This window comes from Acinetobacter sp. ANC 4910, assembly GCF_004331035.1.
GTDB lineage: Bacteria > Pseudomonadota > Gammaproteobacteria > Pseudomonadales > Moraxellaceae > Acinetobacter.
Map to the genome: position 1 here is coordinate 173,015 of NZ_SJNT01000003.1, position 57,671 is coordinate 230,685.

At 41.1% G+C, this 57,671-nt stretch carries 56 protein-coding genes (2 of these 56 running past the window's edge); 18 read left to right on the forward strand and 38 right to left on the reverse strand.

Annotated features, from left to right (window positions below; genetic code table 11):
* On the reverse strand, positions 1–118 hold the start of the coding sequence (locus tag E0H82_RS04100; protein WP_131263282.1) for a GTP-binding protein. Its footprint begins 425 nt before the window's first position; only the first 118 of its 543 coding nucleotides appear in the window; its start codon is at positions 116–118; the stop codon falls past the left edge of the window.
* Between the two features lie 384 nt (positions 119–502).
* Here E0H82_RS04100 and E0H82_RS04105 point away from each other — a divergent pair, with 384 nt between their 5' ends.
* Both E0H82_RS04105 and E0H82_RS04110 read left to right on the forward strand, forming a co-directional pair.
* The gene (locus E0H82_RS04105; RefSeq protein ID WP_131263284.1) at positions 503–847 is read left to right on the forward strand and encodes a hypothetical protein; all 345 of its coding nucleotides are present in this window, start codon (positions 503–505) and stop codon (positions 845–847) included.
* A 213-nt stretch (positions 848–1,060) separates the two neighbouring features.
* Positions 1,061–2,110, forward strand: a complete 1,050-nt coding sequence (locus tag E0H82_RS04110) for an NAD(P)H-dependent flavin oxidoreductase (protein ID WP_131263286.1) — start codon at positions 1,061–1,063, stop codon at positions 2,108–2,110.
* Positions 2,111–2,151: 41 nt separating this feature from the next.
* On the opposite strand, the gene dusB is transcribed toward E0H82_RS04110, so the two are convergent.
* The 20 genes from dusB to E0H82_RS04210 form a co-directional block, all read right to left on the reverse strand.
* Positions 2,152–3,168, reverse strand: coding sequence for a tRNA dihydrouridine synthase DusB (dusB, locus tag E0H82_RS04115; protein WP_265937187.1), 1,017 nt, complete (start codon positions 3,166–3,168; stop codon positions 2,152–2,154).
* Positions 3,169–4,061: 893 nt separating this feature from the next.
* On the reverse strand, positions 4,062–4,496 hold the full coding sequence (locus tag E0H82_RS04120) for an excinuclease (protein WP_131263290.1): 435 nt from the start codon (positions 4,494–4,496) through the stop codon (positions 4,062–4,064).
* A gap of 18 nt (positions 4,497–4,514) precedes the next feature.
* Entirely contained in the window at positions 4,515–5,735 is a 1,221-nt protein-coding gene (locus E0H82_RS04125; RefSeq protein WP_131263292.1) for a beta-ketoacyl-ACP synthase, read from the reverse strand.
* Entirely contained in the window at positions 5,735–6,460 is a 726-nt protein-coding gene (locus tag E0H82_RS04130) for a 3-ketoacyl-ACP reductase FabG2 (protein WP_131263294.1), read from the reverse strand. Before E0H82_RS04130 ends, E0H82_RS04125 begins: the two co-directional genes overlap by 1 nt.
* Entirely contained in the window at positions 6,457–6,894 is a 438-nt protein-coding gene (locus tag E0H82_RS04135; RefSeq protein ID WP_131263296.1) for a 3-hydroxylacyl-ACP dehydratase, read from the reverse strand. The genes E0H82_RS04130 and E0H82_RS04135 overlap by 4 nt, the downstream gene beginning before the upstream one ends.
* The gene (locus tag E0H82_RS04140; RefSeq protein WP_131263298.1) at positions 6,891–8,087 is read right to left on the reverse strand and encodes a beta-ketoacyl-ACP synthase; all 1,197 of its coding nucleotides are present in this window, start codon (positions 8,085–8,087) and stop codon (positions 6,891–6,893) included. Before E0H82_RS04140 ends, E0H82_RS04135 begins: the two co-directional genes overlap by 4 nt.
* The gene (locus tag E0H82_RS04145) at positions 8,080–8,637 is read right to left on the reverse strand and encodes a DUF3261 domain-containing protein (RefSeq protein ID WP_131263300.1); all 558 of its coding nucleotides are present in this window, start codon (positions 8,635–8,637) and stop codon (positions 8,080–8,082) included. The genes E0H82_RS04140 and E0H82_RS04145 overlap by 8 nt, the downstream gene beginning before the upstream one ends.
* Positions 8,627–9,928, reverse strand: a complete 1,302-nt coding sequence (locus E0H82_RS04150; RefSeq protein ID WP_131263302.1) for an NAD(P)/FAD-dependent oxidoreductase — start codon at positions 9,926–9,928, stop codon at positions 8,627–8,629. Before E0H82_RS04150 ends, E0H82_RS04145 begins: the two co-directional genes overlap by 11 nt.
* Positions 9,929–9,946: 18 nt before the next feature.
* On the reverse strand, positions 9,947–12,271 hold the full coding sequence (locus tag E0H82_RS04155; protein ID WP_131263304.1) for an MMPL family transporter: 2,325 nt from the start codon (positions 12,269–12,271) through the stop codon (positions 9,947–9,949).
* Positions 12,246–12,887, reverse strand: a complete 642-nt coding sequence (locus E0H82_RS04160) for a LolA family protein (RefSeq protein WP_131263306.1) — start codon at positions 12,885–12,887, stop codon at positions 12,246–12,248. Before E0H82_RS04160 ends, E0H82_RS04155 begins: the two co-directional genes overlap by 26 nt.
* Before the next feature lie 7 nt (positions 12,888–12,894).
* Positions 12,895–13,314 (reverse strand): acyl-CoA thioesterase, encoded by a 420-nt coding sequence (locus tag E0H82_RS04165; protein WP_131263308.1) that lies wholly within the window; start codon positions 13,312–13,314, stop codon positions 12,895–12,897.
* A 9-nt stretch (positions 13,315–13,323) separates the two neighbouring features.
* Positions 13,324–14,856, reverse strand: coding sequence for an HAL/PAL/TAL family ammonia-lyase (locus E0H82_RS04170; RefSeq protein WP_131263310.1), 1,533 nt, complete (start codon positions 14,854–14,856; stop codon positions 13,324–13,326).
* Positions 14,857–14,861: 5 nt separating this feature from the next.
* The gene (locus E0H82_RS04175) at positions 14,862–15,776 is read right to left on the reverse strand and encodes an acyltransferase (RefSeq protein WP_131263312.1); all 915 of its coding nucleotides are present in this window, start codon (positions 15,774–15,776) and stop codon (positions 14,862–14,864) included.
* A 17-nt stretch (positions 15,777–15,793) separates the two neighbouring features.
* Positions 15,794–16,528 (reverse strand): glycosyltransferase family 2 protein, encoded by a 735-nt coding sequence (locus E0H82_RS04180; RefSeq protein WP_131263314.1) that lies wholly within the window; start codon positions 16,526–16,528, stop codon positions 15,794–15,796.
* Positions 16,529–16,541: 13 nt separating this feature from the next.
* Positions 16,542–18,203: an AMP-binding protein gene (locus E0H82_RS04185; protein WP_131263316.1), complete on the reverse strand. Its 1,662-nt coding sequence runs from the start codon at positions 18,201–18,203 to the stop codon at positions 16,542–16,544.
* Between the two features lie 76 nt (positions 18,204–18,279).
* A complete protein-coding gene (locus E0H82_RS04190) occupies positions 18,280–18,834 on the reverse strand; it encodes a septation protein IspZ (protein ID WP_131263318.1) in 555 nt (184 codons plus the stop codon).
* Positions 18,831–19,079 (reverse strand): acyl carrier protein, encoded by a 249-nt coding sequence (locus E0H82_RS04195; protein ID WP_131263320.1) that lies wholly within the window; start codon positions 19,077–19,079, stop codon positions 18,831–18,833. The genes E0H82_RS04190 and E0H82_RS04195 overlap by 4 nt, the downstream gene beginning before the upstream one ends.
* Before the next feature lie 9 nt (positions 19,080–19,088).
* Positions 19,089–19,349 (reverse strand): phosphopantetheine-binding protein, encoded by a 261-nt coding sequence (locus E0H82_RS04200; protein ID WP_131263322.1) that lies wholly within the window; start codon positions 19,347–19,349, stop codon positions 19,089–19,091.
* Entirely contained in the window at positions 19,333–20,145 is an 813-nt protein-coding gene (locus tag E0H82_RS04205) for a lysophospholipid acyltransferase family protein (protein ID WP_131263324.1), read from the reverse strand. The genes E0H82_RS04200 and E0H82_RS04205 overlap by 17 nt, the downstream gene beginning before the upstream one ends.
* On the reverse strand, positions 20,139–20,759 hold the full coding sequence (locus tag E0H82_RS04210; protein ID WP_131263326.1) for a beta-ketoacyl synthase chain length factor: 621 nt from the start codon (positions 20,757–20,759) through the stop codon (positions 20,139–20,141). Before E0H82_RS04210 ends, E0H82_RS04205 begins: the two co-directional genes overlap by 7 nt.
* Positions 20,760–21,531: 772 nt before the next feature.
* Between E0H82_RS04210 and E0H82_RS04215 the strand changes: the two genes are divergently transcribed.
* A complete protein-coding gene (locus E0H82_RS04215; RefSeq protein WP_131263328.1) occupies positions 21,532–22,746 on the forward strand; it encodes a DUF1615 family protein in 1,215 nt (404 codons plus the stop codon).
* Positions 22,713–23,360 carry an HAD family hydrolase gene (locus E0H82_RS04220; protein ID WP_131263330.1) on the forward strand — a complete coding sequence of 216 codons (648 nt, stop codon included), beginning with the start codon at positions 22,713–22,715 and terminating at the stop codon, positions 23,358–23,360. The genes E0H82_RS04215 and E0H82_RS04220 overlap by 34 nt, the downstream gene beginning before the upstream one ends.
* Positions 23,361–23,440: 80 nt before the next feature.
* Here the strand turns inward: E0H82_RS04220 and grxD are convergent, their stop codons facing one another.
* Complete coding sequence (gene grxD / locus E0H82_RS04225) at positions 23,441–23,782, reverse strand: Grx4 family monothiol glutaredoxin (RefSeq protein WP_016166729.1); 342 nt, start codon at positions 23,780–23,782, stop codon at positions 23,441–23,443.
* A 238-nt stretch (positions 23,783–24,020) separates the two neighbouring features.
* On the opposite strand from grxD, the gene E0H82_RS04230 reads away from it, so the two are divergent.
* Positions 24,021–25,232, forward strand: a complete 1,212-nt coding sequence (locus E0H82_RS04230) for an aspartate aminotransferase family protein (RefSeq protein ID WP_131263332.1) — start codon at positions 24,021–24,023, stop codon at positions 25,230–25,232.
* A 74-nt stretch (positions 25,233–25,306) separates the two neighbouring features.
* On the opposite strand, the gene E0H82_RS04235 is transcribed toward E0H82_RS04230, so the two are convergent.
* The 3 genes from E0H82_RS04235 to surE all read right to left on the reverse strand — a co-directional run bounded on the left by E0H82_RS04235 (position 25,307) and on the right by surE (position 28,035).
* Complete coding sequence (locus E0H82_RS04235) at positions 25,307–26,236, reverse strand: LysR family transcriptional regulator (protein ID WP_131263334.1); 930 nt, start codon at positions 26,234–26,236, stop codon at positions 25,307–25,309.
* Positions 26,237–26,331: 95 nt separating this feature from the next.
* Positions 26,332–27,141, reverse strand: coding sequence for a peptidoglycan DD-metalloendopeptidase family protein (locus E0H82_RS04240; protein ID WP_131263336.1), 810 nt, complete (start codon positions 27,139–27,141; stop codon positions 26,332–26,334).
* Positions 27,142–27,267: 126 nt separating this feature from the next.
* Positions 27,268–28,035, reverse strand: coding sequence for a 5'/3'-nucleotidase SurE (surE, locus tag E0H82_RS04245; RefSeq protein WP_131263338.1), 768 nt, complete (start codon positions 28,033–28,035; stop codon positions 27,268–27,270).
* Between the two features lie 104 nt (positions 28,036–28,139).
* Between surE and E0H82_RS04250 the strand changes: the two genes are divergently transcribed.
* The 4 genes from E0H82_RS04250 to E0H82_RS04265 all read left to right on the forward strand — a co-directional run bounded on the left by E0H82_RS04250 (position 28,140) and on the right by E0H82_RS04265 (position 30,978).
* A complete protein-coding gene (locus E0H82_RS04250) occupies positions 28,140–28,511 on the forward strand; it encodes an MCR_0457 family protein (RefSeq protein WP_131263340.1) in 372 nt (123 codons plus the stop codon).
* A gap of 176 nt (positions 28,512–28,687) precedes the next feature.
* Positions 28,688–29,071, forward strand: a complete 384-nt coding sequence (locus E0H82_RS04255) for an MCR_0457 family protein (RefSeq protein WP_131263342.1) — start codon at positions 28,688–28,690, stop codon at positions 29,069–29,071.
* 118 nt (positions 29,072–29,189) lie between these two features.
* Positions 29,190–30,338 (forward strand): D-alanyl-D-alanine carboxypeptidase PBP5/6, encoded by a 1,149-nt coding sequence (gene dacC / locus E0H82_RS04260; RefSeq protein WP_131263344.1) that lies wholly within the window; start codon positions 29,190–29,192, stop codon positions 30,336–30,338.
* A gap of 100 nt (positions 30,339–30,438) precedes the next feature.
* Complete coding sequence (locus E0H82_RS04265) at positions 30,439–30,978, forward strand: gamma carbonic anhydrase family protein (protein ID WP_131263588.1); 540 nt, start codon at positions 30,439–30,441, stop codon at positions 30,976–30,978.
* Positions 30,979–31,098: 120 nt separating this feature from the next.
* On the opposite strand, the gene E0H82_RS04270 is transcribed toward E0H82_RS04265, so the two are convergent.
* Positions 31,099–31,635, reverse strand: coding sequence for an isochorismatase family protein (locus E0H82_RS04270; protein ID WP_131263346.1), 537 nt, complete (start codon positions 31,633–31,635; stop codon positions 31,099–31,101).
* 455 nt (positions 31,636–32,090) lie between these two features.
* Between E0H82_RS04270 and E0H82_RS04275 the strand changes: the two genes are divergently transcribed.
* The 5 genes from E0H82_RS04275 (at position 32,091) to E0H82_RS04295 (ending at position 36,618) form a co-directional block, all read left to right on the forward strand.
* Positions 32,091–32,576, forward strand: coding sequence for an NUDIX hydrolase (locus E0H82_RS04275; protein ID WP_131263348.1), 486 nt, complete (start codon positions 32,091–32,093; stop codon positions 32,574–32,576).
* A gap of 4 nt (positions 32,577–32,580) precedes the next feature.
* Positions 32,581–33,717: a tRNA 2-thiouridine(34) synthase MnmA gene (gene mnmA / locus E0H82_RS04280; protein WP_131263350.1), complete on the forward strand. Its 1,137-nt coding sequence runs from the start codon at positions 32,581–32,583 to the stop codon at positions 33,715–33,717.
* 14 nt (positions 33,718–33,731) lie between these two features.
* Positions 33,732–34,463 carry a high frequency lysogenization protein HflD gene (hflD, locus tag E0H82_RS04285; RefSeq protein WP_116759233.1) on the forward strand — a complete coding sequence of 244 codons (732 nt, stop codon included), beginning with the start codon at positions 33,732–33,734 and terminating at the stop codon, positions 34,461–34,463.
* A gap of 57 nt (positions 34,464–34,520) precedes the next feature.
* Positions 34,521–35,909 carry an adenylosuccinate lyase gene (purB, locus tag E0H82_RS04290; protein ID WP_116759232.1) on the forward strand — a complete coding sequence of 463 codons (1,389 nt, stop codon included), beginning with the start codon at positions 34,521–34,523 and terminating at the stop codon, positions 35,907–35,909.
* Positions 35,910–35,982: 73 nt separating this feature from the next.
* Positions 35,983–36,618, forward strand: coding sequence for a DUF2238 domain-containing protein (locus E0H82_RS04295; RefSeq protein ID WP_131263352.1), 636 nt, complete (start codon positions 35,983–35,985; stop codon positions 36,616–36,618).
* A 405-nt stretch (positions 36,619–37,023) separates the two neighbouring features.
* On the opposite strand, the gene sohB is transcribed toward E0H82_RS04295, so the two are convergent.
* The 7 genes from sohB to E0H82_RS04330 all read right to left on the reverse strand — a co-directional run bounded on the left by sohB (position 37,024) and on the right by E0H82_RS04330 (position 46,712).
* A complete protein-coding gene (gene sohB, locus E0H82_RS04300; protein ID WP_131263354.1) occupies positions 37,024–37,986 on the reverse strand; it encodes a protease SohB in 963 nt (320 codons plus the stop codon).
* Positions 37,987–38,186: 200 nt separating this feature from the next.
* Positions 38,187–39,098, reverse strand: coding sequence for a phosphate ABC transporter ATP-binding protein PstB (gene pstB, locus E0H82_RS04305; RefSeq protein WP_131263356.1), 912 nt, complete (start codon positions 39,096–39,098; stop codon positions 38,187–38,189).
* Positions 39,099–39,111: 13 nt separating this feature from the next.
* A complete protein-coding gene (pstA, locus tag E0H82_RS04310) occupies positions 39,112–40,503 on the reverse strand; it encodes a phosphate ABC transporter permease PstA (protein WP_131263357.1) in 1,392 nt (463 codons plus the stop codon).
* Positions 40,500–41,879 carry a phosphate ABC transporter permease subunit PstC gene (pstC, locus tag E0H82_RS04315; RefSeq protein WP_131263359.1) on the reverse strand — a complete coding sequence of 460 codons (1,380 nt, stop codon included), beginning with the start codon at positions 41,877–41,879 and terminating at the stop codon, positions 40,500–40,502. Before pstC ends, pstA begins: the two co-directional genes overlap by 4 nt.
* A 99-nt stretch (positions 41,880–41,978) precedes the next feature.
* Complete coding sequence (locus E0H82_RS04320; RefSeq protein ID WP_131263361.1) at positions 41,979–43,004, reverse strand: substrate-binding domain-containing protein; 1,026 nt, start codon at positions 43,002–43,004, stop codon at positions 41,979–41,981.
* A 467-nt stretch (positions 43,005–43,471) separates the two neighbouring features.
* Positions 43,472–44,854, reverse strand: coding sequence for an amino acid permease (locus E0H82_RS04325; protein WP_131263363.1), 1,383 nt, complete (start codon positions 44,852–44,854; stop codon positions 43,472–43,474).
* Between the two features lie 133 nt (positions 44,855–44,987).
* The gene (locus E0H82_RS04330; protein ID WP_131263365.1) at positions 44,988–46,712 is read right to left on the reverse strand and encodes an alpha-keto acid decarboxylase family protein; all 1,725 of its coding nucleotides are present in this window, start codon (positions 46,710–46,712) and stop codon (positions 44,988–44,990) included.
* A 134-nt stretch (positions 46,713–46,846) separates the two neighbouring features.
* Between E0H82_RS04330 and E0H82_RS04335 the strand changes: the two genes are divergently transcribed.
* Complete coding sequence (locus tag E0H82_RS04335) at positions 46,847–47,338, forward strand: Lrp/AsnC family transcriptional regulator (protein ID WP_131263366.1); 492 nt, start codon at positions 46,847–46,849, stop codon at positions 47,336–47,338.
* Positions 47,339–47,405: 67 nt separating this feature from the next.
* Here the strand turns inward: E0H82_RS04335 and E0H82_RS04340 are convergent, their stop codons facing one another.
* Positions 47,406–48,938: a pyridoxal phosphate-dependent decarboxylase family protein gene (locus E0H82_RS04340; RefSeq protein ID WP_131263368.1), complete on the reverse strand. Its 1,533-nt coding sequence runs from the start codon at positions 48,936–48,938 to the stop codon at positions 47,406–47,408.
* A complete protein-coding gene (locus tag E0H82_RS04345; protein WP_131263370.1) occupies positions 48,938–50,314 on the reverse strand; it encodes a diaminobutyrate--2-oxoglutarate transaminase in 1,377 nt (458 codons plus the stop codon). The genes E0H82_RS04340 and E0H82_RS04345 overlap by 1 nt, the downstream gene beginning before the upstream one ends.
* A gap of 471 nt (positions 50,315–50,785) precedes the next feature.
* Here E0H82_RS04345 and E0H82_RS04350 point away from each other — a divergent pair, with 471 nt between their 5' ends.
* The 3 genes from E0H82_RS04350 (at position 50,786) to E0H82_RS04360 (ending at position 54,617) form a co-directional block, all read left to right on the forward strand.
* Complete coding sequence (locus tag E0H82_RS04350) at positions 50,786–51,490, forward strand: SIMPL domain-containing protein (RefSeq protein ID WP_131263372.1); 705 nt, start codon at positions 50,786–50,788, stop codon at positions 51,488–51,490.
* A 188-nt stretch (positions 51,491–51,678) separates the two neighbouring features.
* Positions 51,679–53,892 carry a TonB-dependent receptor family protein gene (locus E0H82_RS04355; RefSeq protein WP_131263374.1) on the forward strand — a complete coding sequence of 738 codons (2,214 nt, stop codon included), beginning with the start codon at positions 51,679–51,681 and terminating at the stop codon, positions 53,890–53,892.
* A gap of 128 nt (positions 53,893–54,020) precedes the next feature.
* A complete protein-coding gene (locus E0H82_RS04360) occupies positions 54,021–54,617 on the forward strand; it encodes a phosphatase PAP2 family protein (protein WP_131263375.1) in 597 nt (198 codons plus the stop codon).
* A gap of 51 nt (positions 54,618–54,668) precedes the next feature.
* Here the strand turns inward: E0H82_RS04360 and proB are convergent, their stop codons facing one another.
* From proB to E0H82_RS04375, 3 genes are all read right to left on the reverse strand, one after another.
* Positions 54,669–55,802: a glutamate 5-kinase gene (gene proB / locus E0H82_RS04365; protein WP_016166816.1), complete on the reverse strand. Its 1,134-nt coding sequence runs from the start codon at positions 55,800–55,802 to the stop codon at positions 54,669–54,671.
* 24 nt (positions 55,803–55,826) lie between these two features.
* The gene (cgtA, locus tag E0H82_RS04370) at positions 55,827–57,047 is read right to left on the reverse strand and encodes an Obg family GTPase CgtA (protein ID WP_131263377.1); all 1,221 of its coding nucleotides are present in this window, start codon (positions 57,045–57,047) and stop codon (positions 55,827–55,829) included.
* A gap of 264 nt (positions 57,048–57,311) precedes the next feature.
* On the reverse strand, positions 57,312–57,671 hold the 3' portion of the coding sequence (locus E0H82_RS04375) for a winged helix-turn-helix transcriptional regulator (protein WP_131263379.1). 15 nt of this gene lie beyond the right edge of the window; the window shows 360 of its 375 coding nt (coding positions 16–375); its start codon lies off the right edge, out of view; it ends in the stop codon at positions 57,312–57,314.

Below are 57,671 nucleotides of genomic sequence, written 5' to 3' on the forward strand. Positions count from 1 at the left end.
TATCTGTATTTTTAGCTTCTGTACTGATTACAGAAATATCCGACAAAGCTTTAATGGCTGCAGTTTTACCCGCCCCCATGGTCCCACCAAATACTATTTTATGCTGCTGTAAAATCATGAAGTGTCTTGGACTTATTGTGTGACTTAGATCACATTATATTACACTTATTGACTAAAAACACCCACTTTTCACCTACATTGTTCATGTTATATAAATTTAAATTTTATTCATTAATAGTTACTCTAAAAAACTGCTGCCATAATTAAATTAAAAGCTATATTCTTCAGCTAGATATTAATGTAATTGATTAACTCTAAGTTTTGAACAAATAATTAATAGCAGATTTACATATATACACTATTCATATTTACATTCCATTTTGATATCATTTTTTACCAATAATTACAAATACTTAACATTTTTTGATCATACTTCCAGCAAATTTACTTTATATTTTGTCTATCCCTTAGTCGGATAGAACAAATAAAAAGGAAACTTCTTATGAATAAATTGCTTATTGCTTTAGGTCTTGCTACTGCTATGACTTTGGTTGGATGTAGTAAAGAAAAAGCCCCAGAAACAGGTGCAACAACAGGCGAGCATTTGGAAAATGCAGCTCAACAAGCGAGCCATGATATGGAAAATGCGGCAAGTGAGGCTGCTGCCAAAACTCAAGCTGCAACGAATGAAGCTGTGAATAAAATTGATACTGCAACGGATGAGGCTGCTGCTAAAACCGAAGCTGCTGCAAAAGGCGTGAAAGATGCGGCAAAAGATGCAACAGCACATGTTGCGGGTGCCGTTGAACAAGGTGCTGGAGATGTAAAAGAAAAAGCACAACAGTAATATTTAATAAAAAAACACCCTGCTATAGGGTGTTTTTTATTGCCTATAAAACGTAGGGATTTAACCGTAATGCTATGAAAAAACGCCTATACCCATCATAAAATTACGCTCACTTTAGGATTTCTCAAAACATATTTCTAGATGAAATAGTGAATATTATTTGCTTATTTTATTGAGCTTGGGCACAGTAAAGTAAATATATGGAGCCTGATTATGTCTTTATTAGAACAACTAGAAATTAAACATCCTATTTTTCTAGCCCCTATGGCAGGTATTTCAACACCCACATTGGCAGCAGAGGTTTCTAATCAAGGCGGATTCGGTTCACTAGGCTTAGGGGCGAGTTCTATAAGTTCTGCGCGCGACCAAATCCTTGCAACTCAAGCCTTAACTGATCGTTCATTTCAAGTCAATTTTTTCTGCCACCAAAGCCAAATTTTGGATCAAACAATTGCAGCGCAATGGATCGAATATTTAAACCCTCAATTCTCGCGCTTAAATGTCCCAGCTCCGCAACAGCTCGAATGTATTTATCCAAGCTTTTTAGACAATGATGATTTTTTGAATCTTGTGCTTGAAACACGTCCTAAAGCTGTAAGCTTTCATTTCGGTATTCCGCACACACATCAAATAACAGCATTAAAAGCTGCGGGCATCATCACTATGGTCTCTGCGACTAATTTGCCTGAAGCACTTGCAATTGAAGCAGCAGGAATAGATGTCGTGATTGCACAAGGAATTGAAGCAGGTGGTCACCGAGGTATTTTCAACCAAAATATTGATGGTGCAATCAAAACCTCCGATTTAGTACAACTGCTGAGCCAACATTGCCATATACCCGTGATTGCAGCAGGTGGAATAATGACGGGTCAACAAGCATATCTAATGCTAGAGCTTGGCGCTCAAGCTGTTCAGCTCGGTACAGCGTTTGTACAATGCAAAAGTTCAAATGCCAATGCCGCTTATCGTAAAGCATTATTGGATATCCTTGCTGTTACACAAATTACAGACAGCATTTCTGGTCGTCCAGCACGTGGATTAGTGAACACTTGGCATACTGAAATTGATCAACCTAACCGTCCTACCGTACCCGCTTATCCATACACATATGACTTAGCCAAACAATTAAATGCCGCAGCGATTCAACACGGTGACTATGGTTATGGCGCATTTTGGGCAGGCTCTAATGTCGCTCAAATTCGTGAATTGGAAGCTGCTGATCTCATCAATCAACTGGTTTTAGAATTAAGTCAGGCGCAATAAATAAAAAGCCCAGCAATCGCTGGGCTTTTGACATAAGACATCTATACATCAAGCAAATTAATCTGTTCGACTTGAACATCATGCATGGTTTGCCCTTCGCTTAATAATAAATTGAAATAGTTCTCAACGACTTGGGCCTGCTCCGCTGTCGTTTCAACTTTATACATGTTCTGACGGAATTCATTACTTGCTCGTAGTCCTTTGGTATACCAAGCAATATGCTTACGTGCAATGCGACAGCCTGAATATTCACCATAGAATTGATAGAGTTCGGTCAAATGCCCCAGTAGAACTTCTTTGACTTCAGAAATCTGTGGTGCAGCCAAGTGCTGCCCAGTTGTTAAATAATGTGCAATTTCTCTAAAAATCCAAGGTCGACCCTGTGCTGCACGCCCAATCATAATTGCGTCTGCACCAGTATAGTCCAATACATATTTGGCTTTTTCAGGGCTATCAATATCGCCATTGGCAATTACGGGAATACTCAGCAATTGTTTAACTTCTTTAATTAAGTCGTAACGTGCCGTATTTAAATACATATCCTCACGGGTCCGCCCATGCAATGCCAAAGCAGCAATACCTGCCTGTTCTGCTCGTTGCGCCACACGCAAAATATTTTCATGCCCATTTAAAAAGCCCAAACGTGTTTTGAGCGTGACGGGTACATCTACAGCAGCAACAACTTCATCTAAAATTCGCGCAACCAAATCTTCATCTTGTAATAAAGCTGAACCAGCCAACTTATTACAGACTTTTTTGGCAGGACATCCCATATTAATATCGACGATTTGTGCCCCATTTGCGACTTGGTAACGGGCAGCCTCTGCCAAATCTTTAGGATCGGAACCTGCAATTTGTGCTGAAATTGGTGCTAATTCACCATCAAAATTGGCACGATACAAACTTTTCTTACTCATACGTAAGGTTTTGTCCGCTGTCATCATTTCACTGACCGCATGACCAGCACCAAAGTATTTACAAAGCGTGCGAAACGGACGGTCTGTCACACCCGCCATAGGAGCGACCCAAAGTTTCTTATCTATTGATCTATCAAACAATTCTTTAATCGTGTTGTTTTGACTCAATTTCTTAAACCTCGTTTAACTTCGTTTAGTCGCTTCTAGTTGAGTTTTAATGATTTTTTCTAAACCCTATTTGCACCTTATAAAAATTATGGTGTAAATTGCATGGGAATAATCACTAAATGCCAACTCGCAAACGTTACAATACACGATAAAGCTCAAGTCTGAGTTCAGTATGAAAACTACCCACCATTGAAGGCTTCAAAGAATTTCAGTAAGTAATCACGTACAGATGCGTGAATAAAACGAACTGAAACAGAAATTGAATTAAATCCAGGAAGAATACTTCACTCAACGACTGAGCTTAAGTACAAAACATTGGCTAGATTTATTGATCAATACAAGGAAGGGTCGCTAGAACAAAAACAGGCGCTTTAAAATTGATGGCTAGTGTAGAGATTTCAGAGAAAAATATCTATTCATTAACATGACAAGATTTTTCAAACTTTACAATTGTGCATGATACAAGTGATCAAATCACTGGTCATGATGGGATTCCCCCTAAGAGCTGTACGGATTCACGCTGAATATGTTTGAAGTGTACCCTACATGTTATTGCTGTCTTTAAAAAAGGTGATGATTGCGTTTAAGCCGTTGCAAGAGCTTTACCCACTAAAGATGGACGTTGAGTAGGTTTATCTAGATCGTTGACTTTATGTTTTTATTTTCGTGAATGACATCAAATTTGGATAAAATTAATGCTATTTTGTTTAAAACAATCAACAATGCCACAATCGAATAGATTTCACAGCACAACTCTCCCTTTAGATGAACTATACAAAAATCAAATATGATCCATTACTGCTCAAGAAAATTTCTAAATTATTTTCTAAAACAGTGAGGGATTTTCTCCCCCACGTCTTATTGATCTAGAATTTTACCAAATCCCCTTTCAATGCCACGCCTGCTAGTGCCATACCTTTCGCACATTGGTAGGTGGTGGTGCTACGTGTTTCATTCGACTTATAGAAACTCACCAGATTAGTCACAGCATTTGCACCATTGGCTTTGGCGCTATTTTGGAATTGAATCAATGCTGAACGGAGGACATGATCGCATGAAGTTTCTGCAGACTTGGCAAAACCATTGGTCTTTTTATTGGTCACTAAGCCCTTTTTAATCACCTTGCCGCCCGACTTGGTTCCTGCCAAATAAAATTTTACCGAGCCATCCAGCACGCCATCTGCAACAGCACGATTCACTGCTTCTTGAAACTTAAAATCATACATTTTATCGGCAGCCTGAGCTGATGCAATCGCACCTAAAGACAACACAGCGACTGCACAGATTTTTTTGAATAACATTGTTCTACCCTTATTTTATTAGACACGTTTAAAAATCAAAGAGGTATTAATCCCCCCAAAAGCAAAATTATTGCTCATCATCATTTGCGTTTCTACTGAACGCATTTCTGAAACGATATAATCCAGATCACCACAAGCACTATCTATCTGATCTAAATTCAGTGTAGGCACCAACTGATTGCGTCGCATCATTTCAATACTCAGCCACGCCTCAATTGCACCGCATGCCCCGAGCGTATGCCCAAAATAACTTTTTAATGAGCTGATCGGTTTTTTACCCAAGATACGCGCAGTCGCTTGTGATTCAGCAATATCCCCCTGATCGGTCGAGGTACCATGTGCATTGACATAATCAATATCCGCGGCAGTAAGCTGTGCATCTTTGAGTGCCAACTGCATGCAACGTCCCATCATTTCAGAATCAGGTCGAGTCACATGCTGACCATCAGTGTTGCTGCCATAACCGACAATCTCGGCATAAATGGTGGCACCACGCGCTTGGGCATGTTCAAATTCTTCTAAAATTAAACAACCTGCCCCTTCACCGACCACCAAGCCATCACGGTCTGCATCAAACGGGCGCGGCGTTGCCTCGGGTTGGTCGTTTTTCATACTGGTTGCTAACAACACATCGAACACAGCTGAACCTGCGGCACTGAGTTCTTCTGCACCACCTGCGATCATCACGGTTTGTTTGCCATATTTAATCGCTTCATACGCCTGACCAATCGCCATAGAACCTGAAGTACAGGCACTTGATGTTGGCAGCGTCAAACCTTTTAGACCAAAATACACCGTCATATTGACCGCACTGGTATGCGACATCATACGAATGTAGGTCGTAGCATTGAGTTGACTCATATTATGATCAATCAGCATTGCTCCAAACTCACGCACCGCATCCACACTGCCCGCAGAGGAACCAAAGGCCACGCCTGCATCGCCACTTTTTAAAATATCAGCATGCAGTAAGCCAGCATCTTCCAATGCTTTTTCAGCACATACCGCAGACATTAAAGCAACGCGCCCCATACCTCGAGTAACCTTTCGGTTAAAATGCTTGGGTACAGTAAAAGACGCAACAGGGCCAGCTAATTTGCTGCGTAAATCAGGATAAATCTCCCAGTCGGGCATATAGCGAATGCCACTTTTGCCTTGTGCAAATTGCTCAAAAATTTGTTCTGCGGTTTCACCCAAAGAGGTAATCCCAGACATGCCTGTCACAACAACACGTTTCATTAGATCAAGCCTCCATTAACTGAAATCACTTGGCGGGTGATATAACTGGCATCATCACTACATAAAAACTTCACCGCTTTTGCGACTTCTTCCACTTGTCCCATGCGTTGCATCGGGATCATTTTTAAGGCATGTTCTTTAACTTCTTCGCTCACCATTTCGGTTTCAATCAAGCCCGGAGCTACACAGTTCACCGTGATTTTACGTTTTGCCAACTCTAGCGCCAGTGCTTTAGTCGCACCAATCAAACCGGCTTTGGCAGCACTATAGTTCACCTGACCACGATTCCCCATGATCCCAGACACTGAAGACAAAGTCACAATACGTCCGCCCTTTTTCAAGCGGATCATTGGCATCATCAGGGGTTTCAACACATTATAAAAACCGTTCAGAGAGGTCGAAACCACCTCATCCCAGTCTTCATCGGTCAATGCAGGAAAAGCCCCATCTCGAGTAAGCCCTGCATTCAACACCACACCGTAAAAAGCACCATGCTGTGCAATATCTTGCTCTAAAATGGCAGCAATATTTTCACGCTCATTCACATCGAACATCAGTACATGGCTAGTCTGTCCAAGCGCTTGAATTTCCTGCGCCACTGCTTCGGCCTCAGACTGTCTTGAGCGAGCATGTACCGTGACATCAAAGCCTGACTTTGCCAACTCTAAAGCAATCGCTTTACCTATTCCACGACTCGAACCCGTGACTAAAATTCTTCTGTTCACACTAATTTTCCAATGATTTCATTCATATTTTCAGGCTCAAATACGCTCAACATGGCACTGAACCGATGTTCTTGATATTCAATTTCACAATTAAACTGCCCTAAACCTTCATGCAGATAACTTTGTTCTACCCGAATCCGCACGGTTGTGCCCAAACTAAAATAGGCACAAGGCAACTGCATTTTACGCGTTCCCAATAAAAAACCAATTTTCGGTGGCAATCCCTGAGTTTGTCCTTTATAGCCTGCATAGACACTGATGGTCTGTGCCATCAGCTCAATGCTGCTCCATGTGGGCAAACCTTCTGGCTCACAAAACATCAAATCCGGCGTGATGTGAAGTTCTGCAATGGCAAACTCATCATTGGCTTCAATCAAATGGCTGACAAAAACCATCGGTTTTTCATGCGGAATAAACTGTACTGCATCCATCATGGCAAAGCCGTCCCAAAAATTAAACTGATATTGCTACCACCAAAAGCAAAAGAATTACTCATCGCATAGCAAATTGGTGTAGTCAAATGCGGAGTAAGCACATAATTTTGTCCAGCCAAAGCATCGTCCAATTCACCTGCATGATGCAGCGGCAACCAAGATTGATCCAATAAAACCTGCTGGCAAATAAAAGCTTCGATTGCACCCGCCGCCCCTAAACAATGTCCTGTTTTATGTTTAGTGCTGCTCAATGCCACAGTCTCATCTGAAAAAATGGTCTGTACTGCCTTAATCTCCATCGCATCATTTTGCGGTGTAGATGTGCCATGTAAGTTCAAATAACCGATATCGCCTGCTTGAAGCTGTGCAGCAGCCAATGCTTTTTGCATCGCCTCCGCCGCCCCTCGCCCTTCTGGATGCGGTGCTGAAATATGCCATGCATCCATTGACTCGCCACTCGACAACAGCATCACAGCTACAGGTGCTTTGGACAGTAAAAATAGTCCTGCGGCTTCACCAATATTAATGCCGTCACGGTTGGCACCACAGGGCTGACAAATCCCGTTCGATAAGCTTTCTAAACTATCAAAACCATTTAAGGTCAGCTTGCATAAGGTATCAACTCCACCAACCAACACAGCATCGGCTAAATCGGCATTCAGCAGACGTTGCCCCGCAGCCATGGCTTTGGCCGCTGAGGAACAGGCGGTAGAAATGGTATAGGCAGGTCCTTCCCAGCCCAAATACTGTTGTAAGGCTTTCGCTAAACTGCCCATTTCTTGTTTCTGATGTTGTACAGACTGTGGTACTGGCTGTTGAAACTGGACTTTTAAGACAGGCTCATTATCCGCAATTCCTGACGTTGAAGTGCCGATAATCACCGCAAGACGTTGTTTGGGAAACTGTGCAGTATAGTCACGAATTTCGGTTTCAATTTTTGCCAAAGCCGTCAGGGCAAAGCGTAAATTACGCGAATCGGTGGGGCTCAAAACTTCAGGAATGTTTTGAATCAAGGTTTGATCAGATGCACCGACCCATACCCTACGCCCCGCAATCAGATCCTCTCGTTGCGACAAGGTATTTTCTGTGCTTGTTAACGCATGTTGAAGCTCAGCGGCATTTTGTCCCAAAGCCGACAGCGCTGCACTGAACTGAATACCAACGGCTGAAGTATGTTGTAGATTTTTAGTCATCAATACCGCCTTGATCCTCTTCTAAAGTATTGCTCACCGTACTAATCACCATCTGATAAGGCACTTGTAGATTATCCAACTCAATCGCCCCCTCATTTTGCTGAATTTTCAACACGGGCTGCTGCTGTATATAAATAGTATCGTCTTTCTGTAATACATTACTTTGAGCAACATGTAACCCAGCAAAATTTGGATAAGTTGCATACAGAATATCGCGCACCACATAATCAAATGGTAACAACTTCATTTGCTCAATCCGCTGTTCGACTTTAACCTTTTGACCATCAAAACTGAGCTTAAACAACTGCTGCCCCGTAAGGCTGAGTGCCAACATGTCAAGCGATTGTCCCTGTTGTTGCTGGTACAGTAAAAAACTGAAACTCTGCGTTTTCCACTGCACTTCTATTTGATCTTGGCGCTGGTAATTTTGTGCCACCCACTGCGGAGTTGCCAATCCTTGTGCTTTAGGAATCCAACTTTGGCAGGCACTACAGAGCAAAGCACTGGCTAAAACCCAACTAATGGTCTTTAAACACAGCTTAAGTTTCATCAGTCAGCAACTCTTTCTGTTGTTGTGCTTCGCGGCAATATTCTGCCAAGGTACTCAAGCGTTGCTTGGCATTACGATGAATCGGGTTAGTCGTGTCCCATGCATAACCTGCCAGTAAAGATGCAATCATACGGCGGATTTTTTCATCCTGCTGAGTCGAAAACACCACATCCTGAAATTCACCCGAATACCATGACTCAACATAGGCACGGAACACTTGAATGCCTTTACGCAGTGGCTTTTCATATTGCTCCATCCAATCTACCGTCTGACCTTGCAGTACTTGTTCGACCAAAGGCACCGCTAGACTGGAAGATTTCAAAGCGATGGTCACCCCTGAAGAAAAGACAGGATCTAGGAACTCACCCGCATTGCCGAGTAATGCATAGTTTTCAGATGCCAAGTGTTTCACATCAGCAGAGTAGCCGACTAAAGTCCGCACTGGAGTATCATGTTTGGCGTGACGCAGCACATGCGACAAGCTAGCATCATCCGCTAAAATACGTTTCTGCAAGGCTTCTAAGTCATAATCCGCACTACCGTCATAACCGTATTTTTCAAAGAAATCTTGCTCAGCCACAATACCAAATGAAGAACGCCCATCGGCAAAGGGAATCAGCCAATACCATGCACGATGGTCTTTTTCATGCACGGTAATTAAAATTTTCTCACGGTCAAATTCAGGATCATTCAACAGACCATCTTCAATATGGGTAAAGACCGCACGGCGTACAGGAAAATCTGACGGACTTTCTAAATCGAGAAACTTTGGCAAAATGCGACCAAAACCACTGGCATCCAATAAGAATTTACCCTGAATTTGGTAACTGTTGCCCTGCTCATCTTTCACCGTCAAAATCGGCTGTGTGGATGCGACATCGACCGCCAAAACTTCATGACCAAAACGAATATCTACACCCATTTTTTCAGCTTGCTGTGCCAAAAGCTGGTCAAAATTGGCACGTCGTACCTGCCATGTAGTGCCAGGGCCTTCACTGAACTTTTGAGTAAAGTCATAAAAACTGCGCTGAGTGCCTCTTAAAAAGGATGCACCATTTTTAAACTGAAAGGCATATTCATCGGCATGTGCACGAACCGTATCCAACAAACCCGCTTCTTCCAAAAACACCATACACTGCGGCAGTAAAGACTCACCGATGGAAAACCGTGGAAAATATTGCTTTTCGATGACTGTGACTTGATGGCCTTTTTGACGCAGCAAAGCTGCGGCTGAACTGCCTGATGGTCCCGCCCCAATAATTAAAACATCTGTCTGTTGCATGGTGCTCATAGCACTGTACCCTTTAACTCAGCTCTTTGGCTGATATTGTTGAACCACCACATGTTTTGCATCGGAAGATGTAAAAAGTGTGGCATAAATAAATGAAAAAATAACGCCCAGTAAAACCGTTAAACCAAAACTGTGAATGGCATAGGTATGGCTGAAAGATAACAAGCCGAAACTAAAGAAAGTCGACATCATACACAGAAACAAAGCCATACCCACCACCTGCGGGTGATCATGTCCGTGACGGTAGAAAATCGCATAATCCACCCCTATTCCAATAATTAGAAAGGTGCCCATGATGCTAAATAAATTAATCTCGACACCTAGCCATGCTTGAATCGCAAAAGTAGTCATCAAGGCCATACTAACGGGCAACACCAAAGGAAGAATCGATTTCTTACCATAAAGTGCGCCCAAGCCAATGGCTAAAATCAGCAATGCACTGAGTAATAACCACTGCGCCTGCTCACGATGCTGTTTGAACAACTCAGACAGTTGATGAACGGGACGTAACAATTGCACATCTGCATTCTCAAGCTGCTGCACAGCGTTCACATCATGCACATTTTGTAGCATCACTAAACGTTGCGTTGGGCTCATCTGAAGAAAATGCAACGGATGATCTTTAAAGACTGCTTCGGTCAATAACGGTTGGTCTTTTAAATGGGCTTGCCAGTTTAAAACATCGGCAGTATTGAGCTGCAACGCCTGTGCATATTCCGCTAAAGCGTGCTGAGGAATCGCCCGTAACATCGCAACATTCTGTTTTTGCTGCTCAAGTGATGGAATCCACTGCCCTAAAGCTTGCACAGCATCCAACTTGCCAGCCTGCTGTATGGGAGCAAGTTTTGCCAGCAATTGCTGTTCATGTTGCTCTAATTCTGCGGGTGTTCTGCCCTGTACCACAAAATATTCGCTGCTTTGCTGTTGCATAAAGCGCAAACGGATGTATTGATCTTCCTGCTTTAAAGTGGCATCCATACTTTGTAAATTGCGGATGTCATCATTACTTTTCAGAAAGGCGAGGCTGCTACCTGTTACCAGTACAATCAGTGAAATCATGCCATAACGCAGCATTTTTCGGCTCTGCATATAACTGCGTGCTTGGCCAATAAAGCCCAATGCACGTATCGCAGGCTCCGCATTCAGCGCAGGCAACCGCGGCAGCAGTAAAATACTGGTCACCCATGCGGCACTCAGTCCAACCATAGAAAAGACTGCAATCTGTTTAAAGCCTGGAAATGGGGTAAAACTCAGCACTACATAGGCCAATAGCGTGGTCATCAGGCCCACAAATAGACTCGGCAGCAACGGTTTTAAAACAGTAAATCCATCGATCTGTCGGTGCTGAGACTGCATAGCCATGAAGTAAAATGAAAAATCGACACAAACCCCAATCAGACTGGCGCCAAAGACCAGTGTCATCAGGTGAATTTCGCCAAAAACCCAATACGTCACCGCAAAGGCCACCAAACTGCCTGTGCCGACCGCGACCATTTCCGTCAACATCGGGCGTATCGAACGAAAACCAAACCAGACCAGAAGCAAAATTCCGATGGTCGAACCCACGCCAATGGTGGAAATTTCCTCTTTGGCAGAATTGGTGCCAAACTGTGCAAATAGTAACGTGCCTGTCCAGTGCGGTTTAACCTGCAACTGGTTGAGCTGCTGATTGATGCCTTGAATAAAAGTAGCGGTCTGCTCTTGGTAGGCAATGTTATAAGGGCTGTTGTTGAGCTGAAGTACCATCAGGCGCGAAATGCCCTGTTCATCACGAATCGTAGCAAAGCCTTGTTCTAAATTGATATCAGCATTGCTTTGTAAGGCGCTTAAACCCACTGCATAACGCGGAAATAGCAATAAGGGATCTTGCTTGAGCATTTCAGCCGTGATCGGCATGCCCGGACTCATCAGTTGTAATAAGCCCTGCTCTATCAGTGCGGTATGGTCCTGCCCTTGCAAAATCTGCTGATCTGTCTTGGATAATAGCCCCGCCTTGTGTTGATACAGCGCTTGGGCAAATTGATCAGGATTAAGCTGCGGACGAACAGGTAAAAACAGCTGACTTTGATTAGCTTGGGTTTTGAGTGCTTGCGTTGCTTGTTCTAATTGCTGATCCGTTTTGGCATCTAATACCACAAAAACTTTGTCATTTAACTGCTGACTGACATATTGCTGTGCTTGTTCCAGATGAGCATCTTGATGTGCCTCTGGCAGCAAAGCAAAGATATTGGTCTCAATCTTAATGCCTTTATTCAGCCAAGCCGCGCCCAGTGCCAAAGCAATGACACACAAAATCAGTAGCCAAAGGGCGCTAAACTTATTTTGCCAATTGGAAAAGTGCATTTTCCGCAGCCGTTAAAGTTTGAGGTTGAGCCGTTTGCTGACTAAAACGGATGACGGTGCGGTTATTGGCCTGTTCCAAAATCGTGATACGGTCCACATAACGCTGACCTTGGGCATCGACTTGAACAAAAAGCTTTTTAAATAGACTACTTTTCGGCGTTAAGCTGACATTCCACTGAGTCGGGCTGTAGTTGGCAGACACCACATTAAAGTTCTTAGCGAGTGCCGCTTCATTGCCCGACATTAACTGTAAAAACATCGTCGCTACAGAGCCATAGGGAGTCTTATCGACTTCAATTTGACTGGAAGTACGCTGCGTCTTTTGTACCAACTTACGCGGTGTCACCACCAAATCGGCTTTGACTGGACTTTGAATCTGCCACAGCACACCTTGGTTTTTGCTGAACAGCACCGTGCCTTTGGACACATAGGTTTTATTCAACGCTGCCAGTTTTTTCTGCTGCTCAAATTGGGCACGCACCACAGGCGTTGCACCGAGTTGAGTAAACACCTGCTTCAATTCAGTATTTTGTGCATTCGCTGCGGGAGCAAGCAAAGTCATCACACTGGCTGTACACGCAACGAAAATCGTCTTAGAGAATTTGTATCGAATCATGCTCGCATTACTCCGCTTTAAACTCAGGCCATGCATTTAAACAGTCCAACAGCACCTGTGGGGATTGAAAACACATTTCACGTTTTTCAATGTGTACCGCCACTTGCGAGGTATAGCCCTTGGTCAGCTTTCTGCCCGAAACCGCATCGAAAATCAGATATTCAATTTTCAGGCGGTTTTCCCATTCTTTCAAAACAGCGCGCACACGAATTTTTTGCTCAAACTCAATGCCTTGCACATAACGTACATAGCTTTCAATCACAGGCCATGCATAGCCTGAGTCACGCATCTGGTTATAGTTATAGTGAAATTGATCCAGCAGTTTGCAACGTGCAATTTCAAAATATTTTAAATAATGACCGTGCCACACCACATGCATGGTATCGACATCATGAAAGGGCACTTCAATAATTACATCAGCATACATGCTCATTTCCTATGAATATTGAACAGCAATGCTGTCTAACAGTTCTAAATCTTCAAAGCGATTGACCAATGCCTGAAGTTCATGTTGCAAAGGACGATCTTCCTCTACATAGGTGAAGCTCTGAAGCACCCAGTGTTGAAATGCTGTTAAAACAGGGCTGAGTTCTGTATCTACGCCTTTGAGTTTGACCGCCTGAACTGCTGCACAACTGAGTGCCGCAATCACTTGTTCGGTCAGGGTAATCACACGGCTAGCATCACGCGCAGCAATGGTGCCCATGCTAACTTTGTCTTGATTATGACATTCGGTTGAGCGTGAGAAAATTGACGCAGCGAGCGTCTGCTTCAAGGCTTCTGCTGTCCATGCCGAAACCCCGATTTGTACCGCTTTAAAGCCATGATTCAGCGGCAAACGCTCAGTACTTGAGCCAGTTAAATTACGTGGTAAACCATTGTTCATTTTATAGTCCACCAACTGCGCCAATTGACGATCCATCAAGTCGGCAATATTGGCGATCATAATTTTTAGACTATCCATCGCTTGGGCAATATGTCCGCCATAGAAATGGCCACCATGTAGTACGCGTAAGTTCACGGGGTCAATCAATGGATTGTCATTGCTTGAATTCAGCTCATTTTCAATAAACTGACGCAGCCACACTTTGGAGTCTTCAAACACCCCAATCACATGCGGTGCACAACGTAGTGAATAACGGTCTTGCAGGCGTGAACTTTGGTGCTCGGTCTGCACTTCGCTATTCAACCAGTCACGTAACTGGGCTGCAATATGTTGCTGTCCCGGATGAGGTTTTTGGGCAAACAAGACTTCATCAAAATGGCTTGGATTGCCCTCAAGGGCTAAAACATTCAGTGCGGTAATCAAGGTACTAGCAAAAGAAATCTGTTCCGCTTTTTTATAATTCAGGCAGGCGATGGCGGTCATGACCGCTGTACCATTCATTAGAGCTAAGCCTTCTTTAGGACGCATCACCAAAGGTTGCAAACCTTTTTCGGCATACACTTGTGCAATCGGTACAATCTGACCTTGATAGTACACATCACGCTCACCCACCAAAGCCCCTGCAATATAAGACAAAGGCGTCAGATCCCCACTGGCACCCACCGAACCTTCCGAGGGAATTACAGGAATCACGTCTTCATTCAGCATCCAGACCAAACGCTGCAACAAGGCATGTGAAACACCCGAATAGCCACGCGCCAAAGAACATAAACGTACCACCACCACAGCTCGTGCCGTAATTAAGTCTAAGTTTTGTCCCATGCCACAACCATGAAAACGCGACAAATGTAGCGGCAGCTCATGTACTTGGTGAGCGGGAATTTCGACTAAGCATGAGTCACCATAACCCGTGGTCACACCATAAATGACACCTTCGTCTTGCAACAACTGATCAAGGAAATCTGCTCCACGTTGAATCAATGCTACCCATTCAGCAGATGCAGGCAATGCCACCTGTTTTTCTTCGCGCGCTACAGCCACAACATCTTCAATACTGAGCGGAGTTTCCCCAACAATTAACACAAGACTTATCCTTTATTCCAAAAATTATAAAAATTAAACCATTGATAGGGCGCGCGTATGCAATGTTGTTCCAACAGTTCCACATACTGTCGTGTGGTCTGTTGCATGGCCTGTAAACGCTCTTTACGTGGCCAATTTAACTGCTCCGCCACTTTATGAATATGCACTTCAAAATGTGTATCGACTCGATAGCAAAACACTGCCAATACAGGAGCTTTCAATAAACTGGCCAAGATCCAAGCGCCCTGCGGCCACAGCGCCTGCTCACCTAAAAAAGCAACCGATTGTACCCGATCCGACTGCACGGGTACGCGGTCTGCTGCCACAATCACCCATTCACCTTGATCGAGTTTATCCTGCAAAATCAATGCAGTTTCGATTCCCAACTCATCCACCGAAACCAAATTGACATCGGCATGTTCATTTAGTTTTTTTAAAAATTCATTGAACTTGGTGGCATGTTTTTGATACACCAACACATTAATTTTCTGCGAATGCTCTGCTTTGATTGCGCGCAGTAATTCAATATTGCCAAAGTGTGACACCACAATGACCGCACCTTTTTGATAGTACGAACGAAAGTGTGCATGACCATGCAGCTTTAAATTCTGCTCAGGGATATGCCCAAGCCAGCCCTCAATTTTATCTAAAATACATTCGCCAAATTGCATCAAATGCGTATAACTGTGCCAAAGCTGCGGCTCAGCCTGAAACGGCGACTGTGCGCCTGCAAAATGATGCAGTTTTTTTAAGTACAATAGGGAAGCCCGACGCGCGGTATTGGAAAAGAGCCAATACCATAAAATCACAAAATACAAGATGACTCGGCACAGCCAGCGCCCACCCAAACGGTAGAAACCCAACATCAGCATCAGCGGCAACATCCCGCCCCGTTCTTTCACGGCGCTCCATTTCTGCATATGCTTCTCTGACCGCCTTAGCCTTTGACTTTCTGATAAATCAGTTTTGGGAAACGCAGCAGCATGCCACCCAATAAGCGACTATGCGCGCGCGCCATGCCTAGATTGTCCCGCCAAACATCGAAATGTGAAATGCCACCTTCAGGGTAAATCACATGCGTGGGCAGATTGATAAACGGCACATTGTCCCATTTCAAACGCACCAAAATTTCCGAGTCAAAACCCATTCGCGGTTGGAACTTCGCTGTATTTAAAATGTTTACCGTCTGCGCCAAAGGATAAACGCGAAAGCCACACATGCTGTCTTTAATGTCAAAAGACAGACTGTTAATCCACACCCAAATATGCGTTGCATAACGGCCATAGAGACGTTTTTTGGGAACAGTCGCATCAAAGATCGGCTGACCAATAATCATGGCTTCAGGATGCTGGATAGATGTTTCTAAAAAGCGTTGCACATCCTGCCAGTCATGCTGTCCATCGGCATCCAGTTGCAAGGCATGGCTATAGCCACATTGAAAAGCATGCTTGAGACCCGTGATCACCGCCTGCCCCTTGCCCTGATTGTAGGTATGTTCAACCAAATCGACCCTTGGGTAATCGTGTGCGAGCTGATGTAAAACTGCCGTACAATCGGCATCACTGCCATCGTTCACCATAATAATCGGTAACTCAAAAGGGCTTAAATGCGACAGTAATGCAGCCAAATAATGCGGATGGTTATACACAGGAATCACAAAGCAGTGTTTCATTTTGTCTCTCGGCTTAAACGTCTGAAGGGACAGCAAATAGCAAACGTCCTGATGCCAATATTTTGTCCTGATTTTTCAGCTCAAAACTGACCTTGTGCGCTTTACGACTTAACACCAGTTCCACGGTTTGATACGGTTGAATCAGCCCCTGAAATTTTAACTGCTCAAAACCATTACACCACAGTAAATCTGCCCAATTTTGTTTAGCAAAATGCTGGATAAAACCAATTTGTCCCACACCTGGATAAATAGGAAAGTTCGGGAAATGGCCTTTAAAGCACTCTAACTCAAGCATGAATTCTAAAGCATAACTGATCTGCGTATCGTGAGATTGCTGCGTCAGCACCACAGGCAAGCTCATCGGCTGAAAGAGCGATTTTAAATACTGTTTATTCATCTTGGATTGTGCATTTTGTGGCATTTGCGTTAAGAACCGCCACTGCCGTGGAATCGCAATACTTTCCAGCTTCTGTTGTAGTTGTTTTTTCAATTGTGATGTAAATGCAACTTTGCCCTTTTCGGTGAGCATCGCCCTTGCATCATCCGTCAGCACAGCCACCACCGCCAAAATCTGACGCTGTTCTTTTTCATGAATTAAGACATGACACTGCTGTATTTCGACTAACTCAGCGAGTTTCGCTTCAATTGCATCGAGGCTTAAACGCTTTTCTTCGAGTTTTACAATGCGGTCCAAACGCCCCAATAACTGAAATGGACTTTTAGGATTCTGTGCATCTATAAGCTGCACTTTATCGCCTGTCAAAATCCAATCTGCACTAAAAGCATGGTTGGTTTTAACGGTTAACTCTTGCTGTTCGGTACACTCAATCTCGACATTGGCAAAGGGTGTCCATAGCGCATCATCTGCCTGACGGTAGGCAATCCCACCTGTTTCAGAACTGCCAAATACTTCGGTAATCGGACAATTCAGCAAAGGCCGCACATCGGTATCCAATTTTCCGCCAGAGGAATAGACCATATGGCAGTCTTGCAATACCACATCTGTAGTCCAGCGCTTCAACAAAGCGGGGCTGGAAATCACATAATTGGGAAGCTGTAAATGGTGGATCTGCTTTTGAAGATCGACCACATCCTCAGGGAAAGCCAGTTGTTTTTGATAGAAACTACGTCCACTGGCTAAGGGCCATAACAGCTTAAACAACAAACCATAAATATGCTGATGGCTCACCGTAGCAATGGCGACCACCTGTTCAGGCAAATCAAAACTGGCCTCTAAACCACAAACTTCATTGAACAACTGTTGCAGGCTGCGCGGAATTTTTTTCGGCAGCCCAGTTGAACCCGAAGTATAGAAATACAGCTGGGCCTGATTGAAAAAGGCAGCATCAAATTGAAGCTCAAATGTTGATGGTACTGCCAACGGCAAACGCTTTAAAAAATAAATCTGCTGCTCAGCCAGTTCTTTTTCTAAATCACTGACCCGATGCGGAGGCAATAGCACTTGCTTGCCCGCTTGTAAGGCTGCAAACAACAACACCAGAAACTCATAACTGTCTTGTTCCCAGAGCGCCCATACAGATTCATGCAAGTGTTGAATTTGTGCAGCTTGCTCAGCCACATCCAACCAAAAAGTGTGAAAGGACACAAAACTAGAGTCCGCCTGAATACACAAGGGACGCGATGAATGCAGATGGTGTTGAAAATGACAAGACATATAATTTGTTTTTAAAACCGTATTTCTAATCGCTATAGTTCGAGGCACCGTTTAAGTTGCCCTGATGGAAATGCTGTTATTTCTGTGCCTGATGCAGTCGCTGTTGACGTTTACGTAAGATAAACTCACCCAGTAACAATCCACCCATCAAGACATAAGAGATCAAGCCGTTATACAGCACCCAAATCTTCATTGGTGCGAAAAAAACGGTGATCAAGGCAATGACCGCATTGATACAGAAAAATCCACACCAAACTTTGGTCACTTGACGGGTCCATTCTATTCCTTCTGCGGGCAAATTAGGCTCTGCCAAACGTGCAAAACGTTCAATCATTGAAGGTGGTCGAATCAAGGTACTGGCAAAAATAAACAGCGCCCCAAGACTCATAAAGACAGGGTAAAGCTTAAGCCACGCATGATCTTTTAAAATCAAACTCAGCCCACCACATAAAATGGCAAAACCTGTCAAGGGCCACAGCAAGGCATTACCCTTACTCAATAAACGCAGGATGCCTAGTGCAATCAATACAGCACTGACCCAGACATACTGTCCATGTGCTAAAGCATAAGCAACAAAAAAAGGATAGAGAATCAATCCGATCCCTGCTATCCCTTTTAAAATATTGTTCATGCAGCAGACATATTCTGAATAACGACCACCACATCCTGCACAGTACGCACATTTTTAAAGTCTTCAGGATTCACTTGTTTTCCTGTCAGCTCTTTAATTTTTACAACTAAATCAATGGCATCAATACTGTCAACATCAAGGTCTGAAGCTAAGTTTGATTCTAACTGTACCTCTTCAGGCTCAATTTCAAACAGATCTTCCATCCATTCACGTAATTTTTCTAACACGGTTTCTTGTGCAAGCATAGCAACCTCTTATGCTGTTTTCTGTGCTTCAATCAAAGCCACTAAACTTTGAATTGATTTAAAATATTCTTTGGTATCTGCTGACTCTGCATTCAGATGAATGCCATAACGCTTTTTCAATGCCAAACCCAGTTCTAAAGCATCAATCGAGTCCAAACCCAAACCATCACCAAACAACGGTGCATCTGTATCAATATCTTCAATACGAATGTCTTCAAGGGCGAGGACATCAATAATCATTTGCTTTAATTCGTCAGCAAGATTGCTCATTTACGGATAACTCTTGGTTAAAAAACCATTGTAATTGTTGATTTAATTGACGCACATTTTTAGGATTGACCGTTACATCATCCAATACGTCTTCCACTCGAATCGCATCCAATACTTTCACATGGATATGAAAAGGCTGTTCTGGAATGTGATACCACTTTTCATTTTTGGTCAGGGTCGATGGCGTGCAGGTAATCAGCACAGGGCGAATCGGCACACCGGCACGCAGGGCAATATTGGCCGCACCACGCTGAAAGTCATTCAGTTGCTCACCTTTTGCCGTCCGCGTCCCTTCAGGGAAGATCAACAAAGACGCCGCATGATCCTGCTGTAATTTGTGTACACAGTCCTGAATAAATTGTTCGGAACCTGCATTTAAAATATAGCCTGCGTTTTGTACAGGGCCTTTGGTAAATGGATTCGACCACAGCGCCTGCTTGACCACACAGTTTGCTTGTTCCATTAAACCTATTAAAACCACCACGTCAATGAGTGTCGGATGATTTGCAATGACCAACTCCTGCTGACTGTGCTGTAGTTTGTCTAAGCCTTCAACCGTATACGTCATGATGCCCAGTTTCACCATCATTTCGGTAAAACCTTTAAAACTGTGTTTAATCACTTTTTGAGTGCGATGCTTACGAAGCTCAAGGTCTGCTGAGCTCAGCTTAACCAGTGGTGCAATCAAACCACCAATTGCCACGCCACCTAAGCCAAAGCTGGCAAAGCTAAATCCTGTAGCCCCAACACGCCATGCATAGTTGGCTTTTTGCTTGATTCGATTTAATTTCAGCATTTTGCCCACGCTTCAGATTCAGTTTGCTCAGTATTATTCCAAAACGCGTTAAATGCTAAAGCCTGCTGATAAGCTGGCGTTGAATCCGTATGCTTTGGCGTCAATATCAAATTGGCAGGCGCTAACGAAATAATCGCTGCCATCGCAAAAGCAGAAAATGGCTGATGCTCGATATAAATTTCCGACAAGGCTTCATCATAATACACCAGCAAAACTTGACGAGCTTCAGGCATTGTTTTTAGCCACGCATAGGCTTCAATCAGCCCATCATTCCACGAACCCGCCAAACTGGTCGCAGGTGTCGTATCCTGACATAAAATGGAATAGAGGCCTGAAATTGCATTATGTACCGACGTTGAAAATTGAGTCGGCGAAGGGGTTTGCTCGCTTAACACATCTTCTAGAATATTCAGTGTTTTTGCTTCATCGCCATATTGCGACACCCAAATAATATAATCGACATTGTTGGTGTCTAAAGTCTGCATTGCACTGTTCAACACCAGTTTTGCAAGACTCGATAAGCGTCGGCGTTGCATCACAGGAATTTTTTCTATAGCTGGTAATTCTTGATCAACCGAACTCATATTCAAGCGGGATATGTGGAGTTGCATCATAATTAGCAGTATTAAGAATCAAATATTATCAATGCTAAATTATAGCATTTACAAAAAAATAACACAAAAAAAACAAATTTAAGCATTAACTTAAATAATTCAGGTAAGTTTAAGTTAAAGCAACGGGAATTTAAAATAAAGCGACTAACAAAAACTAGCCAGCGTTATTCTATCAAATAGTCTTTTCAAATTGAATAGCTTTCAATAGCTGCGTATTAGTTAAATTTTACTCACACCAACCAAATCAATATAATTCAAACACTTAATTTAAATAATATCAATCGTAGCAGACCGTAAGTCTTTTAAATTTCAGTGAAAAACATCTAAAGAATACAAAATCAGTTCATGACAAAATGCTGTTTAAAATTGGATGGTACATATTTGATATTAATCAAACTTCAGTCATCTTGACTATCTGGCATGATTAATTCTGAACATTAACTTGTTCGCACACCCTAATAATAAATTTTGGTCAAGCCTATTCATTTACTGTTTTATTTATATAGCCGAATCATCAACCCACATCATCGAAGCAATACGATTAAGTCCTCTTTAGAGAAAATCAATCTACGTATCTTTAAACACTTAAACGATAAAAATTTTTAATATATCGACTCTTAAACCGACTTACTCACCCACTGTCGCGGGGACAACAATGAAATTATTTGACAGTTGATAGAGACCAATATACATATATTCATAACTTTTAATCAGCAACATAGTATACTGCTCCTGCTCTATTTGCTCACCCCTTACCTATTGTCCAGAGACTATGAGAAAAACTGCTTTTTCTGTATCCCTAATTCAATCACTAAAGCCATTAAGTGTATTAGCACTCTCATTTAGTCTTATTGCCTGTGGTGATCACTCATGGTGGAAAGATGACGAGCCTACTTTAAACAGTGATCAAATTAAGCGTCTTATTCCATCACGTGCGAATGACCGCAGTTCTTGGGCTAAAGATATTTTCGACATTACCGAACAGTTGGGTATTCCGCAAACCAAAGAAAATATTTGCAGCATTGTGGCCATAGTCGATCAAGAGTCTAACTTTGTTGCCGATCCTAAAGTGCCTGGGTTGGGTGAAAAAGCAGTGAAGGAAGTGCAAGATCGTCTTACTGAAAAATTTACCGATAAATTGGGTGAAAAAATTGGTGGTACCGTTGCTGGTTATTTTGAAGAAGTTTTAAAAACACAACCAAGCACTGAAGATAACTATCTAAGTCAAATGCGCCGCGTACAAACCGAGCGCCAATTAGACGAACTTTACCGTGAAATTTTCGACTATATGTCGCAGCATTATCATGTTAGTGCACTTACTGGTGCTGCCAAACTGGTTGGACAAGATGTTGGTGAAAAAATGAATCCAATTACCACATTGGGTTCTATGCAGGTTCACATCGGCTATGCCAAAGCACATAAACGTCAAGGTGGCAGTATTGCGGAGCTACGTACCGATTTATACAGCCAATACGGCGGACTATATTACGGTATTCACCGTTTAATGATGTATCCAACGGACTATGACAAGTCCATTTACCGTTTCGCCGATTACAACTCAGGGATGTATTCAAGTCGTAATGCCGCTTTCCAAAGTATGCTAAATGACTTGACTGAAGCCGAACTCAGCCTTGACGGTGACCTATTACTCTATAATAAAGATGGTTCTGTACGTTCGGCAAACAGTGAGTCTGAACGTGAGTTAATCAATGTATTTGCTCAAAATAATGTTTTAGTCACGCCACGCCAAATTCGCAGTGATTTGAAAAAAGAAAAAGAGAAAGATTTTGAAGAAACCGCGACGTATCGCGCAGTGACCAAATTATATGAAGAAAAAACAGGCAAAAAGGCATTTTATGCCATGATGCCTCAAGTGGTCATTTCTGGACCTAAATTAAGCCGTGATTATAATACCAACTGGTTTGCCAGCCGTGTGAATGGACGTTATGAAACATGTATGCAACGGGCGAAACGCATAAAAATCTAGCATTATTCGATTTTGATGGAACTTTGTGCAAAAAAGACAGCTTCACTGGCTTTATTTTTTATGCACTCTCCAAGCGACACATAGTTAAACAAGGCTTGAAACTCCTACCATGGATTCAAGCCTACTATTTAAATGTCTACCCTGCTCACGCCATGCGACCAAAACTGTTTTATGGCATGTTTAAAGACACTGATTATGCTGAAATTCAACAAATTGCTGAAGAATATGCACATCAACTGATTCACGAATTAGATCCTAAATTTATTGAGCAGTTACGACAACATCAAGCGCTTGGGCATGATGTGGTTTTAGTTTCAGCATCAGTCGATTTATATTTAAAACCATTATGCAAATTATTGTCGATTGATCTTATTTGTACTGAAACTGAAATTATTGCTGGTCGTTTAACGGGACATTATCTATCTGCCGATTGTAGTCGAATTGAAAAGAAAAACCGTATTTCTCAGCAATATTCTTTGGCTGAATATTCAAGCATTTACGCTTATGGCAATAGTGAAGAAGATCTCGAAATGTTCAGCCTAGCGCAATATACCTATATGGTAGGACATGACCAACACCTCCCCTCATTACAACCACATTTAAAAATGGCTTAATTTTCAATCTAAATTAAGTCGTTGCAAGCATAAAAAAAAGCCAACTTGATGTTGGCTTTTTTACTTACAGCAGAAACAAATTATGCTTCTGGTGCTGGGCTGTATTGTTCAACTAAAGGCTTTAATTCACCTTTTTGGAACATATCAAGCATGATATCGCTACCACCGATCAACTCACCGTTAATCCACAATTGTGGGAATGTCGGCCAGTTCGCAATACGCGGTAATGTTGCACGAATATCTGGATTTTCTAGAATATTAACGTAAGCAAATGGACGACCAATTTGACTGAGAGCTTCTACCGCACGTGCAGAAAAACCGCACTGTGGAAATTGCGGAGTGCCTTTCATGTAAAGAAGAACTGCGTGTTTAGCAATCTGGTCACGAATTAACGCTTCTGTATCGCGTGTTTGTTCAGTCATTGATGAATCCTCAACTAATCTGCCTTGCATTATACCCAAAACACAACAAAACAGTATGCTTAAAGCAATATTTCCAGTTTTATTTGCATTCAGACTTTAATTCTAGATGAGATTTTGCTTATATAGGCATTGTTTTCCAATTCCCATCGAATTGAAAAATCAATCCACTATCATCTTTATACTTTCCATATGCAGATGCTAGTGAAGCTTTTAATTTCTTATCAAATACGAGTTAGTTATGAATACCTTTACTCAAGCCCCTATACAAACTGATCAACCATCTCATTTGATGCCAGTGTTTGGCCGTCAACCGATCAGCTTTGTCCGAGGTCGAGGAACGTATTTATACACCGCAGATGGAACTGAGTATTTAGATGCCTTAACGGGTATTGCTGTTTGTGGTTTAGGACACTCTCATCCCGAAGTAACTCAAGCCATTGCAGAACAAGCGGGTACGCTTATTCATACCAGCAATTTATTTGAAGTTCCTTGGCAAACCGCTGCTGCACAAAAACTTGCACAAGTTGCAGGCATGGAAGAAGTATTTTTCTCGAATAGCGGTGCAGAATCGAACGAAGGTGCAATCAAAGTTGCACGTAAATTCGGACACTTACAAGGGATTGCAACACCTAAAATTATTGTCGCAGATCATTCATTTCATGGGCGTACCTTAGCGACTTTATCTGCTACAGGAAATAAGAAAGTCCAAGAAGGCTTTGGACCTTTGGTTGAAGGTTTTATTCGCGTACCTTTTGGTGATGTAGAAGCGATTGAAGAAGCTGCAATCCAACATCCAGATATCGTGGCTATTCTGGTTGAACCAATTCAAGGTGAAGGTGGTGTAAATACTGCCCCTCAAGGCTTTAGTTATTTAGAAGATATTCGTCGCATCTGTAATCAACACAATTGGTTAATGATGCTTGATGAAGTTCAAACAGGGAATGGTCGTACAGGTAAATATTTTGCCTATCAACACACCAATATTGTGCCCGACGTACTTACCACGGCTAAAGGCTTAGGCAATGGCTTCCCTATTGGTGCTGTCATGACCCAAGGTCGTGGTGTAGGTGTACTCACTGCTGGAAACCATGGTTCAACGTATAGCGGTACCGCTCTAGGTTCGCGTGTGGTTTACACTGTGATTGATGTCATTGAGAAAGAAAACTTACTTGAAAATGCCGCGAATATGGGCAGCTACATTGTGCAACAATTAGCACAACAGCTTTCTGATCAAAAAGTAGCAGTACGTGGTTTTGGATTGATGATTGGTATTGATTTACCTAAACCATGTGCCGAATTAGTTCATATTGCACGTGATGAATATCAACTGATTATTAATGTTACTGCTGGTTCAGTGGTACGTTTATTGCCACCATTAAATATCACGCAAGAACAAGCCGATCAACTGATTCAACGTTTGGTGAATATGATTCGAGCTTATCTTGCTTAATCATATGGCGATGTAATGTTTTTACATCGCCTAACAAAAAAAGCCGCGTTTAGCGGCTTTTTTATTTCAGCTTTTTATGAAGCTTCTTGATAAATTCTGCCACCGGGTAATTGGCAAAAATATTGTTTCAATGCATCTAAACAGCGGTGAATTTTCATAGGCTGTTGTTCACGTTTAGATGTAATTGCATATAAGTAAAAATTAGGTAATTTCCACTCTGGTAATACCTCTACCAATGCACCACTGACTAAATCCTTTTGAACATCAAGATATAAAATTCGAGAAATTCCATGTCCTTGCAGACATAAAGCCTTGGCAACCAACACATTATTGGTGGTCAAACGCGAGTTCATTTCGATACTCACAGTTTCACCAGAAATACCATGCTGGAATGCAAAACTTTCATAGTTTTTCATTAAGTTAACGGGAATCAAATCATGATTCTTTAAATCTTCTGGCCTCGAAATAGGTGCCGTCTGATTTAAATAACTTGGTGAAGCAACTAACACTTGTTCAACGCGGGCCAATGGAACCGCATTTAAACTCTGATCTTCAATTTTCGGACTCATACGTAACGCAATATCAATTCGACCTTCTATCAAATCAATATAATGATTGTCCGCTTCCAAATGAACAGCTAAACCTCGATGGGCCGACATCCAATGTGATAATGCAGGAATAACGTGATTTGCACCTAACTCTGGAGTTGTCGCAATACGCAACTCCCCAACTAGGTCATCGCGTAATTCGTTAATACGAATCTTCCCACGCTCTGCAGCAGCTAGCATCTCTTGGCAGCTATGAAAAAAAGCTTGTCCAGCTTCAGTCAAACTCAATTTCCGTGTCGAACGATGTAGAAGGATCACTTCCATCTCGTGTTCTAAAGAACGAATCTGTTGGCTTACAGCACTTGTAGTAATTCCTAACTCTCGTGCGGCTCCACTAAACGAACATTTTTCCACAACACAAGCAAACACTCCCATTGCTCGAAGTTGATCTAACATAAATTTCCCTCTAAACTTATGAGATGCTCCTACCTTTCGATAAAAGCAACTCATTGGATTATACGGTGAAATTTAAAAGTTGTAATGATCTTAATTTAATTTATTGGTAAAACATTAGTCGGATTGATTGGTTTACCATTTAAGCGTACCTGAAACTCAAGCATAGTACGGCTTGCACCAGAAGATCCCATCTCTGAAATTTTTTGACCAGCCGTTACATTTTCTCCGCTTTTCACAATCATCTTGCTGTTATGTGCATAAGCCGTGATATAACCATCAATATGCTTTATTAAAATTAAGTTACCATATTCTTTCAGCCCATCAGCAGCATAGACCACTTGACCATTTGCAGCGGCATACACTGGATCACCCACATTGCCACTATAACGAATACCTTTCACGTTATTGGTTAAATTGAAGTTTTCAATTACAGCACCATTCGATGGTTTAACCCAGCGCAAAGAACTCGCTTGCGTAGGAGTCACAGGTACGGAGTTAGTCGAAGATGTTGCTGTGGCTGGCTGAGTGGTTGGTAATGTGATTGCCTGACGTTGAATCGGAGCAGCTTGTGTGACTGCTTGAGTCGTGGTGGTACGACGATTATTGCCAGAACCTTTCAGCTTGAGCGACTGGCCTACATATATTCGATAGGGTGGCGCAACATCATTCATATCGGCAATACTGATATAACTCAGCCCATAACGTGCCGCAATTCCACTTAAAGTATCGCCAGAACGAACGGTATAATAGTCTGGAGCCGTCGCGTAACGGGTCGGATTATTAATCTGAGGTTTAGATGCACATCCACTTAAAATAGCAGTGGTCACAATAGCAGTTGAGATTACTAGGGTTTTCAACAATGCTGTTGGCGTAGCAAAGATCCGATTTTGCGACATCGCAGGCATTTATCTTCCTCTCTATATATGTCGTTATTGGTTTTCATGCGCGTAAGAGTAGCAAAAATATTTTGAAAAAATCCGCATTCACAGACTTTTTCACAAAGTTACAACATTTACAAGACTTTTGATGTTTTAGCGATACTGTTCATGTAAGTTCTGTAAAATTTCATAATTGGTCGCATCCATTTGAATGGGCGTAATACTGACAAAACCATTTGCAACAGCAAAAAAGTCAGACTCAATACCTGTAATCCCTTGTTTTGGTTCAGCCACCGCCTCTCCCGACAAACCAATCCAATATACTTGGCGACCACGCGGATCGACATGACTGGTAATGGGTTTAGATTGATAGCGACGACCTTGATAGGTAATTTTCTGACCTTGCAACTCAACGACATCAGGAATATTAATGTTCAAAATATGACGCGGTGGTAATTCTGGCAAACCTGCTTGAATAAAGTCATGCACCCATTGTGCTGCAACCGCGTAATCTTCTGGATGCTCATAACCGCGTACATTGCTTCCAGCTAAAGAAACTGCAATTGCAGGTTGTTTCATTAAGCGTCCTTCAAATGCCGCACCGACTGTACCAGAATACAGTACGTCATCACCAAGGTTGGCACCGCTATTAATGCCACTGACCACCAAATCAAACTCAAAATCGAATAATCCATTCATTGAAAGATACACGCAATCCGCTGGTGTTCCATTCACTGCCCAAACATCTGGTGCAATAGAGATTGGTCGCAGTGGTCGGTCTAAAGTTAAAGCACTGGAAAAACCACTTCGTTCACTTTCAGGTGCAACAATGACTACACGACCTAATGGTTTTAGCGCACGTGCTAAAGCTTGTATCCCTGGTGCAAAAACACCATCATCATTGGCTATTAGAATATTCACAAAAAACTCGCTTGAAAAAGTGACTGACTAGAACATTTCATTGAATTATATGTGAAATTATATATATTAGCGCTCAATATCTATCACTAAATGAGTGCCTTACAATGATTAAAACTTTATCATTTCGTAGTGTTTTGGGGTTTGGTCTTGCAGTTTTATTTACTCAAGCAGTCAACGCAAATGATGGTTTAAGCCAAGAAGAAGCCAATAGCATTGTAAAAGAAGATATCGCTTCTACCCAAATTATGGCTGAAGTCTGCCCTGCGGTTATTGGGAAAAATGCAAAATTAGATGCGAATGTAAAATTACTCACCCAAATGTATTTAAAAGACTACTCTGGTTCAATAACTATAGATCAACTCCAGTCTGATCCAGAATATAAATCTATTTTGCAAGAAACACGCAAAGCTGCTCAAGAAACCAGTCAAGAAGAACAACAAGCTGTATGTATGGATGTTGTTGAATATCAAGCGTAATTGCTGAAGTTGCTTACGAATAACTCCCAGTCGAGTTGTTCGTAAACTTTAATTTATTTTCCCAAGTCCACAACTTCTTCACTATTTCAACCATTTATATACATTTCCCCTCTTCCATTTCTACATAATCTGTTTAACCTTAGCTCAAATAGATTGATCTTTTGAGTTTATTGTTTATGAAATTCACTGCTTTAAAAACAACATCATTAGCTTTACTCACCGCGTTTACTTTTTCTTTCACTCATGCTGAAGAAAGCAAAGACGAAAATATTGAAGTCACACCAAACCAAACAGTTACTCAACAAGAACTTGCTGCAATTTATGTACTTTCAGAAATTTGTCCAAAATTAGTCGATAACAAAGATAGTTTTGAACAAGGCTACGCCAAACTCGCGCATGAACACCTCCCAGAAGAAAAAGATGCAGTTACCGCGCTGGCTGAATTAAGTAAAACCAAAAGTTTTAAGCCCATTTTAGCTGAAGCAAAATCTGATGCCAAAACTGCAGGCGATGATAAAAACAAAGAAATCTGTCAAGAATTGACCACCTATAGCAATTGAAACAAATTGGTTACAATACTTTTGAAATAAGCCGATTTCACAGGTAGAAGTCGGCTATGCTTTGTCCTAGAATGCTAAGTTCTTTGTGCTTACATCAAGATATTGGAACCCGCTAGAAATGATCCGTAAAAGCGCCATTGCTGCAACATTACTATTACCAAGTTTCTCTTTCGCAGCAACTGTCTTATCTACGCCGCCAGAACTCAATAATAAATCTTATGTTTTGATGGACTATGAGACGGGGCAAATCCTCGCAGCAAAAAATGAAAATGAAAAGTTAGCACCTGCTTCAATGACAAAAATGATGACCAGTTACATCATTGAACAAAAACTGTTGAAGGGTGAGCTGACTGAAGATGAAAAAGTTCGTATGAACGAATCTGCATGGTGTCGTGGTAGTAGCACAGAATCATGTATGTATGTCCCGCTTAATGGTACGGCAACAGCTTTAGAAATGTTGCGCGGTATCATTATCCAATCGGGTAATGACGCGTCTAAAGCAATGGCTGAGCATATTGCTGGAAATGAAGGTACTTTTGCTTACATGATGAATGAAGAAGCAAAACGTATGGGCATGACCAATACCCACTTCATCAACTCGACTGGTATGCCTGCGGATGGTCACTATTCAACTGCAAAAGATATGGCAACGCTAGCACAACATATCATTCATGACAGTTCCAAATACTACCCAATCTATTCTGAAAAAGAATTTGCATTTAATGGTATTAAACAAGGCAACCGTAATGCCCTGCTTTATACTGACCCAAGTGTAGATGGTTTAAAAACGGGTCACACTGAAGAAGCGGGTTATTGCGTAACGACTTCATCAAAACGTGGTCCAATGCGTTTGATCTCTGTTGTATTTGGTACTCCAACGATACAAGAGCGTGCGACACAAACACGTAGCTTATTGGCTTGGGGCTTTGCAAACTTTGAAACTGTTAAAGTACAACCTGCAAACCAAGTTTTAGCTAAAGCAAAAGTTTACTTTGGTAAAGAAAATGAAGTTCAAATTGGCTTAGCCGAAAACTTCAATGTGACCATGCCTAAAGGCAAAGCAGATGCAATTAAAACGCAACTTGTGGTTCAACCTAAACTAACTGCTCCTTTACAAAAAGGTCAAGTGGTTGGTAAGTACGTTGCAAGCTTAGATGGCAAAGTGATTTCAGAGAAACCATTGGTTGCATTACAAGCGGTTGAAGAAGCTGGATTCTTTGCACGTTTAATCGACCATATCAAACAATTCTTTGCAAACTTATTTTAAGATTTAACAACTTAAACTAAAGTTAAAGCATTCGTATGTAAATATGAGTGCTTTTTTCTTTTATACTCTGCTGTAAATTGCTGAATGATGCTGCATGAACATGAAAAAAAATATCCGTCCTTATCTAGATAGCAAACCGAAGATTGATGCAAGCTGCTATGTTGATGATGCCTCTATTGTGATTGGCGATGTCGTACTAGCAGATCATGTTTCCGTATGGCCTTTCGCTGTGATTCGTGGCGATGTCAATAGTATTCGCATTGGCAAATATAGTAATGTGCAAGACCATTGTATGCTGCATGTTAGCCATAAAAATGATGCTAAACCGAACGGCTCTCCCCTTATTATTGGTGAAGATGTCACCATTGGACATCATGTCACTTTACATGGCTGTACTATTGGCAATCGTGTATTGGTCGGAATCAACAGTATCGTTTTAGACGATGTGATTATCGAAGATGATGTAATGATTGGCGCAGGTAGTTTAGTTCCTCCACATAAACGTCTGGAAAGTGGATATCTCTATGTCGGTAGCCCAGTGCAAAAATCACGTCCTTTAACCGATAAAGAAAAAGAGTTTTTAACTTACTCTGCACGACACTATGTGAAAGTGGCGAATAATTATCGAGAACAAGATTAATATTCACCGTAAAATTTATTTTAAATAGCCCCTTAGATCGGGGCTATTTTTTAATATTTCGAGTATTTATTGATTATGTTAACTGATCATATGCGCTAAAAATCTATTTGCTTCGTAAGCTTAGAAATTAAACTCAGCACTTGTAGTAAGTTTAGCAAAAGCTCTATTTAACGTAGAATTATGGTGCATTATGATTTGCTGTGCTGAAAGTTTCTCAGAATCAAAAGTTGTATGTGCATCCGAAATAAGGCTTACATTAAAACCTAAATCAGCCGCAGCTCGTACAGTTGTATCAATACAATACTCTGTTTTCATTCCGACAATGACCAACTCTTCAACCTTAAGCTCAATCAAAATTTTATGTAAGTTTGTATCTCTAAAACAATTTGGGTACTGCTTTTCTAATATATTGTGATGATTGCCGATTTTGAGCTCACTAATGAGCTGAGTCAGTGAGCTTTCTGGACTTAAAGGCGTTTGAGCTAAGCCAACATGACGCATATAGATCACAGGTACACGAGATAGGTCTGCTTTTTCTATAAGAAGATTAATATTATTCAGTACATGATTATTATTGAATGGTGGAACAGCTTGTTTAAATAAACCGTTTTGCATAACAACTATAATTAGTGCTTTACGTGCAATTACATTAGACATTTTGAGCTCCATTCTTACCAATAATGAACAGAGCATTACCCTAGCCATTATTGGCTGAGGGTTAGATTATAGAATTATAAGATAAGTTCTAAAATTTACACACAGCCTTTCAATAAGGTTGTGGTCATCGTTGATGAGATATTGTGAAGAACTTTATTCATTTTTGATGTGATTAAAATTAGAACTAAACCAACATACCACAGATTTATTTCTAGAATAGTGCAACTGAACGAAAAACATGAATTCAAAGCATAATTGGGTTTGATATATCGTTAGATCTTTTGAAAATAACACAATGCCCTAATACCATTTCACGAGTTAATGGGAGCTTAAGAAATAAAACGGCATGATTAAAACAGCAGAGGATGGATTCCCCCCGAAGAAAACTGTCTGTCAACATAGCCACCGCCTCCTAAATTTTGTAGAATACTCCTTTTATTCCATGGTACTTTTTTATGACCGCTTGGGCAGCTCATGTCACTGTAGCTACTGTCGTTGAAAAAGACGGAAAGTTTCTGTTTGTCGAAGAACACAGCGAGGGCATTACACATACGGTGTTTAACCAACCTGCTGGGCATGTTGAATGTGGTGAAAGCATTATTCAAGCGGCTGTTCGTGAAACCATGGAAGAAACAGGTCATGCAGTTGAGGTTGATGCTCTATTAGGCATTTATACTTACACTCCGCCTATGTTCCCTGACCGTACTTATTTTAGATTTTGCTTTTTAGCACACGTTTTAGAGTATTTTCCTGAAGCTGAACTCGATCGAGGAATTGTCGGTCCTAAATGGATGACCCTAGATGAACTTCAAGAAACTGCTCGTGCACGTAGCCCTTTAGTGATTAAAGCGGTCAAAGATGCATTAGCTGGGCAACAATACCCTTTATCGCTCGTTTATGAGCACCAAAACTCTCCTCTTATCTCAAATCTGGATGCTTAATCCTATGCAACAACGTGTCATCGTCGGTATGTCTGGTGGTGTAGATTCCTCTGTATCTGCAGCACTTCTTCTTCAACAAGGATATCAAGTTGAAGGACTTTTCATGAAGAACTGGGAAGAAGATGACGGCACGGAATATTGTACCGCAATGGAAGACCTTGCCGATGCACAAGCCGTTTGCGATAAAATTGGAATTAAATTACATACTGCCAATTTCGCCATGGAATATTGGGATCGCGTATTTGAACATTTCCTGGCCGAATATGCCGCGGGTCGCACCCCAAACCCAGATATCTTGTGTAATAAAGAAATTAAATTCCGCGCCTTCCTCGACCATGCCGTGAATTTAGGTGCGGACTTTATTGCCACAGGTCACTATTGCCGTCGTGGTGAAACCATGACCAACTCACGTGGTGAAGAATATGCGCCTTTACTACGTGGTTTAGATCAAAACAAAGATCAAACTTATTTCTTACATGCCGTACATGGTCGTGAAATTAATAAAACTTTGTTCCCTGTAGGTGAAATTGAAAAACCAGAAGTTCGTCGTATTGCCGAAGAACTTGGCTTGGCTACTGCAAAGAAAAAAGATTCAACAGGTATTTGTTTTATTGGCGAACGCCGCTTTAATGACTTCTTGAAACAATACTTACCCGCTCAACCCGGAAAAATTGTATTGGATAACGGGAAAGAGGTTGGTGATCATCACGGCTTAATGTACTATACGCTCGGTCAGCGTGGCGGTATTGGCATTGGTGGTATGAAAGGTGCTGACGAAGGTGCTTGGTTCGTCTTACATAAAGATATTGAACATAACCGCCTTGTGGTCGGTCAAGGTCATGATCATCCATTAATGCAAAGTACAATGCTTTGGAGTGAAGCGATTGACTGGGTTGCAGGCGAACAAGACATTCCTGCTACAGGTTTCCGCTGTACGGCAAAAACCCGTTATCGCCAACCCGACCAAGCTTGCGTATTATATAAAGATGACACGATGCCAAATGGTGTTCGCGTTGAATTTGATGAATCACAACGTGCTGTTACCCCAGGTCAAAGTGTTGTGTTTTATCTAGATGATATTTGTTTAGGCGGTGGTGTCATTCATCACACCAATGCACCTAAGCCAGATTTTATTGAATAAAAGGATTGTTCGGTATGGTTGAGTTACCGTTTCAACAGCCTCAAACTTTAAGTCAACGCCAAAATCGCGCATTGGCGCTTGCAGCTGTGTTTCAGGCAACGCAACTCACCCATATGACTGCTATTTCTGGGCGACAGAGCATCGGAGATAGCGGGAATTTCTATTTAGAACAGCTCATCAAAGCCAGCCTAAATATCCGTCCAACGTCCAATCAATCCTGTCAAACCTTAGATTTTTTCAATCAACTTGCTGATATCTCTCTGGGATTGAAAACCCTAGAAAGCAGTATTACCCAACCGTTTAATCCTGCACCGAAATCACGTTTACCCAAACTCTCTAATGCCAAACTTCCCATGTCCTATGCCATGGCATTATTACAATTAGAAAAAAAGGTCTACAGCAATCCAAAGTTTGTAGAAATTATTGAAAAATCACAGCAAAAAATTCTAAAACAACTCTCTTTTTTCGACAATAACTATACGCATCCAAGCATTCTTGCCAACTTAGCCCAAACCTATGTCGATACCGCAGGACAAATCAATCCTCGTATTATGGTGCGCGGCAATGCAGAAGCATTTAAGGATACAGCGCATACCAACCGAATTCGTGCTGCCCTCTTTACTGGTCTACAAATGGCACATTTGTGGCGTCAGCTTGGAGGAAGCTCTTGGGGCATGATTTTTAGCAAACGTAAACTGCTCCAAGATATTCAAGATCTCGCTCGTTTACAGTATCAGGTGATCTAACCTTATGCTGTACGAAATTTTCGTTTTACGTTTTATTCCAAAGTTTAAGGAATCACCATGAACGCTTTAACTGCACTTTCTCCATTAGATGGACGTTACGCTAGCAAATGTGATGCTTTGCGTCCTTTCCTCTCTGAGTTTGGTTTAATCCATGCTCGTGTGACTGTTGAAGTGCGCTGGTTGCAAGCGCTTGCGAACCACCCTGAAATTGTTGAAGTTCCAGCGTTTAGTGCTGAAACAAATGCAGCTTTAGATGCTATCGTTACTCAATTTTCTGAAGACGATGCCAACCGTATTAAAGACATTGAACGCACAACCAACCATGATGTAAAAGCGGTTGAATATTTCTTAAAAGAGAAAATTGCCAATATTGATGAACTTAAAAATGCGGGTGAATTTATTCACTTTGCATGTACTTCTGAAGACATCAACAACTTGTCTCATGCATTAATGCTCAAAAGTGGTCGTGATGTATTGGTTGCATCTATGCAGCAAATTATTGATGCAATTGCAGCATTGGCTGAAAAGCACGCTGAACAGCCTATGCTTTCTCGTACACACGGTCAAACTGCCAGCCCAACAACTTTGGGTAAAGAAATGGCGAATGTTGCATACCGTTTAGCACGCCAAATTAAACAATTCCAAAATGTTGAATTACTAGGCAAAATTAACGGTGCTGTAGGTAACTACAATGCACATTTATCTGCCTATCCAGACATCAACTGGCCTGCACACTCACAAGCTTTTGTTGAATCTTTAGGTTTAGACTTTAACCCGTACACGACACAAATTGAGCCACATGACTACATGGCGGAACTTTTTGATGCATTACGTCGTTTCAACACCATTTTGGTTGATTTTAACCGTGATGTATGGGGCTATATCTCTTTAGGTTTCTTCAAACAAAAACTTAAAGATGGTGAAGTCGGTTCTTCAACTATGCCACACAAAGTAAATCCAATTGACTTCGAAAACTCTGAAGGTAACTTGGGTCTTGCCAATGCTGTATTGGCACATTTGGGCGAAAAATTACCAATCTCTCGCTGGCAGCGCGACTTAACTGACTCAACTGTTCTGCGTAACATGGGTGTTGGTTTTGCTCAAAGCTTAATTGCTTTCGAAGCTTGCTTAAAAGGTATTGGTAAACTTGAGTTGAATGCAGCTCGTATTCTTGAAGATTTAGACAATGCTCAAGAAGTACTTGCAGAACCTATTCAAACAGTAATGCGTCGTTATAACGTCGAAAAGCCATACGAAAAGTTAAAAGCCCTTACTCGTGGTCAAGCCATGACTCGCGAGATGATGCTAGACTTCGTAAATGGTACTGAACTTGAAGCTGTACCTGCCGCGGATCGCGCACGTTTAGCGGAAATGACGCCTGCAAGCTACACAGGTAATGCTGCTGAGCAAGCAAAACAAATTAAAGATTTAATTGCTAAAATCTAATTTGCTGTTAATTTAAAAAGCGAGGCTTAGGCTTCGCTTTTTTATGCTTAACTATTTATATGAATAAAATTTAATGATCGAATACCAACTCACTTTTAAACACTGGATTTGTTTAGCAATTGTTGCTGCTACAATTTTAATTACCAGTATTCATCCATTAGAATTTGAATCGTATTTACTTCATCAAGCAGGAACCATTTTTATGCTGCTTGTGTTGTACATTACTTTGAAAAAAATAGGCTTAAGCTTTGTCAATTTTGCTCTTTATTTAGCTTTTCTTTTGATCCATATTTTAGCAGCACATTATTTATATTCCTATGTACCTTATAACGAATGGATCCTGCAAGTTTTTCACTTTGATTTAAATCAAACTATGGGCTGGACTCGCAACATGTATGATCGTTGGGTGCATTTGGCTTATGGTCTTCTGCTTTACCCTTTTTTCTATCGTGTATTTCAAGTTTGGTTACCAAGCCTTAAGCCTTATGTGCTTTTTCTATTGGTGATTCAATTTGTAATGGCAACCAGTCTAATTTATGAATGGATTGAATGGTTAATTGCTATTCAGCTTTCACCCGAAGATGCTGAAAACTACAATGGGCAGCAAGGTGATATCTGGGATGCCCATATGGACATGCTACTTGCAACTTTAGGCGCCATGATCACAGGCGGTATTCATTTGCTGCAACAAGCTAAAGCTAAGAACTAATTTATCTGGCCAATGAAAATCAATACGTATGAAACTCAAATAAATCATTTAAATACTATTGGCTACCAATCAATCCATCTTAGAATTTTGGACTCAGTCAAATAATAATGTTTCGATCGGTTGATCAGCTTTCAAATACACAGCCAAAATCAAAACAAGGATGCCCGGAATAAACGCAAGAAAAAATGTCATCTTTTTCTGGTCCTCATTTTTCTCAGTTGCTTCCATATACATAGCACAATATATCGGACAAATAATCAAAATTAGAAAACCAATAAATCCTAAAAATGTACCCATAACGGTTTAAATTGTGATGTATTTTTATTAATTCAAAGCACTATAGCATTTCTCAGCCATAAAAAAGCCCACCGAAGTGAGCTTATAAATCATAATCTTAATAAAATCTTATAATTTAGGATCACGCATTTGCACCAAATTTGCATTTGCATTGCTTAAACTTTCCATCACTTTATGCATCACACTTGGAACCAATTGGTCTGCAATTTGTGCTGCCTGTAAACCAATTTTCTCACCCAATGTTGGTTTACGACGCGTTTGAATCACATACACATCATGTTGTGGCAATAAATTAAGCAAGTATTCATCTGAAGTCTGTAGTTTATCCACCAAATTCAAATCTAGCGCATCACGACCATACCAATGTTCACCTGTTGCAACTTGTTCAACATTCAATTGTGGACGATATTTCTCTACAAAGTGCTTAAATAACTCATGGGTTTGTTGTAATTCTTCTTCAAATTTTGCTTTACCTTCAGGTGTATTTTCACCGAACATGGTCACTGTACGTTTAAATTGACCTGCTGTGTACAATTCAAAATCAACATGATGCTCTTTCAGTAAACGGTTAAAGTTTGGTACTTGTGCCACAACACCAATAGAACCAACCACTGCAAAAGGCGCAGCAATAATTTCACTGGCAATACATGCCATCATATAACCACCGCTTGCAGCAACCTTATCTACACAGATGGTTAAATGAAAGCCTGCATCACGTAGACGCACCAACTGTGCAGCAGCTAGACCATAGCCATGCACCATACCACCTGGGCTTTCAAGTCTTACAACAACACGGTCACGACCTGCTTTTGCAGTTGCCAAAATCAGGGTAATTTCTTCACGAATGTTGTCTACAGCAGATGCTGCTGTATCACCTTTAAAGTCTAATACATAGACTTTTTGATTATTCTTTTTACGTGCACGTGCTTCTTTCACCAATTGTTGTGTCAGTTGTAAAAGCTCTAATTTTGAAGCAGTTGTTTGCGCAATTTTTTTTCTTTGTTCATTTACGCGCGCGTTTAAGTGACTAACTCGTATTTCCGCAGGCAACTTCGGCAATTGAAATAACATATGTAAGTAATTCTCAATTTTGTTTGGGTTGAATATAAGATGGGGCTTTTATGGCAAAAATTCAATGTCGTTTTTGCAAGAATATCAACATAAAAAATTGCCTTGAAATCATTCACTTTCTTAATTTAAAGCAAGAAAAAGTTTAAAGGCAAAAAAAAAACCGCAAATTAAAATTTGCGGTTGGATTGTAGAACGTTTGATTAACCAAAACGACCTGTAATATAAGCTTCAGTTAATTGATGATCAGGTTGCGTGAAGACTTTTTCAGTCGAGTTCACCTCAATTAAATCACCTAAATGGAAGTATGCTGTGCGATCTGATACACGTGCTGCTTGCTGCATAGAGTGAGTCACAATGGCAATCGTGTACTGCGTTGAAAGTTCAGAAATCAATTCTTCTACTTTTGCGGTTGCAATTGGGTCAAGTGCAGAACATGGTTCATCCATCAAAATCACTTCTGGACTCACCGCAATAGTACGTGCAATACATAAACGTTGTTGCTGACCACCCGATAAACCTGTCCCAGGTTGATTCAAACGATCTTTAACTTCGTCCCAAAGACCTGCTTTACGCAAGCTATTTTCAACGATTTCTTCAAGGTCATATTTATCACGGGCTAGCCCATGCAGTTTTGGCCCATAAGCAACGTTATCAAAAATAGACTTTGGGAATGGGTTTGGCTTTTGGAAAACCATACCCACTTGTGCACGAAGTAAAACGACATCTAGATTTGGATCATAGATATCCTGATTATCAAGCAATACTTTACCTGTCACGCGACATGAATCAATTGTGTCGTTCATACGGTTTAAAGTACGCAAAAAGGTCGATTTACCGCAACCCGAAGGACCAATAAAAGCGATGACTTCATTCTGATAAATCTGCAAATCAATGCCTTTAATGGCTTCAGCATCACCATAATAAACATGCACATCAGACGTACTGAGCTTTACTTTGGCAGTTTCATTTTCTTTTTTTGCAGATGCTTGCGTATCAAACTGTGAAATAAACGACGTTTGACGCTTTGAATCAGTTTCAGGAGATGTAAATTGAGTCTGTTGTGGATTCACTGACTTGTCCTGCTCTAAAGAGTTATTTACAACGGTATTCATATATTGCCCTCAATTACCAGCGGACTTCAAATTTCTTACGTAACCAAATTGCAAGACTGTTTAATCCAATCATTAATGCAAGAAGTACGATAATGGCTGCCGCAGTACGTCCTTCAAAGAAGTTACGTAACTCATTACCCTGCCATAAATAGACTTGTACAGGTAATGCTGTGGCTTGATCTAATGGTGTACTTGGGATACTGGCAACAAAAGCACTCATCCCAATTAATAATAATGGTGCTGTTTCACCTAATGCATGTGCGACCCCGATAATTGAACCGGTCATGATCCCTGGGAGCGCTAAAGGTAAAACATGGTGGAACACCGTTTGAATACGCGATGCACCCAAACCTAATGCCGCTTGGCGAATGGATGGTGGTACTGCTTTTAACGATGCACGTGTGGTAATAATTACGGTTGGTAAAGTCATTAGACTTAACACTAAACCACCCACCAGTGGTGCAGACAGTGGTAATTGCATCCAACCAATAAAGATTGCAGCACCTAGCAAACCAAATACAATCGAAGGAACGGCTGCAAGGTTATTAATATTCACTTCAATAATATCGGTAATGATATTTTTGGGTGCAAATTCTTCAAGATAGATTGCTGACGCCACCCCAATTGGAATAGAGACAAAGATCACGATCATCATCATGAATAGCGACCCCATAAATGCACCCGCTAAACCTGAAGTTGCTGGCGCACTACGTGAATCTGGATTAGTGAAAATATTGGTGTTAAAGGTATTTTCAATAATTCCTTTAGCTTCCATAGAATCTGCAAGCTGACGTATTTCTGGACTTAATTGTTGTTGGTCATCTGGAAGACTACGGTCAATATTGCCCGCCAACCATACATCAACATTGGCGTCGGTTAACAGCTTAATGTCTTCAGTTTTACCAATCAAAGATGGATTGGCCAAGACCATATCACGCAAACGATACGACTCTGAATCTGTGTAAATACTCGGTAGCTCATCACGCTGCGCTGCAAGTGTCGGATCCTTTTTAATCAGACCATTCACCAGTAAAGCATCCCAATCAACCATGCCCATTTCGGTTTGCCAAGCAACATAACGCTCTTGGAACTGGGCTGGAGACTCACCTGCACGTTGTACAGGTTTAGCACCCACATTCACAATGGTTGGATCAAAATAGACTGGTACTGAAATACTTGTTTGCCAAAACGCTGGTAAACCTTTGGCCAAAATACTACCAAACAGTAAAACCACGAAAAATAAGCCAGAGATTACCGCTGCCAAACCAAATCTACGGAAGAGTTTTTCCTTGCGGTGACGTTTAGACAAAGAACTTTCAATCATTCTTTTACGTTTTTCGCGCAATTCAGCAGCCGATTGTGAATCAAATGATTGATTCAGAGGAGAAGAATTCGATGTGCTCATTCGTATTGCTCGCGATATTTACGCACGATGTAGAGTGCAATAATGTTCAGACCCAAAGTAATGACAAATAAAGTCAGACCCAATGCAAAGGCAACCAATGCTTGAGGACTGGCAAAATCTGTATCCCCTGTCAATTGCTTTACAATCGTCACTGTTACCGTAGAAACCGCTTCAAGTGGATTTGCATGAAGTAATGGACTATTGCCTGCTGCCAGAACAACAATCATGGTTTCCCCCACCGCACGCGAAACAGCCAGCAAGAAAGCCCCTGTAATTCCAGGTAAAGCTGCTGGTAAAACCACTTTTCGGATCGTTTCAGACTTGGTTGCACCTAAGCCTAAAGAACCATCACGTAATGCACGAGGCACCTGAGTAATAATGTCGTCTGAAAGTGAAGATACGAATGGAATAATCATGATACCCATCACGAAACCCGCAGTCAGTGCACTGGTCGCATTGATGTTGATACCGACTTGCTCACCAAGCATTCTGAAAAATGGACCAATGACCATCATCGCAAATACACCATACACAATGGTTGGAATACCTGCGAGTACTTCAATGGCTGGTTTTGCCCAAGAACGAAAACCTGAAGAAGCATATTCTGCCAAGTAAATCGCAATCATGAGACCTAAAGGCACAGCAACCAGTAGTGCAATACCACTGACCATGAGTGTGCCCCAAATCAATGGAAGCAAACCATAACTGCCTTCTGCATTGCCAGAAGTACTAAAACCTGGATTCCATTCGGTACCAAAGAAGAAGTCCATTGGACTGACAAAACGGAAAAAATGCATCGCTTCAGTAAACATGGACATGACAATGCCAACCGTGGTCAGAATCGCTACACCAGAACACAAAGCCAAACCAATATTGATGATTTTTTCAACTTGGTTACGTGCGCGATATTGCCCTTGTACATGTTTTTTCGCCCAAACCAACCCCACTAAAGCCGCACAAATCACCACAGCCAATTTCGCAAAAGAACCAATACTTTCTACTTTTGCCAATTGCTGTGCCGCTGCGATTTCGTAAGGTGCTGCTTGGTCACTCACCCCAAAGCCTGTTGCAATTGCTTGTACACGATCTAGCAATACTTCAACACCCGCAGCATCTAAACTATTCAACACATTTGCAGGCACATTATTCATAACAATGTGACGCAAAATATTTGGCTCAACGATATTCCAAACAATCAAAATTAAAAAAGCAGGGATACCACACCACAACGCAACCAAGGCCCCATAATATCCTGGGCGTGAATGCAACATTGCTGAGTTATTTCCCTTACCTGCTAAGTTACGACTTTTTGCGAGACCAATTTGGTAAGCGATCGCAATCAACGCCAGTAACACGCCTATAAGTAGCAGATTCATGTATTCTCCACCGTTTTTTCAATTTTCATTCTTTGAAAAAACTCACTAAGTACAAAAAGCCAATGGTGGGAGATCCCACCATTTGCCTATTTCACTGAATTACTTAACCGCTTTGCCTGCTTTAAAATCAGCAAGGATTTTTGCACGCTCTTTATCTGACATAGAGATCAAGCCTGCTTTTTCTAACTTAGAACCTTTACCTGATACTTTCTTGCTTAAGAAGTATTCTGTGTATTGTTGTAAGCCTTTGATTGATTGAAGGTGTTCACCTTTCACGTAGAAGAACAATGGACGTGAAACAGGGTAAGAACCATTCAAAATTGTCTTCTCAGATGGCGCAACGTTGTTCACTGTCGCTACGCGTAACTTGTCACGGTTTTGATCGTAGAAGCCTAAACCAAATACACCCACTGCACTTGGAGAAGTTTTCAAGCGAGCCAAAGTTTCAGTGTAATCACCCGCAATTTCAATGACTTTTCCATCTTTACGGAAAGCTGAACATGCTTTCTTCTGAGCATCTTTGTCTAACTTTTTGAAGTAATCGTAAGATTCACAACCTGCTTCAACCATTTTCTCTTGGAACACTTCACGCGTACCGTGGTTAGAAGCTGGAATCACCAGCGTGATTGGTTCGTTTGGAAGTGTTTTGTCAATTTGGTTCCAGCGTGTGTATGGGTTTGGAACTAACTTGCCATTTGATGGTAATTTTTCAGCTAAAGCAGCAAAGACATGGTAAGGCTTTAACTTGTATGCTGCTTTGTGTGAGTTTGATGCAAACACAATACCGTCATAACCAATTTTAATTTCTTGAATTTTATTTACGCCTGCTTTCTTACAAGCAGCTAATTCTGTATCTTTAATTTTACGTGATGCATTTGCCACATCAATCGTATTGTCACCAACACCCGCACAGAACTGTTTTAAACCGCCTGAAGTACCACCAGAACCCACAACTGGAGTTTTGAATTGTGGGAAAGTATTACCAAACTCTTCAGCCACAATACTTGCATAAGGCAATACTGTTGAAGAACCAGCGATTTGAATTGTGTCACGTGCTGCATTTGCAGTTGTTGCTACAACTGAACCTGTTACTGCCAATGCAAGTGCGATGTGGTTTAAGCGCATGCTCATCTCTCTTAATTTATATACAATTTGGAGTACGCCACTTTTTTATTCAGTTTTGTACTTTTTTCGATATGTGCATTTTGATTTTAAAATATGACAAATAAGTTACAGCAATATGACGCTTTTATGATAATTATGGCTTGATGAATGATTTATTTAAAATTCTTTAATATTCAATATGTAACACAAGTTATATTCTTATTTTTACGATTCTATTTTGATCAGTAAAATGTAACAATTCATCTTAATGTCATTTAAGCATGCTGCTGCATACACAATAAAACCTCAATGCACGAGCTCAAAATTTGAAAAAATGCATTTTGATGTGCATGAACTGCTCAAAATTTATAACGATATACACAATACAGACTCGACTTGAAGCATGAAATTCAATCATTAAAAAATCATGATAAAAAATGGGCTAGCTAATTTTCATTAACTAACCCACACAACTTTTAAAATTTGAGTTATTGACTTGATTGCACTTCAGGCAATACCGCCGCTTTGCTTCTATATTTAACGACGTACAGAATTGCCAAAGCAACCATCCAAATTGGACCCAAAATAACAGCCAATCTCATGTCAGGTGTAAACGCCATAATCAACAAAATGAAACAAACAAAACCAATGGTTAAATAGTTACTCCATGGGCTAAGAATGCTTTGGAACTTGGTTTGATGACCCTGTAACTTCATGACTTTACTGAATTTTAAATGCGTAACAGAAATCATGAGCCAGTTAATTACCAATGCAGCCACCACCAACATCATAAAGAGCTGAAAAGCTTGACCTGGAATTAAATAATTCACCAAAACACAGAGCGCCGTGATTGATGCCGATACAATTGTAGCAGGGACAGGAATACCGCGGCTGTTAATTTTTTTCAATATTGCAGGTGCATTACCCTGCTCTGCCAAACCATGCAGCATACGAGTATTGCAGTAAATACAGCTGTTATAGACAGAAATTGCAGCGATTAACACCACAAAGTTCAAAACGTTCGCAACACCATTACTGTTCAGCGACTGGAAAATTAATACAAATGGGCTACCACCTTCTGCCACCATATTCCATGGATAAAGACACAATAAAATACCAATCGCACCAATATAAAAAATCAAAATACGATAGACAATTTGATTGACGGCTTTAGGAATAGTGGTTTCTGGCTGTTTGGTTTCTGCTGCTGCAATTCCGATCAATTCCAAACCACCAAAGGCGAACATAATGACCGCCAATGCCATGACAAAACCATGTATACCATGTGGAAAAAATCCACCATACTGCCATAAATTGGCAATACCTGCTTGCGGTCCTGCCGAACCTGATAACAGTAAATAAGCTCCAAAGCCAATCATGCTCAAAATCGCAACAATCTTAATAAAAGAAAATATAAATTCTGATTCGCCAAAGAAGCGAACATTGACCAAATTAATGCCATTCATCAAAATAAAGAAAAACAAGGCAGTAAGCCACGTTGGAATCTCAGGCCACCAGAACTGAATAAACGTTCCTATTGCACTTAATTCCGCCATGCTGACCAGTACATACAGTACCCAATAATTCCAGCCTGACATAAAGCCAGCCATCTTGCCCCAATATTTATTGGCAAAATGACTAAATGAACCACTGACGGGCTCTTCAACCACCATTTCCCCTAGCTGACGCATAATTAAAAAGGCAATGATCCCTGCAATTGCATAGCCGAGTAAAATCGAAGGCCCTGCCAGTTTAATGGTTTGTGAAAGTCCTAAAAATAATCCTGTACCAATTGCACCGCCTAAGGCAATCAATTGAATATGTCGATTCGACAAGCCTTGTTTCAAAGCATGCTGATTGTGTTCATCCATACATTTTCTCCATTATAAGTGTCACATCCTGTACACCATTATTCAGCACTAGACCGAAGATCTATAATTGACCTTCGGACTGAATATGCTTTAATTTAATTCCATTTTTTAAAAAGACGCTCCGGTCTTCAGCTTAAAATGAGCTTGCTTTCTTACATTCCATTGCATTGGAACGCTGGGTTAAAATTTCATAACCACGATCACCATAATCAAATCGTGCAATTACATTAGCGAATTTTTTCAGACTCAAGGGCGCATCCATAGCAGGTAACTTTAATTCCACAAAAGTCAGGCTATCGTGAAGATGGATATTGTCTAAGACTGACTGCAATTGCCCCACTGTTTCTACTACACAAGACTGATAAGCTTGTGTTCCGTTGAACACTGCTGGAATTTCTGCATAGTTCCAGTTTTGAATATCGTTATATGCAGCATTTCCCCCCATGATTAAGCGCTCGATGGTATAACCGCCATTATTGAGTAAGAAAATAATGGGTTTTAAACCATGACGAATAATCGTGGAAAGTTCTTGTACAGTTAATTGGAATGAACCATCACCAATAAATAAAATTTGTCGGCGTTCTGGGGCTGCCAACAAACTTCCCAGTAAAGCAGGTAAGGTATAACCAATAGAACCCCAAAGTGGCTGAGAAATATATTTCGCAGTGGCAGGTAGCTTTAAACCCGATAGTGCAGAGTTTGAAGTTCCAACTTCTCCGATAATCACATCATCATCTTTGAAGAAACCTGAGATGGCATTCCAAAGTAGTTCTTGACTCAGTTTTTGCTGTTCAGCAACTTCATGTTTTTTTTGTGCAGGCTGCTGAGTCACAACAGATTGCGGTGCTTTACGTAGCGCTACTTTTTTATTTAATTCAACCAACAGTTGACCTATTTCTATCCCAGGCACATCCTGTCCAAAGATATTCAAACCATAAGGCTTAATTTCAATGTAATTTTGAGTGGCTATTTGATGCGTAAATACAGCTGAGCCTACATCAGTAAAGCGAACCCCAATACCAATTAAACAGTCCGATTGTTCGATCACATTTTTTACATGCGGCTGACTCGCCCCGCCCACATAAGTTCCGATATAACGTGGTGAGCCTTCATCCATAATGTTTTTTGCTGTATTCATACTAGCAAATGGAATCGAGCACTTGTTGGACAGATCGTGTAACAGAGAGGTTACCCCAAAAACCGCAGCCTCATTGTCAACCAAAAGTGCTGGGCTTTTCGCTTTTGCCAAAATGCCACACAACTGATCAACGACACTACTCAGTAAATCTGGTTCAACCGATGGATAAGTTAAATCGAGTGGGCGCTCATCTACTTCAATTTTTACATGAGTAATATCCGATGCAAGCTGAATATGTACTGGACGACGCTCCAGAAAACACTGACGTAAGACACGATCAATTTCAAAAGCTGCATTGGCAGGTGTTAAACGTGTTTGCGCCACAGTAAATTCTTTCATGCAATTCATAATATTGTCATAGTTACCATCGACCAACGTATGGTGAACCAGAATTCCTTTTTGAACTACATGTAAGGGTGGAATACCCGAAATATGCACCATCGGAACATTTTCCGCATATGCCCCAGCAATGCCATTAATTGCGCTTAAATCACCTACACCATACGTAGTTGCCAATGCTGAAAAACCGTTAATCCGAGCATAACCATCCGCTGCATAGGCTGCATTTAACTCATTACAATTGCCAATAAATTCGAGTTGAGTATCAGCTTCAACTTGTTCCAGATAGGAAAGATTGAAGTCACCAGGTACACCAAAAAGATGCTGTATACCCATTTGTTTTAAACGAAGATTTAAAAATTCACCAATTTCTATGAACATTGCTCGATATCCTTTGAGACCAATTTTTTATTCCATAGAAAAATAATATTTCATCTAGCCCGTAAATTTCGTGCATAATGAAACCGAATTTTAATAAAAATACAAGATTTGTGTATCACAAAGGGATTTTATGCATGGATAAGTTCGACTGGCAAATCATTCAAGCACTACAAAAAAATGGACGGCTCACCAATCAAGAAATTGGTGATTTAATTGGTTTATCTGCATCGCAATGTTCGAGAAGACGACAGCTACTGGAGCAAAAAGGCATTATTTTGGGCTATACCGCTCGCATACAGCAGCAAGCGCTAGGCATGGAAGTGACCGCCATGATTCATATTAACCTTAGGACACATGAAGCATCTTCCCAACAGGCCTTTCAAGAGCTCATCGAAGCCGAAGACAATATTCAGGATGCTTTTTCGATCAGTGGTGATGCAGATTTTATTCTGAAAGTCGTGGCTGAGAACTTAGAGCAACTTTCCCATTTTGTGACAGAACGCTTATTAACTTATTCTTTTATTGGGCACATTAAATCTTACATTGTTTTGAAAAAAATCAAGGAACAGAATCACTTTTTGCTGAAATCGAAAAATTATAACCATCATCATGTACATTCAGCTTAACTATTTTCTCTCTATTACATATAAAAAAGCCTGGAAAATTCCAGGCTTTCTTTGAACAACATGACAATTAGTCAATCGCTGGTGTATAAGTACCTGCTTGAATAGGATCTTTAATACGATCCGCTTCTGCAAGAACAAGAGACAGCAAGTTCTGTACGTTTTCTAATGTAGCAACAGGGCTCAGCGTCGTCATTTTCAATGATTGCACCTGACCCACTTTAGTTACACCAATATTCGCTTCACCACGTGCAAACAGTTCGTCAGCAACGTTTTGGTTCAATGTATCCAACAACTCTACAGGATAGTTTGCTGGTACTACACGGAACAATACAGAAGCAAATTGTGGTTCAACTAAAAGCTCAAGACCTTCTGTTGCTTTAATATAATCTGCAACATCACGTGTCAATTTAACACCGTGATCGATCATTGAACCATACAGCTCTTCACCTAAAGCTTCTACTGTCATCCACAATTTCAACGCATCAAAACGACGAGTTGTTTGTAAAGATTTCGATACTAGGTTTGGAACACCATGCTCTTCATCATAGGCTGAGTTTAGATATTCAGCTTCATAATGCATGAAACGATAGTTCGCTTCATCTTTAAGCAAGAATGCACCACAAGAAATGGTTTGGAAATAATGCTTATGGAAATCAAGCGTAATCGAGTCAGACAACTCAATCCCATCTAACATCGAACGGTAATCGTTCGATAAAATCAGTGCACCACCCCATGCCGCATCGATATGCATCCACGCGCCAAATTTGTTGGTGATTTCACGAATTTTCTTCAATGGATCAATTGCACCTGCATCGGTTGTGCCCGCAGTTGCAACCACACACGCCACGATTTTGCCTTCTGACTGTAAATGCGCCATCGTTTTTTCGAGAGCATCAACATCCATTTGAGCATTTTCGTTTACAGGAACCGTCACAACAGACTGGAAGCCCATACCCATCATTGCCATGTTCTTTTGCACAGAGAAATGTGCATTTTCAGAACAAATGACTTTAACATTTTTCATGGCTTCTGCAGGAATACCATCACGCTGTACAGACCACGGCTTGCCGTTTTCGTCTTTCCAGTTTTTCGAGATGCAAGCATCACGCGCAAGTAGTACACCCATCAAGTTAGACTGTGTACCACCTGAAGTGAATACACCGGCTTGACCTGCACCGTAACCGACTTTTTGACGAAGCCAATCAATCAATTGAACTTCCATCAAAGAACCCGCTGGGCTTTGATCCCATGAGTCCATAGATTGGTTGGTTGCATTAATCAAAACTTCTGCAATTTGGCTTGCAACCATAGTTGGGCAATGCAAATGTGCGAGAGAATGAGGGTGATGTACTTTTAAGCTTTTATTTAAGAAAAGCTCAACCATACGATCCAATGACTTTTGTACACCCAAACCTTCTGGCGTTGGGTTAAAAGCAATTGCTTTACGCAATTCTTTAATGCTTCCGCCTGTGTACATCTTGTCATTTTGCAACCATGCCGCTACCGCTTTGGTAGCTTGCTCCATTGCTGACTCATAGTCAGCAATGGATTGGGCATCATTGCAGAGTAACGCTTTACGGTGTTCTGCAAAATCAACCATTATTGAGCGCCTCGCACAGCTACAAGTGCTTCAGCCATTGCTTTCTTAAAGCGAGCAATCACTTCTACACATTCTTCTTGCGTAATGATTAATGGGCAAAGTAAACGAATCACTGTACCGTTACGACCACCTTTTTCTAACAAGAGTTTGTTATCAAAACATGCCGCTTGAATTGCTGCTGCCAATTGACCGTCTGCTGGTAAAGAACCCATATGGTCAGCTGGTTTACGCTCATCTACAATTTCGACACCGATCATTAAGCCACGGCCACGAACGTTACCAATACATGGGAATTCTTGCGCTAATTTTTTCAATTCAGCTTGTAAGAAATCACCACGCTCTTGTGCATTTTGAGCTAAGTTCTGTTCAGTAATCGTTTTTAATACGACTAAGCCAGTACCCATTGCCAACTGGTTACCACGGAAAGTACCCGTGTGACCTGCTGGTTGCCATGCATCAAACTTACGTTTAATACCTAGCACTGCAAGTGGTAAACCACCACCAACAGCTTTTGACATTACAACAACATCTGGCTCAATACCCGCATGTTCATAGGCAAACATTTTACCTGAACGAGCAAAGCCTGCTTGAACTTCGTCAAGAATTAATACGATGTTGTGTTTTTCAGTCACTTCACGGATTTTCTTCAACCATTTGGTTGGCGCTGTCACAACACCGCCTTCACCTTGAATCGCTTCAAGAATAACTGCTGCTGGCTTAGTGACACCGCTTTCTACATCTTCAATGAAGTTTTCGAAGAAATACGTTAATGCATCAACACCCGCTTCACCACCTAAACCAAGTGGGCAACGGTATTCATGCGGATATGGCATAAACTGTACGCCTGGCATTAAACCATTCACAGCATTTTTAGCAGACAAGTTACCTGTCATTGCCAAAGAACCGTGAGTCATACCATGATAACCACCAGAGAAACTGATTACTGAGCTACGACCTGTATAAGTCTTCGCTAGTTTAATTGCTGCTTCCGTCGCATCTGCACCAGATGGACCACAGAACTGTAAACAGTACTCTTCTTTACCGCCTGGAAGATACGAAAGCAACGCTTCCGTGAAAGCATCTTTCAACGGTGTAGTTAAATCTAAAGTATGTAATGGAATGCCGCTTGTCAGTGTATCTTGAATACTTTGAACGACCGCAGGATGATTATGGCCTAATGCCAATGTTCCTGCCCCAGCTAAACAATCAAGGTACTCTGTACCTTCAACATCGGTAACCCAGCAACCTAATGCTTTTGCTATCGCTAACGGTAATTTACGTGGATAGCTACGAACATTGGATTCCATCTGACTTTGGCGAGTCAAATAGTATTCGTTAGTAGAATTAGTGGCAGGGTTTACAGAAGAAACGCTCATATCGAATTACCATCTCTGATATGGGTTGAAAGAAATAAGTCTGGTGACTTGCGGTCCTTTGACTCGGTGCTTTATAGAATCTAGTTAGACAATATTTAAATAAATAACTAGGAGCGGCATGATACCGAATTTTTCAAGAAAATAAACAACTTTTAGCAAATATCCGTCCTAATTTTTTTCAAAAAAACTGTACACCTAACCAGCCCTTTCATTATCATCTTACATTGTGACAAGTGAAAGAAAATATGAGTTTTTTTACTTTTTATGAATTTCATTATTTTATCATTTTATTTATTGCTCTTTAGAAAATTAACCCTTTGATTTAATAATGTTTAATTTAAGTATTTCTAGCTTGATTTTAATGCAAAAATTTACAAACTCACCACAATTCCTGCAAAAGTTCCCCATGAACTGCCCTTACCATTGATCTAATTAAATAAGTTTGAAAAATTCAAATAAAGGTTACTTCTTATGCGCCATTTTATACTTTCTTCCCTCCTCTTCGGTGGCTTATTCAGCAACACTGCTTTTGCACAGCAATCAGAAGCTTTAAATTACAATTTAGTTAACGTACAAGCCGAAGCATCACGTCAAGTTTCTAATGACGAAATGCATGCTGTACTTTACATTGAAAAGAGCAATAAACAGCCTGCTGAACTCGCAAGTCAAATCACTCAACTCATGAATCAGGCCATTTCCACTTCGCGTAAGTATCCAAATGTAAAAGTTGAAACGGGGTCTCAAACCACCTATCCAATTTATGACAATGATAGTCGTAAATTAAAAGAATGGCGTGGCCGTGCTGAAATTCAAATTGAAAGTACCGACTTTAAAGCTGCGAGTCAGTTAGTGAATGAGTTACAGCAAAACTTCCAAACCCAATCTATCAACTTTACCGTTTCAGATGCTCAGCGTAAAAAAGTTGAAAATGAACTTATGATTGAAGCCTCTAAAAACTTCCAACAACGCGCACAGTTATTGAGTCAGTCATGGAATAAGTCGGGCTACAATTTAGTCAATTTAAATTTAAACACCAGCAACAACTACCCTCAACCCATCATGATGCGTAGCAGTATGGCAAAATTTTCTGATGCAGAAGCAGCACCAATGCCTGAAGTTGCAGCAGGTGAATCTAAAATTACAGTGAATGCGAACGGTACAGTTCAATTTAAATAATATCGGGTTAAATAAAAAAAACCGTGTTACAAACACGGTTTTTTATTAGATCTTGTTTTATTTCACATTTTAGATCGAAATCTAACAATAAAGATTAAAAATAATAGTAATTAATGATAACTATTATTATTCAATTATAACGAGAGACTCGATAAGATATCGCCAAATTTGTAAACCACGTGCTCTTTATGTCAAACCACTTGATTCAGTCTGGCACCCATCAGCCAACTAAAATATCACCGTTAACCCTGGCGGTTCAGCTTGCTCTAACCTGCCTTGCTACACAAACAACTTTCGCAGCAGATTCAGAACTTAGTTCTGCGAGCACATTACAAACCATCACCCTTCAAGCTGAAGGTAACTGGTTAGAAAACGCCAATGCAGAAAAAGTTCAAAAACATGCAGGCGCACGTACCATTATTGACCGTAAACGCTTAGATGAAGTTGCGGCAACATCGATTAAAGATGCACTTAAGCAAGTTCCTGGCGTACAAGTCCAAGAAAGTAATGGTACTGGCGGTAGTGACGTTTCACTCAATATTGGTGTTCGTGGTTTAACTTCACGCTTATCGCCACGCTCAACTGTATTACTCGATGGCGTACCTTTGTCATTTGCACCTTATGGTCAGCCCCAACTGTCACTTGCCCCAGTTTCACTGGGCAATATTGAATCAGTAGATGTTGTTCGTGGCGCAGGTTCTGTCCGCTTTGGGCCGCAAAATGTAGGCGGCATTATTAACTTCACTACGCGTGCAATCCCAAAAGATTTTGCAGGTAATGTAAGCTTAACCACTGAATATGCTTCCGGCACAGATCAAACTAAACTTAGCCCAAGTTTCTTTATAGGCGGTACTTTAGATAATGGCTTAGGACTTGCTTTGCTTTATTCAGGAACTAAAGGCTATGCTTACCGCGAAGCCAACAATAAAACAGACATTGATGATGTTATGCTAAAAACAGCATACCAAATTACAGATGCTGATGCTGTGGCGCTGAATTTACATCATTATGAAGGTCGCGGGGAAATGCCAGAAGGCTTGACTGCCGCACAATATGCCGAAAATCCTTACCAATCTAATCAATCCAGAAGTTACTTTGCTGGTCGTCGCTCAGATGTGTCCCTACGCTATACGCATCAAGATGAACAGAATAATTTTGAATTATTAACCTATTATATTGATTCGTTCCGTACCAGCGACTTAGAAACCAATCAGGTTGATAAAAATAAGAATCCAATTAAACGCTTAGATAATGCCCCTCGTGATTATCAAGTGTTTGCCATTGAGCCGCGTTTCTCACGTGCATATTCCATTGGGAATGCACAAAGTGAAGTTACTGTCGGTTATCGCTATATGAACGAAGACAGTTCAGAATTTTCTGGTCGCACAGAATATGCAGTCAATACTCTACCAGGGAAATTCCTCGCACGGACTTCAAGCAATGGCGGCACGGAAGCCCATGCTTTCTATATTGATAACCGCTTTGATTTAGGCAAATGGGTGATTACACCGGGTGTTCGTTTCGAATCCATCGATACACATAATAATTTTAGCGCCTATAAATCTGGTAATTTACTGAATACCGTAAATCCATCCATTCAATCTGATGAATGGTTACCAAGTCTGGCAATTATGTATAAAGCCACTGACAACTGGAATATATTTGCAAATGCCGGTGTATCTTTTGGTCCTCAGCAATACAATCAGTTAGCCACTACAAACTCAAAAACAGGTATAGCAATTTCTACTTTAGATGGTCTTTCACCTGAGAAATCCAATAACTACGAAATCGGGACGAAATATTTAGGCAATGGTTTAAATGCGGAATTCACTGCATTCTATTTAGACTTTGATAAAGAATTAATCCTAGAACGCGATGCATTACAAAATGGCTATTGGACAGATCTAGGTGCGACAAGCCATAAAGGTGTAGAACTTGGTCTGGCTTATGACTTTGGTCAGTTAGTCGATGCACTAGATGGATTCAAAATCTATAGCAATTACACCTTTACCAAAGCCGTGGCAAAAGCTGGTGACTTTAAAGATAAGGACATTCCTTTCTATTCACGCCATACAGCGAATCTTGGTTTGAGCTATGCCATTGACCAATGGACTGTAAATGCCGACATGTTTGCTCAGTCTAAGCAGCACTCTCCTGGTTCGACTGATATTTATCAAACTGAGGAATCTACCGATGGTAAAAACGGAGATATTCCAGGCTACTCGACTTTTGCAGTACGCACAGCTTATGATTTTGGCGAGCAATTCCGCGGTTTAAAAATTGGCGGTGGTATTAAAAATGTGTTCGATAAACAATATTTCACACGTTCAACCGACTCAACTGGTGGAAAATATGTAGGTCAGCCACGCACCTTCTACCTACAAACGTCATTTGAGTTCTAAAGTTGATTGCGCCTAACTCAGGCATCCCGCAATATTTAAAAAAGACTACAATTCTGTGGTCTTTTTTATTTTAACAATATGACAAAATTATGACTCTCTTCTGTACTTTATAAACACCATCCACTTTCATGACTCTTTCTGAACTTAATTTATCGCTTTTTTCATGGATTAATGCATCTCCCGAAGCCAGTAATGTCAGCATTAATTTTGCCATTTTCATCGCCAATGACTTGCTCTATTGCATGATTGCACTTTTTGCTTGGTTTTGGTTACGCGGTGACTACCAAATAAAAAAACAAATTCTTAAAGCTTTTATTTTTACCAGTATTGCCATTTTCATCAGTCAGTGTATTTCACACATCTACTATCATCCACGCCCTTTTGTGATGGATGTTGGACGGACTTTGATTTATCACTCACCCAATGGCTCATTCCCTAGCGATCATATGCTGATTTTTAGCAGTATTGCCTTTTCTTATTTCTTTTCAACTTACCGTAAACTCGGCATTTTTTTAATTATGATGGCTTGGCTGGTTGCATGGTCGCGGATTTATGTGGGGGTCCATTTCCCATTAGATATGCTCGGTGCTTTCGTTCTGGCTTTCGCGCTGAATTTGTTCGGTTTAACGCTGTGGAATCGCTATAAAGAAAAACTAATGGAATGGGTACTGACGCTTCATTTCTACTTATTTAAGCCCCTAATTCAAAAAGGCTTTATTAAATAAGTCTTTCTCAAAATAAAAAATCCCGCTCTAAAGCGGGATTTTTTACATTATTTAATAAATCGCCATATGGTCACGATGGATCATCTCAAGCGAACGCGCTTCGCCCAAAACTTGATAAACCTTATCTGAAGACAAACCTTTGACCAATTCAGCCGAACGCGAACTAAAATTAACACGCCCAACCGCCACGCGGTAACCAGAAGGATCAACACACTCCACAACATCACCACGGTCAAAATGCCCTTCAACGGCTTTCACACCCACAGGTAGCAAACTACGGTGATTGTCTTTAATGGCTTTAACCGCACCATCATCCAAAATCAAACGTCCTGCCGTTTGCAAATGTGCAGCCAACCATTGCTGATGCGCTGTAATACGATCATTATCGGTAATAAACAAAGTACCCAACATCTCACCTGCCATTAAACGGGCAAGCACTTGATCACTTTCACCACTCGCTATCAGGGTTGGACAACCCGACTTTGCCGCTAGTCGTGCAGCACGAACTTTGGTCAACATACCGCCACGACCAAACTTACCACCACCACCTGCCATATCAAACAAGCTTTCATCTAAAGCCCGTACAGTATGGAACAGTTTCGCATCAGGGTTTGAGCGTGGGTCAGAATCAAACATGCCTTGCTGATCTGTTAAGATAATTAACAAATCGGCATGGACTTGACCTGCAACCATTGCTGCAAGCGTATCATTATCACCAAAACGAATTTCATCAGTTGAAACTGTGTCATTCTCATTGATGACTGGAATCACGCGCCAATCAATTAAATTCTGCAAAGCATCACAAGAGTTTAAATAACGACGACGATCAGCGAGATCATCATGGGTTAAAAGTACTTGTGCTGTTTGAATGCTGTGCTGTTCGAGTACACTTGACCACGTATGGATTAAGCCCATTTGACCAATGGCAGCACATGCCTGAAGACTGGGTAGATCGGTGGGTCGATTCTCTAGCTTCATTCGAACCATACCTTCAGCCACAGCACCTGAGGAGACAAGAATAATTTCATGTCCAGCTTGATGTAGATCTGCAATTTGTTTCGCCCAATGCGAAATTGCATCTAAATCTAAGCCTTGCCCATTTGCTGTGAGTAAAGATGATCCGATTTTAACAACGATACGTTTTAAAGCCTTGAGCTGACGTTGCCCATCTACCACTTCTATCATCTTGTCCTCAGTTACATGTTGTTCTTAACGAACGTAAAACACTTCCATATCGCTGTCGTCGCCATCTTCATCATTATCGTCTTCATCATCGTCCAATAGACCAGCAAGACGCTGTTGACGACGCATTTCACGATAAGCTTCTTTAGCGGCAATGGTTTGTTCACGTGTTTCAGCTTCTAGCTGATCACGGAATGCTTTCACTTCTGCTGCGTACTCAGGATCTTCAAGTTCGCGTTCGCGTTGTTGCTCAATTTGATCCATTAGATAATACACAACTGGTTTTGTCCCTTCAGACATCAAACCTGAAGTTTTAAATACAGGGCCATCCCACTGCATTTCATCTAGGATATGCTGACACCATTCATCACGCGTATCATCTGCAAGCTGATCGACTTTGTTTAAAACCAGTACGATCGGTAGCTTTGAAAGTGTCGGAGAGAATTTTTTCAACTCAGCCAAGATCGCTTTAGCATTATATGCAGGATCTGAACCATCAATGGGTTGTACATCGACAATGTGCAATAAGATACGCGTACGTGCCAAATGCTTAAGGAAACGAATACCCAGACCCGCACCTTCCGAAGCACCTTCGATTAGCCCTGGAATATCCGCCATGACAAATGAACGGTGGCTGTCCGCATCGACTACACCTAGGTTTGGCACCATTGTGGTAAATGGATAATCTGCAACTTTAGGTTTTGCTGCTGATACTGCACGAATAAAGGTTGATTTACCTGCATTTGGCATACCCAATAGACCAACGTCTGCCAATACTTTAAGTTCTAGGCGAATTTCACGGAATTCACCTTTAAAACCATGGGTACATTTACGCGGTGTACGGTTGGTTGATGATTTAAAGTGAGTATTACCTAAACCACCATCACCGCCAGCTGCAACAAGCACACGCTGACCACTTTCAACCAAGTCACCAATAATGTCGCCAGAGTCTGTATCAACAATGGTTGTACCCACAGGAACCATTAATACAGTGTCTTCACCACCACGGCCAGCACAGTTTGCACCACGGCCATTTTTAGCACGTTCCGCACGGAAGCGGCGGGTATAACGGAAGTCTACAAGGGTACTGGTATTATCATCAGCTTGAATATAAACGCTGCCACCACGACCACCATCACCACCGTCTGGACCACCAAAAGGTACGAATTTTTCACGGCGAAAACTGGCTACGCCATTGCCACCGTCGCCAGCCTCTACGGTAATGACTGCTTCATCAACAAAGCGCATACTGCCAATCCTCTAAAATCTTTAAAACCGCTTATTCTGCCACATTTTAAAGCATTTCTCGAATAGTATTATTCAACTGAATATGAATTTCCCTTATTATTTTTATAGTCCTGCTTATTTTTATGTTTGTTTTACATTGATTTATTGAAAATAATCTTTAAATAACTGAACCATTAAATTTTAATTTAATCAATGTACTCAAAGCCAAACTTATTGAATGTCATACACGACACACAATAATAAACTATGGAATGAGCCATGATTTTAGATATTTATTTTAGGTTTATGTTCTAAAATTTCAGGCAAATTTCGTTCTATCCAATGAATAAATTCGTTGACCTTTGCCGCGACCTGCGAACCTATAATCGTCAATTGATACTCCACTTTCGGTGGTACAATCGGGTACACAGTACGTAAAATAAAACCATCTTGTTCTAATGTTTTAAGGGTTTGCGACAGCATTTTTTCACTAATCCCCTCAATTTTTACTTTTAATTCACTGAAGCGATGCACACCTTCGCTTAAGCAATGCAGCACCAACAGCGACCATTTACTGGAAAGATGCTCAAGTATTTCGCGGGAAGGACAAGCTGTCGACAAAACTTGACCCAATAACTTACTGGT

Bases quoted from the DNA above. Each gene is read 5' to 3' on its own strand.
- E0H82_RS04105 (WP_131263284.1), top strand. From the start codon at position 503: ATGAATAAATTGCTTATTGCTTTAGGTCTTGCTACTGCTATGACTTTG.
- E0H82_RS04110 (WP_131263286.1), top strand. From the start codon at position 1,061: ATGTCTTTATTAGAACAACTAGAAATTAAACATCCTATTTTTCTAGCC.
- E0H82_RS04120 (WP_131263290.1), bottom strand. From the start codon at position 4,496: ATGTTATTCAAAAAAATCTGTGCAGTCGCTGTGTTGTCTTTAGGTGCG.
- E0H82_RS04125 (WP_131263292.1), bottom strand. From the start codon at position 5,735: ATGAAACGTGTTGTTGTGACAGGCATGTCTGGGATTACCTCTTTGGGT.
- E0H82_RS04135 (WP_131263296.1), bottom strand. From the start codon at position 6,894: ATGATGGATGCAGTACAGTTTATTCCGCATGAAAAACCGATGGTTTTT.
- E0H82_RS04140 (WP_131263298.1), bottom strand. From the start codon at position 8,087: ATGACTAAAAATCTACAACATACTTCAGCCGTTGGTATTCAGTTCAGT.
- E0H82_RS04145 (WP_131263300.1), bottom strand. From the start codon at position 8,637: ATGAAACTTAAGCTGTGTTTAAAGACCATTAGTTGGGTTTTAGCCAGT.
- E0H82_RS04150 (WP_131263302.1), bottom strand. From the start codon at position 9,928: ATGAGCACCATGCAACAGACAGATGTTTTAATTATTGGGGCGGGACCA.
- E0H82_RS04155 (WP_131263304.1), bottom strand. From the start codon at position 12,271: ATGCACTTTTCCAATTGGCAAAATAAGTTTAGCGCCCTTTGGCTACTG.
- E0H82_RS04160 (WP_131263306.1), bottom strand. From the start codon at position 12,887: ATGATTCGATACAAATTCTCTAAGACGATTTTCGTTGCGTGTACAGCC.
- E0H82_RS04165 (WP_131263308.1), bottom strand. From the start codon at position 13,314: ATGTATGCTGATGTAATTATTGAAGTGCCCTTTCATGATGTCGATACC.
- E0H82_RS04175 (WP_131263312.1), bottom strand. From the start codon at position 15,776: ATGCAGAAATGGAGCGCCGTGAAAGAACGGGGCGGGATGTTGCCGCTG.
- E0H82_RS04180 (WP_131263314.1), bottom strand. From the start codon at position 16,528: ATGAAACACTGCTTTGTGATTCCTGTGTATAACCATCCGCATTATTTG.
- E0H82_RS04185 (WP_131263316.1), bottom strand. From the start codon at position 18,203: ATGTCTTGTCATTTTCAACACCATCTGCATTCATCGCGTCCCTTGTGT.
- E0H82_RS04190 (WP_131263318.1), bottom strand. From the start codon at position 18,834: ATGAACAATATTTTAAAAGGGATAGCAGGGATCGGATTGATTCTCTAT.
- E0H82_RS04195 (WP_131263320.1), bottom strand. From the start codon at position 19,079: ATGCTTGCACAAGAAACCGTGTTAGAAAAATTACGTGAATGGATGGAA.
- E0H82_RS04200 (WP_131263322.1), bottom strand. From the start codon at position 19,349: ATGAGCAATCTTGCTGACGAATTAAAGCAAATGATTATTGATGTCCTC.
- E0H82_RS04205 (WP_131263324.1), bottom strand. From the start codon at position 20,145: ATGCTGAAATTAAATCGAATCAAGCAAAAAGCCAACTATGCATGGCGT.
- E0H82_RS04210 (WP_131263326.1), bottom strand. From the start codon at position 20,759: ATGATGCAACTCCACATATCCCGCTTGAATATGAGTTCGGTTGATCAA.
- E0H82_RS04215 (WP_131263328.1), top strand. From the start codon at position 21,532: ATGAGAAAAACTGCTTTTTCTGTATCCCTAATTCAATCACTAAAGCCA.
- E0H82_RS04220 (WP_131263330.1), top strand. From the start codon at position 22,713: ATGTATGCAACGGGCGAAACGCATAAAAATCTAGCATTATTCGATTTT.
- grxD (WP_016166729.1), bottom strand. From the start codon at position 23,782: ATGACTGAACAAACACGCGATACAGAAGCGTTAATTCGTGACCAGATT.
- E0H82_RS04230 (WP_131263332.1), top strand. From the start codon at position 24,021: ATGAATACCTTTACTCAAGCCCCTATACAAACTGATCAACCATCTCAT.
- E0H82_RS04235 (WP_131263334.1), bottom strand. From the start codon at position 26,236: ATGTTAGATCAACTTCGAGCAATGGGAGTGTTTGCTTGTGTTGTGGAA.
- E0H82_RS04240 (WP_131263336.1), bottom strand. From the start codon at position 27,141: ATGCCTGCGATGTCGCAAAATCGGATCTTTGCTACGCCAACAGCATTG.
- E0H82_RS04250 (WP_131263340.1), top strand. From the start codon at position 28,140: ATGATTAAAACTTTATCATTTCGTAGTGTTTTGGGGTTTGGTCTTGCA.
- E0H82_RS04255 (WP_131263342.1), top strand. From the start codon at position 28,688: ATGAAATTCACTGCTTTAAAAACAACATCATTAGCTTTACTCACCGCG.
- dacC (WP_131263344.1), top strand. From the start codon at position 29,190: ATGATCCGTAAAAGCGCCATTGCTGCAACATTACTATTACCAAGTTTC.
- E0H82_RS04265 (WP_131263588.1), top strand. From the start codon at position 30,439: ATGAAAAAAAATATCCGTCCTTATCTAGATAGCAAACCGAAGATTGAT.
- E0H82_RS04270 (WP_131263346.1), bottom strand. From the start codon at position 31,635: ATGTCTAATGTAATTGCACGTAAAGCACTAATTATAGTTGTTATGCAA.
- E0H82_RS04275 (WP_131263348.1), top strand. From the start codon at position 32,091: ATGACCGCTTGGGCAGCTCATGTCACTGTAGCTACTGTCGTTGAAAAA.
- mnmA (WP_131263350.1), top strand. From the start codon at position 32,581: ATGCAACAACGTGTCATCGTCGGTATGTCTGGTGGTGTAGATTCCTCT.
- hflD (WP_116759233.1), top strand. From the start codon at position 33,732: ATGGTTGAGTTACCGTTTCAACAGCCTCAAACTTTAAGTCAACGCCAA.
- purB (WP_116759232.1), top strand. From the start codon at position 34,521: ATGAACGCTTTAACTGCACTTTCTCCATTAGATGGACGTTACGCTAGC.
- E0H82_RS04295 (WP_131263352.1), top strand. From the start codon at position 35,983: ATGATCGAATACCAACTCACTTTTAAACACTGGATTTGTTTAGCAATT.
- sohB (WP_131263354.1), bottom strand. From the start codon at position 37,986: ATGTTATTTCAATTGCCGAAGTTGCCTGCGGAAATACGAGTTAGTCAC.
- pstB (WP_131263356.1), bottom strand. From the start codon at position 39,098: ATGAATACCGTTGTAAATAACTCTTTAGAGCAGGACAAGTCAGTGAAT.
- pstA (WP_131263357.1), bottom strand. From the start codon at position 40,503: ATGAGCACATCGAATTCTTCTCCTCTGAATCAATCATTTGATTCACAA.
- pstC (WP_131263359.1), bottom strand. From the start codon at position 41,879: ATGAATCTGCTACTTATAGGCGTGTTACTGGCGTTGATTGCGATCGCT.
- E0H82_RS04320 (WP_131263361.1), bottom strand. From the start codon at position 43,004: ATGCGCTTAAACCACATCGCACTTGCATTGGCAGTAACAGGTTCAGTT.
- E0H82_RS04325 (WP_131263363.1), bottom strand. From the start codon at position 44,854: ATGGATGAACACAATCAGCATGCTTTGAAACAAGGCTTGTCGAATCGA.
- E0H82_RS04330 (WP_131263365.1), bottom strand. From the start codon at position 46,712: ATGTTCATAGAAATTGGTGAATTTTTAAATCTTCGTTTAAAACAAATG.
- E0H82_RS04335 (WP_131263366.1), top strand. From the start codon at position 46,847: ATGGATAAGTTCGACTGGCAAATCATTCAAGCACTACAAAAAAATGGA.
- E0H82_RS04340 (WP_131263368.1), bottom strand. From the start codon at position 48,938: ATGGTTGATTTTGCAGAACACCGTAAAGCGTTACTCTGCAATGATGCC.
- E0H82_RS04345 (WP_131263370.1), bottom strand. From the start codon at position 50,314: ATGAGCGTTTCTTCTGTAAACCCTGCCACTAATTCTACTAACGAATAC.
- E0H82_RS04350 (WP_131263372.1), top strand. From the start codon at position 50,786: ATGCGCCATTTTATACTTTCTTCCCTCCTCTTCGGTGGCTTATTCAGC.
- E0H82_RS04355 (WP_131263374.1), top strand. From the start codon at position 51,679: ATGTCAAACCACTTGATTCAGTCTGGCACCCATCAGCCAACTAAAATA.
- E0H82_RS04360 (WP_131263375.1), top strand. From the start codon at position 54,021: ATGACTCTTTCTGAACTTAATTTATCGCTTTTTTCATGGATTAATGCA.
- proB (WP_016166816.1), bottom strand. From the start codon at position 55,802: ATGATAGAAGTGGTAGATGGGCAACGTCAGCTCAAGGCTTTAAAACGT.
- cgtA (WP_131263377.1), bottom strand. From the start codon at position 57,047: ATGCGCTTTGTTGATGAAGCAGTCATTACCGTAGAGGCTGGCGACGGT.